Source organism: Collinsella sp. AM40-7AC (genome assembly GCF_003468125.1).
In the GTDB taxonomy this organism is placed as follows: domain Bacteria; phylum Actinomycetota; class Coriobacteriia; order Coriobacteriales; family Coriobacteriaceae; genus Collinsella; species Collinsella aerofaciens_O.
On record NZ_QSGK01000011.1, the window covers coordinates 1 to 57671 of the forward strand.

Annotated in this window: 54 protein-coding genes and 1 tRNA gene (1 of these 55 running past the window's edge); 12 read left to right on the top strand and 43 right to left on the bottom strand. The window is 59.2% G+C overall.

The window, feature by feature from the left end:
* Positions 1 to 225: 225 nt before the first annotated feature.
* The 3 genes from DW892_RS08755 to DW892_RS08765 all read right to left on the bottom strand — a co-directional run bounded on the left by DW892_RS08755 (position 226) and on the right by DW892_RS08765 (position 3072).
* Positions 226 to 1995 (bottom strand): AAA family ATPase, encoded by a 1770-nt coding sequence (locus DW892_RS08755; RefSeq protein ID WP_117766968.1) that lies wholly within the window; start codon positions 1993 to 1995, stop codon positions 226 to 228.
* A 61-nt stretch (positions 1996 to 2056) separates the two neighbouring features.
* Positions 2057 to 2263, bottom strand: a complete 207-nt coding sequence (locus tag DW892_RS08760; RefSeq protein ID WP_117766970.1) for a hypothetical protein — start codon at positions 2261 to 2263, stop codon at positions 2057 to 2059.
* Positions 2264 to 2307: 44 nt separating this feature from the next.
* Entirely contained in the window at positions 2308 to 3072 is a 765-nt protein-coding gene (locus tag DW892_RS08765; protein ID WP_147349864.1) for a hypothetical protein, read from the bottom strand.
* Between the two features lie 195 nt (positions 3073 to 3267).
* Here DW892_RS08765 and DW892_RS08770 point away from each other — a divergent pair, with 195 nt between their 5' ends.
* Positions 3268 to 4854, top strand: a complete 1587-nt coding sequence (locus DW892_RS08770; RefSeq protein ID WP_147349865.1) for a hypothetical protein — start codon at positions 3268 to 3270, stop codon at positions 4852 to 4854.
* A gap of 71 nt (positions 4855 to 4925) precedes the next feature.
* Here the strand turns inward: DW892_RS08770 and DW892_RS08775 are convergent, their stop codons facing one another.
* The 3 genes from DW892_RS08775 to DW892_RS08785 form a co-directional block, all read right to left on the bottom strand.
* Positions 4926 to 5543, bottom strand: a complete 618-nt coding sequence (locus DW892_RS08775; protein ID WP_147343546.1) for a hypothetical protein — start codon at positions 5541 to 5543, stop codon at positions 4926 to 4928.
* A 171-nt stretch (positions 5544 to 5714) separates the two neighbouring features.
* Positions 5715 to 6539: a hypothetical protein gene (locus DW892_RS08780; protein ID WP_117766978.1), complete on the bottom strand. Its 825-nt coding sequence runs from the start codon at positions 6537 to 6539 to the stop codon at positions 5715 to 5717.
* 127 nt (positions 6540 to 6666) lie between these two features.
* Complete coding sequence (locus DW892_RS08785; protein WP_117766980.1) at positions 6667 to 7008, bottom strand: hypothetical protein; 342 nt, start codon at positions 7006 to 7008, stop codon at positions 6667 to 6669.
* Positions 7009 to 7256: 248 nt separating this feature from the next.
* Between DW892_RS08785 and DW892_RS08790 the strand changes: the two genes are divergently transcribed.
* On the top strand, positions 7257 to 9182 hold the full coding sequence (locus DW892_RS08790; protein WP_117766982.1) for a hypothetical protein: 1926 nt from the start codon (positions 7257 to 7259) through the stop codon (positions 9180 to 9182).
* A gap of 35 nt (positions 9183 to 9217) precedes the next feature.
* Here DW892_RS08790 and DW892_RS10630 read toward each other — a convergent pair whose 3' ends face one another.
* The 9 genes from DW892_RS10630 to DW892_RS08840 all read right to left on the bottom strand — a co-directional run bounded on the left by DW892_RS10630 (position 9218) and on the right by DW892_RS08840 (position 19122).
* The gene (locus DW892_RS10630; RefSeq protein WP_117766984.1) at positions 9218 to 9412 is read right to left on the bottom strand and encodes a DUF4357 domain-containing protein; all 195 of its coding nucleotides are present in this window, start codon (positions 9410 to 9412) and stop codon (positions 9218 to 9220) included.
* A gap of 575 nt (positions 9413 to 9987) precedes the next feature.
* Positions 9988 to 11439 (bottom strand): LlaJI family restriction endonuclease, encoded by a 1452-nt coding sequence (locus DW892_RS08805; protein ID WP_117766988.1) that lies wholly within the window; start codon positions 11437 to 11439, stop codon positions 9988 to 9990.
* A gap of 3 nt (positions 11440 to 11442) precedes the next feature.
* Positions 11443 to 13170 carry an McrB family protein gene (locus DW892_RS08810; RefSeq protein WP_117766990.1) on the bottom strand — a complete coding sequence of 576 codons (1728 nt, stop codon included), beginning with the start codon at positions 13168 to 13170 and terminating at the stop codon, positions 11443 to 11445.
* Positions 13118 to 13963, bottom strand: coding sequence for a DNA cytosine methyltransferase (locus DW892_RS08815; RefSeq protein WP_117766992.1), 846 nt, complete (start codon positions 13961 to 13963; stop codon positions 13118 to 13120). The genes DW892_RS08810 and DW892_RS08815 overlap by 53 nt, the downstream gene beginning before the upstream one ends.
* Before the next feature lie 568 nt (positions 13964 to 14531).
* Positions 14532 to 14969, bottom strand: coding sequence for a hypothetical protein (locus DW892_RS08820; protein WP_117766994.1), 438 nt, complete (start codon positions 14967 to 14969; stop codon positions 14532 to 14534).
* An 87-nt stretch (positions 14970 to 15056) separates the two neighbouring features.
* Positions 15057 to 15890 (bottom strand): hypothetical protein, encoded by an 834-nt coding sequence (locus DW892_RS08825; RefSeq protein ID WP_117766996.1) that lies wholly within the window; start codon positions 15888 to 15890, stop codon positions 15057 to 15059.
* Positions 15891 to 15964: 74 nt separating this feature from the next.
* Positions 15965 to 16567: a ClpP family protease gene (locus tag DW892_RS08830; protein WP_117766998.1), complete on the bottom strand. Its 603-nt coding sequence runs from the start codon at positions 16565 to 16567 to the stop codon at positions 15965 to 15967.
* Between the two features lie 114 nt (positions 16568 to 16681).
* Positions 16682 to 18166, bottom strand: coding sequence for a VirD4-like conjugal transfer protein, CD1115 family (locus DW892_RS08835; RefSeq protein WP_158567051.1), 1485 nt, complete (start codon positions 18164 to 18166; stop codon positions 16682 to 16684).
* Between the two features lie 38 nt (positions 18167 to 18204).
* Positions 18205 to 19122, bottom strand: a complete 918-nt coding sequence (locus DW892_RS08840) for a hypothetical protein (RefSeq protein WP_117767002.1) — start codon at positions 19120 to 19122, stop codon at positions 18205 to 18207.
* 289 nt (positions 19123 to 19411) lie between these two features.
* On the opposite strand from DW892_RS08840, the gene DW892_RS08845 reads away from it, so the two are divergent.
* Positions 19412 to 20851: a hypothetical protein gene (locus tag DW892_RS08845; RefSeq protein WP_117767004.1), complete on the top strand. Its 1440-nt coding sequence runs from the start codon at positions 19412 to 19414 to the stop codon at positions 20849 to 20851.
* 69 nt (positions 20852 to 20920) lie between these two features.
* On the opposite strand, the gene DW892_RS08850 is transcribed toward DW892_RS08845, so the two are convergent.
* Both DW892_RS08850 and DW892_RS08855 read right to left on the bottom strand, forming a co-directional pair.
* A complete protein-coding gene (locus tag DW892_RS08850; protein WP_199570243.1) occupies positions 20921 to 21811 on the bottom strand; it encodes a nucleotidyl transferase AbiEii/AbiGii toxin family protein in 891 nt (296 codons plus the stop codon).
* 15 nt (positions 21812 to 21826) lie between these two features.
* On the bottom strand, positions 21827 to 22501 hold the full coding sequence (locus tag DW892_RS08855) for a type IV toxin-antitoxin system AbiEi family antitoxin domain-containing protein (RefSeq protein WP_199408775.1): 675 nt from the start codon (positions 22499 to 22501) through the stop codon (positions 21827 to 21829).
* Between the two features lie 504 nt (positions 22502 to 23005).
* Between DW892_RS08855 and DW892_RS08860 the strand changes: the two genes are divergently transcribed.
* From DW892_RS08860 to DW892_RS08870, 3 genes are read left to right on the top strand one after another with little or no spacing between them, the layout of a single operon-like run.
* Positions 23006 to 23548: a DUF4342 domain-containing protein gene (locus DW892_RS08860; protein ID WP_117767006.1), complete on the top strand. Its 543-nt coding sequence runs from the start codon at positions 23006 to 23008 to the stop codon at positions 23546 to 23548.
* A gap of 18 nt (positions 23549 to 23566) precedes the next feature.
* Entirely contained in the window at positions 23567 to 24337 is a 771-nt protein-coding gene (locus DW892_RS08865) for a response regulator transcription factor (RefSeq protein ID WP_117767008.1), read from the top strand.
* The gene (locus DW892_RS08870; protein ID WP_117767010.1) at positions 24321 to 25616 is read left to right on the top strand and encodes a cell wall metabolism sensor histidine kinase WalK; all 1296 of its coding nucleotides are present in this window, start codon (positions 24321 to 24323) and stop codon (positions 25614 to 25616) included. The genes DW892_RS08865 and DW892_RS08870 overlap by 17 nt, the downstream gene beginning before the upstream one ends.
* A gap of 295 nt (positions 25617 to 25911) precedes the next feature.
* Here the strand turns inward: DW892_RS08870 and DW892_RS08875 are convergent, their stop codons facing one another.
* On the bottom strand, positions 25912 to 26286 hold the full coding sequence (locus tag DW892_RS08875; RefSeq protein WP_089573578.1) for a VOC family protein: 375 nt from the start codon (positions 26284 to 26286) through the stop codon (positions 25912 to 25914).
* Positions 26287 to 26297: 11 nt separating this feature from the next.
* On the bottom strand, positions 26298 to 26585 hold the full coding sequence (locus DW892_RS08880) for a PTS sugar transporter subunit IIB (protein ID WP_055252380.1): 288 nt from the start codon (positions 26583 to 26585) through the stop codon (positions 26298 to 26300).
* Between the two features lie 163 nt (positions 26586 to 26748).
* Here DW892_RS08880 and DW892_RS08885 point away from each other — a divergent pair, with 163 nt between their 5' ends.
* A complete protein-coding gene (locus tag DW892_RS08885) occupies positions 26749 to 27372 on the top strand; it encodes a hypothetical protein (protein WP_089573579.1) in 624 nt (207 codons plus the stop codon).
* A 31-nt stretch (positions 27373 to 27403) separates the two neighbouring features.
* Positions 27404 to 27488: transfer RNA gene (locus DW892_RS08890), tRNA-Leu, on the top strand.
* A 299-nt stretch (positions 27489 to 27787) separates the two neighbouring features.
* Here DW892_RS08890 and DW892_RS08895 read toward each other — a convergent pair.
* From DW892_RS08895 to larC, 6 genes are all read right to left on the bottom strand, one after another.
* A complete protein-coding gene (locus DW892_RS08895; protein WP_117767012.1) occupies positions 27788 to 28789 on the bottom strand; it encodes a hypothetical protein in 1002 nt (333 codons plus the stop codon).
* Between the two features lie 20 nt (positions 28790 to 28809).
* Complete coding sequence (locus DW892_RS10595) at positions 28810 to 29571, bottom strand: septum formation initiator family protein (RefSeq protein WP_233539807.1); 762 nt, start codon at positions 29569 to 29571, stop codon at positions 28810 to 28812.
* Between the two features lie 195 nt (positions 29572 to 29766).
* Positions 29767 to 31056 carry a phosphopyruvate hydratase gene (gene eno, locus DW892_RS08905; RefSeq protein WP_117767014.1) on the bottom strand — a complete coding sequence of 430 codons (1290 nt, stop codon included), beginning with the start codon at positions 31054 to 31056 and terminating at the stop codon, positions 29767 to 29769.
* A 188-nt stretch (positions 31057 to 31244) separates the two neighbouring features.
* Complete coding sequence (mazG, locus tag DW892_RS08910) at positions 31245 to 32105, bottom strand: nucleoside triphosphate pyrophosphohydrolase (protein ID WP_117767016.1); 861 nt, start codon at positions 32103 to 32105, stop codon at positions 31245 to 31247.
* 2 nt (positions 32106 to 32107) lie between these two features.
* Complete coding sequence (yfcE, locus tag DW892_RS08915; RefSeq protein ID WP_117767018.1) at positions 32108 to 32656, bottom strand: phosphodiesterase; 549 nt, start codon at positions 32654 to 32656, stop codon at positions 32108 to 32110.
* A 57-nt stretch (positions 32657 to 32713) separates the two neighbouring features.
* Positions 32714 to 33199 (bottom strand): nickel insertion protein, encoded by a 486-nt coding sequence (gene larC / locus DW892_RS08920; protein WP_233546901.1) that lies wholly within the window; start codon positions 33197 to 33199, stop codon positions 32714 to 32716.
* A gap of 384 nt (positions 33200 to 33583) precedes the next feature.
* Between larC and DW892_RS08925 the strand changes: the two genes are divergently transcribed.
* From DW892_RS08925 to DW892_RS08935, 3 genes are all read left to right on the top strand, one after another.
* A complete protein-coding gene (locus tag DW892_RS08925) occupies positions 33584 to 37150 on the top strand; it encodes an ATP-binding cassette domain-containing protein (RefSeq protein WP_117767022.1) in 3567 nt (1188 codons plus the stop codon).
* On the top strand, positions 37150 to 37569 hold the full coding sequence (locus tag DW892_RS08930) for a nitrous oxide-stimulated promoter family protein (RefSeq protein WP_089573587.1): 420 nt from the start codon (positions 37150 to 37152) through the stop codon (positions 37567 to 37569). Before DW892_RS08925 ends, DW892_RS08930 begins: the two co-directional genes overlap by 1 nt.
* A 120-nt stretch (positions 37570 to 37689) precedes the next feature.
* On the top strand, positions 37690 to 38601 hold the full coding sequence (locus tag DW892_RS08935) for a PHP domain-containing protein (RefSeq protein WP_117767024.1): 912 nt from the start codon (positions 37690 to 37692) through the stop codon (positions 38599 to 38601).
* Positions 38602 to 38628: 27 nt separating this feature from the next.
* Here the strand turns inward: DW892_RS08935 and hisE are convergent, their stop codons facing one another.
* The 18 genes from hisE to DW892_RS09025 all read right to left on the bottom strand — a co-directional run bounded on the left by hisE (position 38629) and on the right by DW892_RS09025 (position 56987).
* The gene (hisE, locus tag DW892_RS08940; protein WP_117583614.1) at positions 38629 to 38946 is read right to left on the bottom strand and encodes a phosphoribosyl-ATP diphosphatase; all 318 of its coding nucleotides are present in this window, start codon (positions 38944 to 38946) and stop codon (positions 38629 to 38631) included.
* A gap of 15 nt (positions 38947 to 38961) precedes the next feature.
* Positions 38962 to 39192: a hypothetical protein gene (locus DW892_RS08945; protein WP_147349866.1), complete on the bottom strand. Its 231-nt coding sequence runs from the start codon at positions 39190 to 39192 to the stop codon at positions 38962 to 38964.
* Positions 39189 to 39527 (bottom strand): phosphoribosyl-AMP cyclohydrolase, encoded by a 339-nt coding sequence (hisI, locus tag DW892_RS08950; protein WP_117767028.1) that lies wholly within the window; start codon positions 39525 to 39527, stop codon positions 39189 to 39191. Before hisI ends, DW892_RS08945 begins: the two co-directional genes overlap by 4 nt.
* 147 nt (positions 39528 to 39674) lie before the next feature.
* The gene (hisF, locus tag DW892_RS08955) at positions 39675 to 40457 is read right to left on the bottom strand and encodes an imidazole glycerol phosphate synthase subunit HisF (protein WP_117767030.1); all 783 of its coding nucleotides are present in this window, start codon (positions 40455 to 40457) and stop codon (positions 39675 to 39677) included.
* A gap of 3 nt (positions 40458 to 40460) precedes the next feature.
* Positions 40461 to 41204, bottom strand: a complete 744-nt coding sequence (locus DW892_RS08960) for a HisA/HisF-related TIM barrel protein (protein ID WP_117767032.1) — start codon at positions 41202 to 41204, stop codon at positions 40461 to 40463.
* Entirely contained in the window at positions 41201 to 41902 is a 702-nt protein-coding gene (gene hisH / locus DW892_RS08965) for an imidazole glycerol phosphate synthase subunit HisH (protein ID WP_117767034.1), read from the bottom strand. The genes DW892_RS08960 and hisH overlap by 4 nt, the downstream gene beginning before the upstream one ends.
* Positions 41903 to 42038: 136 nt before the next feature.
* Positions 42039 to 42626 carry an imidazoleglycerol-phosphate dehydratase HisB gene (gene hisB, locus DW892_RS08970; RefSeq protein ID WP_117767036.1) on the bottom strand — a complete coding sequence of 196 codons (588 nt, stop codon included), beginning with the start codon at positions 42624 to 42626 and terminating at the stop codon, positions 42039 to 42041.
* Positions 42627 to 43742, bottom strand: a complete 1116-nt coding sequence (hisC, locus tag DW892_RS08975) for a histidinol-phosphate transaminase (protein ID WP_117767038.1) — start codon at positions 43740 to 43742, stop codon at positions 42627 to 42629.
* 1 nt (position 43743) lies between these two features.
* Complete coding sequence (gene hisD, locus DW892_RS08980; RefSeq protein WP_117767040.1) at positions 43744 to 45180, bottom strand: histidinol dehydrogenase; 1437 nt, start codon at positions 45178 to 45180, stop codon at positions 43744 to 43746.
* Positions 45181 to 45285: 105 nt separating this feature from the next.
* A complete protein-coding gene (hisG, locus tag DW892_RS08985) occupies positions 45286 to 47001 on the bottom strand; it encodes an ATP phosphoribosyltransferase (RefSeq protein ID WP_117767042.1) in 1716 nt (571 codons plus the stop codon).
* A 282-nt stretch (positions 47002 to 47283) separates the two neighbouring features.
* The gene (locus tag DW892_RS08990; protein WP_117767044.1) at positions 47284 to 48120 is read right to left on the bottom strand and encodes a sugar phosphate isomerase/epimerase; all 837 of its coding nucleotides are present in this window, start codon (positions 48118 to 48120) and stop codon (positions 47284 to 47286) included.
* 73 nt (positions 48121 to 48193) lie between these two features.
* Positions 48194 to 49255, bottom strand: coding sequence for an SIS domain-containing protein (locus DW892_RS08995; RefSeq protein WP_117767046.1), 1062 nt, complete (start codon positions 49253 to 49255; stop codon positions 48194 to 48196).
* A gap of 60 nt (positions 49256 to 49315) precedes the next feature.
* Positions 49316 to 50431, bottom strand: coding sequence for an SIS domain-containing protein (locus tag DW892_RS09000; protein WP_117767048.1), 1116 nt, complete (start codon positions 50429 to 50431; stop codon positions 49316 to 49318).
* A 194-nt stretch (positions 50432 to 50625) separates the two neighbouring features.
* Positions 50626 to 51339, bottom strand: a complete 714-nt coding sequence (locus tag DW892_RS09005; RefSeq protein ID WP_117767050.1) for a GntR family transcriptional regulator — start codon at positions 51337 to 51339, stop codon at positions 50626 to 50628.
* On the bottom strand, positions 51324 to 52091 hold the full coding sequence (locus DW892_RS09010) for a GntR family transcriptional regulator (protein WP_117638247.1): 768 nt from the start codon (positions 52089 to 52091) through the stop codon (positions 51324 to 51326). The genes DW892_RS09005 and DW892_RS09010 overlap by 16 nt, the downstream gene beginning before the upstream one ends.
* 38 nt (positions 52092 to 52129) lie before the next feature.
* Positions 52130 to 52618: a hypothetical protein gene (locus DW892_RS09015; RefSeq protein WP_117640898.1), complete on the bottom strand. Its 489-nt coding sequence runs from the start codon at positions 52616 to 52618 to the stop codon at positions 52130 to 52132.
* 607 nt (positions 52619 to 53225) lie between these two features.
* Positions 53226 to 55754 (bottom strand): phosphoketolase, encoded by a 2529-nt coding sequence (locus DW892_RS09020; protein WP_117767052.1) that lies wholly within the window; start codon positions 55752 to 55754, stop codon positions 53226 to 53228.
* A 204-nt stretch (positions 55755 to 55958) separates the two neighbouring features.
* Entirely contained in the window at positions 55959 to 56987 is a 1029-nt protein-coding gene (locus DW892_RS09025) for a LacI family DNA-binding transcriptional regulator (protein WP_117640829.1), read from the bottom strand.
* A gap of 240 nt (positions 56988 to 57227) precedes the next feature.
* Between DW892_RS09025 and murB the strand changes: the two genes are divergently transcribed.
* On the top strand, positions 57228 to 57671 hold the start of the coding sequence (gene murB, locus DW892_RS09030; RefSeq protein WP_117767054.1) for a UDP-N-acetylmuramate dehydrogenase. It continues 519 nt past the right edge of the window; the window shows 444 of its 963 coding nt (coding positions 1–444); its start codon is at positions 57228 to 57230; the stop codon falls past the right edge of the window.

Here is a 57671-nt window from a genome sequence, read left to right on the forward strand (position 1 = left end):
AAACGCGGGGCCCGTTCAGGCTGTTGCGTTGAGATTGAAAATCAACCCATATAACGGATGTTCATTTCTGTAAACCGCCTCGCTCTCCCCCGCCGCTCCCTCACTTGTTTTGTTACATGTGTTGAATACCATCCCGTACGGACAAAATCTCACGCAGGGCGGTTAAGACAGTGGCGTCCATGCCACCAGAGAAAATAGAAGAAAGGAAAGAGAAGCAGTCGGCGATTACTCGCACGAAGCGAGCAGCTTCTCAAGATCACACTCCAATGCCTCACGCTCCTCAACGTCCATCACTGCAAGGGCGACACGCATCAGGGACACCTCGGCGGCAAGCTCCTTAACCTGGTCGGGGCGTTTGCTAAAGTGGTCGTAAATCCGCAGGGCCTCCCCGGCCGCCAGGTACTGCCACTTTTCCAACGAAGGCTTTTCGGACCTGCTCATGGCATCGACCCACTCGCCAAGACCCTGAAAACCGTTGCCCGTAGTCGTGCCGTTCATAACCACATCGAGCGGGCTCAGCAAGCAATCGGGCGTTTTTTTGTACACCAATTTGGTGAGCGTAAGCACCTGGGCAAGGTTGCGATACTGTTCCTTGTCGGCATAGAGCACGTCGTTGTAGCAGGCGCAGGCCTTAAGCAGCTCGTGGGCGGCAATGCGCTCCGGCCCATCAAACGGAACGCCGCGCAACAACACCCCAGCAAGATCGAATGCCTTGCCGCCCTGCACGATCTTGTCGAGCGCCGAGCCGTCCACCAAATCCGCCAGCCAAGCAAACTCAGGCTGATACGGCTTATGCTCGTCCTCGTCCTCATGCTCCATCCAGTTGCTCACCAGCGCAAGGGCTTCAATCTCTCTCCCGTTCAGAAAGGGCGAATTCTTCCCCATCTCTTCCCGCAAAAATCCCCGCGGCTCATGAGAGTGCTCGTACGCAACCGCAAGCTCCCCGTCGCTCACGACCAAGGTCGCACGGGAAATATAGGTATCTTCCCGCATGTCCCTCCAAGCGTACATCATAAGGGGACGCAGCTGACGGAGCATGCCGCGCGCGCCGGCACCTTCCTTAACCGCGCGCTTCGCCGCAAGGCGAGCAGCATCTGCCGTCAGTTCCATCTTGGCGCCATTTCCCATCATGTTGTTGTACTTGGGCAGGTACTGCTCATACGCAATCTGGACCAGATCGTCCACGCTCAGGGCGTTAAAGTTAATCACCGAGCCAATGCGCCCGCACAGCTCGGACATAATACCCCAAGTCTCAACATCCTCGATGGTCGCACTGTCTCGCAGCTCGTTTGCCGATTTTGCGGCGGTGCGCACGGCGGCGTACGAGGATCCGAAGCCGACCGTGGTGCCAGACTTGTCACCCAGGCGCTTGCGCACCAGAGCGTCCAAGCCCATAAAGGCGCCGCCCAAAATGCAGACAACCTGATCGAGGTTGAGTGTCTTAATAGCCGCACTCTTGGAGGTATCACATTCGAACGGCATCTCCCCGCCTTCCAAAAGCTTAAGGAACGACTGCGATGGACTAAAACTCGATGCAACTTCTCCCCCATCGGGTTCGACACGAACCGCCTTGTCAAACTCGTCAAAGAGCACCAAACAAATTTCACCGGGATTCGCAGCCTGATAGTCCGCGACCTGCGATAGGCAGTTGATCATGCTGGCACCGCGCCAGCCCTCGCCCGTCATGGTGGAGACATCGAACACGAACAGCTTGAGCCCTGCGGCATCTGCCACGGCCTTGATGGTGTGGGTCTTTCCCGTACCAGTGGAACCCATCACCAAAATGGCGGCGGGCGAAAGAACGTCGCGCGGATCGGCGCCGCGTGCCAACATCACGCAGCGGTTGACCTCAAAGCTCAGCGCCGTCACAAAGGCCTCCAAGCTTCCTTCGTGGCCAATAACACTCTGACGCGTCTGCTCCACCAGACGCGAGGGCGCAATTCGAGTGAGCAGGTCCCGGTAGCGATCGATGTTTCGATACTGCTTCTGAGCCATGGGTGTTTTCCTTTCTATATTGGTTTTCTTACCTATGACGTGGCCCCGAGCCCATAAACTCCTACAGTGCCAGCGATGTCGCCGACTCCAGATAGATCACGTTGCCCGGCTGGGTAAAGACCGGAATGTGGTAGAGCAGCTGCAAAATGCCCTGCTTGAGCAGCGGAAACAGTGTGGGATGCAACACTTCGTACATCAGGGCACCAGCCATAAGAGCGGTAAGTACGGCAAGCAGCAAAAGCTTTTGAGCGTCAGAGAATACCGACATGGTCGTTCCTTTCTTTATGCGAGATATTTGGATTGCGTTGTGGGTTAGCGACTCATAGCGATGGCAATGCCAATAACCGCGATAACCACGGGGATCGCAAGCGATGCAAACAGAATCCCGGCAAAAAGGCCCACCACCAGCGCGCACACGATGATGGCCAGCGTGGTGGGTACAAGCGCAAGCAGAGGAGTAACCACGCAGACGGATGCAAAGCGAAGCCCGTGGAACAAGCACTCATGAGGGAATAAAGCCTTGAGGACCCCTTCGACAATTCGCCACTCGACAATCGTTCCGATGGTTAAGACAACAGCCCAAAGCAGGTAATCATTGGCGCGGGAATCCGAAGCCATCTTTCCGGTAACGCCGGCCCACCAATCAAATACGGCGGCATAGCCCAGCAAACAGACAATCGCACAGACGACGGATGCAAATGCGCCGGCACCCTCAATTACACCGAGCAGCTCGCACATGTCGGATTCGCGCCCTCCCGTTAACAACACGATCCATTTGTGGGCAAGCGCCGCAACAAACGCCGCGCCCAGCACAACCCAGTACACCCTAAACGCCACCAGGCGCCATGAATGGAGCGGGATCACCGTGTTGCTCTCGCTAATCTCGAACATAAACCCGCCGAGCCACGTCGTCAGCAAGCACATCATGTCGACGGCGACCACGTAGAGTACAACCGCAAAGACAGTTTGCAGAATCATGCCGAAAATATTCATCGCCGTTGGCTTCTTGGGGGCGTCCGGCTCGATTCTGTACATGTCGCATCCGTTCATTAGCTGTCCTTTCATTGCTGATGACATATTGGTCCGAAAGCCCGTTCATTTTTAGAATTTTTTTTCTAAAAGCTTAACGCAGTTGATACCCCCGTGGGTTAAGCTATAAACACTCAATTTCAAATTCATCGGAGTTGGGCTGATAATATGAATTGACCGCGTCGTGCCATTGCCAACAACGACGCACTCCATATCGCACAACGCATGTCCGAGGAGGCAATCGTGCTTCTGTCTCGCGCAGAACAAGCAAAGCTAGGCCTTTATCATGCCTACAATCAGGATCCAGAGCCTCATAGCAGCGCATTTCTTGCAAACCTGGTTTCCTTTATGGTCTCAAAACTCCAGCCAACGCTAAAAACTCATACGCTTATCGAGCTGTGCTGCCGAGATTTTGAGTTTGCCCAAGATTATGCAAATGGACCCGCATGGTCTATCTGGGGCATCGACCTTAAGGACCCCGAAAGCACCGACTTTAGAACTCGCGGCACATCCGCTGATCCGTCTTTTACATTTACCAAAGCCGATGTCTTTGCCTCAACGCCAGAATCGGGTGCCGTGCCCCGTACCGATGAGCCCACGCTCATCTACTGCAGACCCCCCGAGCAAATCCCCCTCACTCAATTTGAGCCCTCGCTCGAAATTGCAGATGAGCATGTTCGGGATTTCCTTACGTCGAGGGCCCGTCAACTGCAAACACTTGTCGATGTACCAAGCCCGCTTTCGGTCAGCGAATGGTATTACGTTTTTCTCGCTGCTTCCCTTGCGTGTGAACGCCCGGATTCCATTGCGGTCGTACAAGTCTCCAACCGATTGCTCAACCTGGCACGCGCCGCAGACGGGCGCCGCCTGCTCTGCCAGCTTGGACTATTGACAGCGATAGTGTTACTTCCCAATACGATCGCCGCCAATAGCGATGGCTACGCCTTACTATTTCTGAGCGACCGTAAACCCAACGAGCCATATTTCCTCTTTGATGGGCGGTCATTTGACAACAAGCCCATGACAAGCGAGCTCATGCATCAGATCCAAGACTCGATTAGTTATGCTTACGCCAAGACAACCGATGTGACGCATTGGCGTCTCGGCGATCGAGGTGCCGAAAAAATCTGGCCTTTACTTCCCAGTGCTAAAAGCACCTCTTTTGCAGAGGAGTCCTTCGTTCGCTTTGGCAGCGTAGCGGACATACGCCGCGGCATTCCCCGTAGCACTCTTTTAAAGATGCCACAGATGGGTCTTAGCAGAACGGACCGACGAATTGACTGCTACTACCTATCGCTTAAACACTTAGTCGATGGAACGGTTATCGGTTTCGAAGATCTACCCGAGCGCGTATTCGACACGGATATTTACGATATGGGCGATACGGATCCAGGTCTTTTCTATCGTCTCAAACCGCTGGGCGAGTATGAAACCTGCATACTGATCTCACGCTTCGGACCACCATTTAAGCTGACCCTCGTAGTGCCGGGAAGCATGAGGCGCGAGCCGGTGCCTCAGAAACCTCAGTTATGCCCTAAACTCATTGTCCCCTGCGATGTCGTCTTCTGCGCATCCTTTAAAGATGAACTACTAGCACGATTCTTCTTAGCCTACCTGTCATCCGATGAAGGACAGCAGAAACTCTTAGCCTCCTCACACGGAGACTCGCTTGCGCAGCTATCTCCTAAAGACCTGCGAAGCATGACCGTGCCTGTTCCCGGGCAAGCAGAACAGGAGCGCTGCGCGCAAGAGTACGAAGCAAAACAGCGCGCCTACGAGGATGCCCTTAAGCAGGCGGGACATTACGCCGCGAGTAAGGGGACGATGTAACGGCCGGGGTTGACAGGCTGTCCGGACTTTTCCGACAGCCTGTCAATCAGGCGCGCCGATCAGCGCGGCGGCTAAAGATTCTCATCGGACTTCGAGCTAGCTTTGACCGCCTCTTCACCCGCGATCAGGTCCCTAACCGTTATATGCGCACTGTACGTAGCATCCTCAATCTTTTCCATAACATCAGGGTCGCAAGTTCCCCAAATTTCTTTAAGGACTCGAGCCAATCCCCAAGCAGCGCTGAGCAGGACGTCAACATCCTTTAGATCTAAGTGGTTGATCGTAAAGGGACAGTACTCGCGCTCCAGCAGATAGGTGTCAACGGCGTCAATTGCCTCAGCCGCGTACCGCTCAAGATCGGGATGGGGATGGAAGGCGCACAGCGCCTTGTACGGATCGGTCGGCTCAATCCAATACAGCGTTGTCGCATCCTCGCATTTCTCGAGCGGATAACGCTCAACCGCCTTCTCCCAACTTTCATACCAGGGATCGGCATCGCCGTCCGTCATTGACTTGCAAAGATCGATCGCCGCAGAAACAGTCGCACACGAATATCTATAGCTGGCGTCTTTCTTAAACTCATCATTGAGCTCGACGTCGCCAGACAGCTCCGCCTCCATGATCAGGAACGGGCCGTCATCATCCGTAATGTTCATGGGATAGTTGTTGCACTCATAGTTCGGGTACATTTTGTCTCCAATCAACCGTTCGGACACATTAACAAGCAATATCAAAACCGCGCTCACGCGGAGGGCCGTCGTCCTCGCGCCAATCTGCAAGTTTTTCTCATCGCGTGAAAAGAACTTGCGATTTCTGCAAGTTTTTCTCACGCTACGATAAGAACTCGCATGATCGCCCCGCTACCTGCGCCACGAGGCAGCAAGGATAACGGGAATCCCGGCAAGGCACACCACCAGGGCCACGGCTGCGAACGCGAGCGCGATGGCCACGCTCACGACGACATAGGCCACGGCGATGAAGGCCAGCGCCAGCAGGCAGGCGAGCAGCTCGGCCACGTAGCACAGCACCAGGTTCGAGCTCGCGCGCTTCAGCAGGACGTCGGCGAGGCGGACAAGCTCGACGGCAAAGCCGCTGCCGAAATTGCGTCCGGGGCCCTTGGCGAGAAACCACTTGAACAGGCACATCAGGGCGCAGCCCAGCATGATCATGATGGAAACGGCCCATACATTGTGCCCCGACTCAACAAGGCCCTGGTCACCCATCGCACTGCCGTTGATGAGCCAACTCGTTCCATAGCCCATGAACAGCATCGCCAACAGCAAACAAGCGCTCACCGCGGCGAGAAGGCGCGACACGCGCCTGCTGAACACCGGGGCATCGCAGCTGAGCCCAAAACCCTCGCGGACGCGCCAAACGGCATGGTAGGCAGGGTACGCCGCAATGAGCACGGCCACGAGCAGCGACACCCAATCGGACCCGGGCGCCGCCGACGCATACTCCGCAATCGCAGGAACGGGATAGGCGGTGTGGAACGACTCATTCAGGAACAGCGTGACCTCGCCCTTCCAGACGCAATGCGGGGCGGCGACAGAGGCGATGCCGACAATGGCAATCGCGGCAACGGCAGCAAGCAGCGCGCCCTGCACGAGCTTGACGACCTCGCCTTTGGCGGTGCGGGGTGCAGCCTCAACGGCGCTGGACGAAATTAGGATAGAAGTGTTCATGATCTTCCTTTCAGAGAGGCCTGATTGGCTGGCGATTGGGTTTTGGGGTGATTGATGCAAATACAGGGGTTATCTAATTGCCCCAGCAAAACAGCAGGTCAATTTGACCGTTCGTGAAGAAATTGGGCTAGCAGGCGATATCAAGATCGTCGCGGCTCGAGAACTCGGCGCTAGCGACACCACGCGATGGGATGCACGTAAATTCAAACTGGTGAACCGGCGAGACTACCGGATAGTCCTCAGCACCCCACTCAAGCTCAAAGCCCAAGCGGGCAAGCTCCTCACGGCAGTTGTCGAGCATAAGCTCACAAGCGCTTTGACGAGCGCAGGCCTCAATATAGCCAAGCCCACGTGCATCGGAAAGGCAAGCCTTCAGCTCATCACAGATGGTCATAACTTCGCAAACGAGATCTTCGAGTTCATCGCGCCTGGCGGAATTCACCAGTTCAAACAGGGTATCGTCAAACATTTTCCGTCCTCCTTTGGACTTCTTTTTTGCTCGACACCTATTGAACACGACAAAGTGGCACAATAGCACAAGGTTTATTCGATTTTGAAAGTTGTGCAGGTTTAAAAAATATGCAGGGTGCCAATTTAATTACTCTGAACTGGCGCGTTAGAGCTAGCTTCATTCGATTCGGTAGAGACAGCTCTTTATATCTCCGTTGTAAACAACCATCACTTTTAAACCCCAATAAGGATCAAGAATTTGAAGAGGTGGAATTCGAGCAGCATTGGACAGTTAAAGAACTGTTAAACGCGTTGCTAAGAATTGATCTGGAAAAGTTCTATAACGAGCTGTCCTCTTGGTATACCGAGTATCGCGACACCCATGCAGTGCCTGTTCCACACCGTATCTTTTTATCGCTCCAGCGAAAAGCACACCTTCAAGAAGCTCAATACCTCAAAGCCTCAGACTCTAAAACAGCGGCCACGTGTTTTCCTCCGCTATGTTCGGGAATTATTGACGCAGGCGAAAACCTCGACAAATGGCATGCCGAAAAGGCAAATATAACCCGTGAGCTCGGAAAGGCAGTCAAACAATCGCTTGATTCCGCAACAAGCGGCGGTTACTCGGACAGTATCTACCGGCTCTTTTTTAACATTTGTTCCTTGTGCATCGATTCGGCTTATCTTGATGAAATACCCGATGCCTATTTGCCTTCAAGGGTTTTTTCTCTTTGGGCACTAGAGTGCGGGAACATCGCGAAAGTTACTATGCCGGCGCTTGAGCTGCTGAGCAGCTGTAGCACCACTGATTCCACTGCGTCAGACCTAGCCAATTACATTGAAATGGTCTTTGGCCTAAATAGTGGGCCTTTGCTCGCCCGCGGAAGTGAACACTCGATTGTCAATCACCCGATGGCGCTTAAGGCGCCACAAACAAAAAGGGAGTTTTATGAGGCGCACTTCCTCGGTCAATTAACTGAGCCTCAGCTAGCCATCGATATCCATGAGTTGGCAATAGCCGTACTCGGCAACATCATCATTGAGTGTCTTAGTTTATCCAAGAAGATCAACGAAGCCTCTTATCAGGATGACCTAAGCCGTCACGTCTCATTATTCGTGAAGCTGCTTTCCAGCGGGGAATCGATTCTGGATGGCGCAAACCAAATTCGCCGCTTTGGGGAGATAACGTCCTCAAAATGCACGAAACATGCAATCGCCGGCCCGATAGTCCAGAACCTCAAGAGCCTCAACGCTCTGGCGCTCAATCTAATAAATAGCGGGCTTTACAACAAGGTTGAGTTATCGAGGAACTCCGAAAGCACAGTCGGCCTTATGCGGTATATCGTAAATGACGGAAAAGACCTTGTTGTCGATATCAACGACAGCAGGGAGATGCAGAAAGCCCTCCATTTTCAGCATTTGATAGACCGCTCCCACTCATTGATTCATTCTTTTCTTCCAAAATCATTTCCTGCTTTCTATGCACAATTACTATGCGAAGCCCTCCGATCCGGGGCGCTTCCAGCAAAATGCAGCACATGCAACAAGCCTTTTTTTCCAACTGGCAACAATAGCAAGTATTGTTCTGGTTACGACAATGAAACGGGCCTATATTGCAATCCCGCGCGCAACACAAATAACAAGCTTGGTAAAAAACTGCCCCATGCAACTGCCGTTAATTTAAGACGCAAAGCAGATACCGCAAGCGGGAAAGACGGACATAACCCGATGGCCGCTAACAAAAAGCGACAGCTATATTTTCAAGAACTAGCCGATGCCGTTGACCACACCCTTGGACCTTATTATCAACGGTCCCCCCTTGTATCGAAAGCACTCTACGAAAAGTGGCTCAAAGCAATCAATCGGCCCAAGAACCAGCCTTGCACCCAAACGCCTGAAGCGTTCGGCTATCCTCATCCTGTGATTTGGAACGGTTCGCTGGCGGATGGCAATGAAGTCGTTGTTATTACGACTCAGTCAGCGCAATTAGGCACTCTTCCAGAGCTCTTGGACAAACTCGCTGGAAAGAACGCTAGCAGCTGCCGCAAATCGGATAACGGTTGGGCGCTTTCTAAGTTCGACCTGGTTGCCACGGTCATCTCATTAGAGCTGGAGGCTGACAAGACCAGAAAGAAGGGAATCGAGTCAATCAAGCACGTCCCCATTCCCGGCCTATCCAGCTACTGGGATTAACCTTTACTAAAGAGTCAGCAGACATCGAGGAGCGCCTATATCTTCCTGCGCTCGTCGAGTGTCTTGCCGCTCTCGTCCTTCCAGACATTCCAGCCGTTGTTCGAGCAGCCAAGCACAACCCAACCGGCAGTCGAGGGCGACTTCGTCACCACATCCGCTTGCAGCACGCCATCCACAATTGGTGCTGTGCGATGGGCCTCAGGAGTCCAGACCCCGTCGTTGACCGGCATTGCGCAGATAAATAGCGCCGATCAGATGGCTAAGCCCATTCCATTGCTTGGAATTGATGAGCCCGTGTGCGTCTCAACCGACCTGACCGTCCAGGACACATGGAACACGCCCGACGCATGTGTCTGCAGCACCGGCATGATCGATGACCTGGGCTTTACCGTGCATACAAAGGGTATGACCCGCAAAAGCAGAACTGGGCTTTATCCCGTGGCCTCCAGCAGAGCCGAAGGCCACGGAGTGGCATTGGACGCGGACGCCGCCCATCCCAATCTGCAAGTTTTTCTCGCGCGATGACAAGAGCTTGCATAGTTATTCTGAGGCCACCTACCGGCTGCCCCAGATGCAGCACCGACCGAGGCTTGACCGCCATTGAAAAGATTGGCATCGACAGCTCGGACGAAAGAGACCCGGATTCTTCACAAGACGGAAGAGGCGATTTATCGTAGTCTTTCCCCGCCCGATGCCAGCATATTTGGCAATCCGCGCATAATCAGCGCTCGTTGCCCAGTCTAGTTGAGTGTCGAAAGGATCACCCCCTAGCCTCAGTTGCCAGTTAACCGACTTGGCTTTCCCGCTAGCAAGCGCCATCAACCGCAAGTAGTCGGCAAGTATTCAATACCTCTCCGCGAAGATACGCCTCGAACACGACCCCCGCTGGCAGCATTAACATGTTAATGAAATTGTCGAGCGGCTTATCTTCCTCCGCAATCACGCCCGGAAACGACGCCCTCGCCATCAGCTCGGGCCTATCAACGGTCCCCGGCACTAGGAACGTGTTCACCACCCGATCGAACCCGCAAGCCTCGATAAACTCCCGGTATGCACTCTGGTACAGGAACTGCTTGGCCACTGACTCCAGCCCCGGCTGGTGCTCCATCTTGCCATTTGCACTCGGCACATAGTACTTCGCGTCACAGATGCAGAACAGCCGCTCGTCATCGGGTCCATTTGCAATGGCAATGGCGTCAGGGATGAGCGTATCGGTACCTTCGGGCTCAGCAAACCCATCGCCGCGCCAGCGCTCCCACAGGGGCCGTGGAATTATCTCGATCAACTTCTTCCGACTATCAGCCGCCCACTTACCCTCAAGCGTAAGTCCGAGCGCGCCCAGCCGCTTACCAAGCGCATCGCCGAGAGCCGTTTTGCAGGCCTCTTCCCACAGGTGGTAAAAGCTCGTTGTCCCCAGTGCCTGGACCTCATCACTGCGCACCTCGCTCTCACGCAGCAGCAGGTAGCGCTCAAGCAAATCGAGCGTTAAGAGCTTCCAGTCCAAGAACTGGGCCGCGCGCTCGCACTCCAGACGCCAACCTAGCATCTCAACATCGCCGAAAGCCTCGATATCCTCGTCCGAAAGACACACCTCATCGAGCGAAAGCAGTTTGTCGATACCCACTTCCCCGAACTTACGCGAGCACTCGGTCAGCACGGCGCGATGCAGCCGCGTGATAAAGTCAGAGTCATCGCGATACGTCTTGCGTGTCTCGTACACCATGTATATCGGTCGACCGTTCGAGAGAACGGGCAAGTGTCCGTCAATTGTACGGTTCCAGTCAATGTTTCCGTTACCGTTGAGTTCGCGATCTTCCACGTAGTTTGAGTACTCACCGTACTCGCCGTACAGCTCCAACAGCGCCAGCATTACGGACAACTTGTCGCTAGCGCCCTCATCGGCGTCTTCCAAACTCGTCAGCACCGCGATGCCCGCATCACGCTTGAGAACTCGCATTATCAACCTGAGCTCATCAATAACAGGTATCCGGTCGTGGAAGTACTTGGGATAGACAATAATCACCGCGCCCTCGGCCATCACCAGGCCCACGAAGCGAAACTGGTAGACTTCAGAGGGAGCGGCGTTCTCCACATCGGCTTCCTCGGGATCGGCTTTCTTTCCCGTCCGGTACCGCACAATACCGCGCGCCATCATGTCGCCAACGAGGGTCTTTGCCCTCGCAACCGTACATCCCAGCTCGTCAGCAAGCCAAGCAAGCGAAAAGGGCCTCAGCTCGCGGACCATCACCGGTTTCATTGCCTATTCCTCGGTCTCTTCTTCAGATTCGGCAGCAACGCCCTCCGATGGCTTGCCAGCGACAACATCAGCGAGCTCGATGCCCTTGAAAATGGCAACTCCATCGCGGTCGAACTGTTTACACAGCTCGAAATAGGTCGCCGTCTCATCGCGGAAAAGCCGTCCGCGCTTCAACTTCCCGACGTCCTCGCATAGATAGAGAAGAACCTTGTCCTTGAACACATCGCTGAATCGATCATTGAGGTCATTGGGCGAGATGAAGAAGGGGCCCAAGAACTTATCCTCATTGATCCTGAGGTCCTTCATCAGTCCGTTAATCTTGCGGCGCAGCTTATCCCAAACGATTTGAGAATCGGTGCCGTTTACCGTAATCGTCACCTCTATCTCGGATATCTTCTTCCCGTCTTCGAGAGGCTTGCCGGCCCCAGCATCGATGTCAATATACCTGAAGTTCCAACGCCGCTTAAATGCGGTGTCCATCGGAAACACCCCTTGGTCGGCGCTGTTCATGGTCGCCCAGATGTACATGTTGGGCGGTAGGGAGAGCTCCTCGCAGGCTATCTCCCTAAAGTCATCGAAGTCCATATCGGGGTCGTAATACCCCTCGATAGCGTCTCGAACATCGGCATCGTCTTTGAGCACATTGAGATAGCTGCCGATGCAGCCAGCCATCTCCTTCGGCGCTGCAACTGGGAAAACACTGTTCCCGCTCTTGTCGCGGTCAAGCAGCTGGAACACGTCACCGAAGACAGCGGCGGGGTTCGCGCGGTTGATTTCTTCAATTAGCAGGACGAAGTTGTCATAGGGGTGTGCTATTGCCTCGAGGTAAGTCTTCAGGAATGGACCCTCAACGAACTCGTAGGATATCTCCTTACTGCCAGGTTCACTATATGGTTTAAAACATCCCACGAACTGCGAGTACGTATAGTCCGGATAGAAGGTCACTCGCCGAATGTTTTTCTTGGCAAAGCCATCCCTGACAAGCTTATTCAGTTGATAGGACTTTCCTGTACCAGGAGCACCAAAGTAAATCAAATTGCGAGGCAAGCCCGCCACTTTTTCGAGAAGTTCAGAACTGTTTTTTACTAGATTCGCCCTGTCTGGTTCGGAATGAGCGCTGTTCGGTTCGCCCACCGGAAAGTACTCCCCAATCGTCGCCCAATCAATACGCGGCTTAACATTTGAAAAAACATCATCGCCAATGCCAATATCATCTGGGAACGGCGCACCCTCTTTCCAGAGAGCGTTTATCAAATTGCCAGTATAGCTTTGCCCAAGAGCGTCCTTAAGGGCCTCCGCAAAAGAAGAGTCATCTTTGAAGGCGGAGTTGCGTTCAACCCACACGGCAAACGCAGTTTTCATTTCCTTTGATGGAAGATAGGCGTCCAAATGCTCATAACAAATTGAATCAGCAAGAAGCACCTTCTTGGAGATAGCAAAAAGATAGCTTTTTGCCCCGCTGGGGTAAAGCTCGGGGTCTTCGCGGGTTGCGCGCTCGGAACGTTGAACAGCTCCTGCGCTAATGAAATTTGAATGGATTCGGGCAGAATCTTTGTCCTTTTTCGGCTTTTTGCCGGTAAAGCCATCAATGTGGTCAGGGACTTCCCCATCTTCAAGTCCGCCAACTTTATGGGCGAAAGAAACAAATGTGCCCTCATCGGAATCGGTATCGCAGTCTCTACCGAACTTGTGAGCATAGTTGTGTAAAATACTTAAAAGCCTTATCGCCATGAGCGCAGGGACCGATCTGCTCAATCATGGCCTGAGTGGCATCGGTATACGACCAGAAATCCCCATTTTCGTGTTCAACCGAGGGATTTTGAAGGATGGACCCCAGGAGCAACTTCTCAGGCCGCCCAGCAGAAACGGAAGGCAGCTGCTCCGAGTCGACAACGCGATCCATCTCATCGAAATCAAACGTTTTGTTCAGAGAACTATCTATGCCGATAATCAAGAGTCGGAACCTGTTCTGGGGCACACCATAGTTACTCGCCTTCACAAGCCGGTGACAGACGTTGTAGCCAAGTATCCTCATGCGGTTCTCAATCTCAGCAATGACGGGAGTTCCGTCATCCATCTTAGAAGACATGATTCCGCGCACGTTCTCAAAGACGAATGCCCTGGGCTTCTTGCCCGCATTAATTTTCCCCTTTAGGATGCGCTCACATTCCTCAAAAAGGGTTCCACGGTTGTATTTATCGTTTACGCCACCGCGAAGGCCGGCATTGGAAAAGGGCTGGCAAGGGAAGCCGGCAAGGAGAATATCGTAATCCGGTATCTCGTCAAGCTCAACTTGGCGAATATCCTTCTCGATGCAATTAGCGGCGGCATCGTAATTCGGGATGTTCTCATTGAAACAGGTCACGGCATCGCGATCGAAATCGTTGGCATAGACTACTTCAGTGGCCAAACGAGCAAAATGCTTGCCTTGGAAATCAAACCCCCCGGCGAAACCGAGGTCAAGACCACCGCATCCCGCAAAGAGAGAGGCGATGCGATAAGGCTTTGTCTGACGAGTCTCCACGATGTCTATCTCATTTCAATCAGTAATAGCAACATTCTACAAATACAAGACTTTACCATTCAAAAAAGCAGAGCTTTTTAATTCGCCTTATTTCTAGAAATCCACCTCTCGCCTCCGAATGGCAGTTACTACCGTTGTTACCAACCGTAGGCCGCACCACCCGCGCTCACGCCCCGCGCGCCTCAGTCAGAGTCGCTAGCCCCCAATCGCGCGTGCCTAAGCAGCGCGAAGCAGCAGACGGTCGCCTGCGTGCTTCAGCAACTGTTGATGCTCGCTTTGAAGTAGTCCGAAGAGCGCGGATCCGGCGGTGCGGTGTTGAGCTGCAGCCTCACCCTCACGCTCGTGACGGTGAGGCTCAAGTACAACGTGGATTGCGAGTGGGACAAGATGATGTATCTAGATATGTCTAAACTGGAGAGAGGAAGGACGAGCTAAAGGGAAAGACTTAGTTCTAAAAGAGGACGGGGCCGAGGCCGAATAAACCAATTTGCGAAAGAATACCAACGGTGTCCCCTATGCCTAAAGGCAGCGACACGCGTTTCTTACCTCTGTCTTTGATTTCATGCAACTATGGCTGAAGCGTCTTTATGTGCTCCAATGCACACAATAGCACGGTCCGATTTCGCTCAAAGCAAAACCGAAACCATGCATATATTCCCAAGACAATCAGGAATAGCGCCCCGAAAATTCCGGCAGAAAGTGGATTGCTGGCTATCAACGCAGACAAATATCCTCCGGCCATAAGAGAGACAATGATGCCGATCAGGCTAAGGACCCAGCTCGTATAATGCGTCTCAGCAACCGCCCGTTCGATTATTTTGCATTTCTTTTTCAGGCTGATGTCCTCGTCAGCTCCAGCGAGAGAGAAGTCCATTCCTGAAATTAAATCGAATAATTCAGCCTCGCTGTATCCGCTTTTCTTGAATCTTTTAATGAAGAAACCTCCTGGTCCAGGACCATAGATAGGACGGTTTACACGAAACAGTTCCTTATAGACGATTTCCATTGCCAACTCCTTAATGCACAGATTCCATTTGCGCTATCTTTCTACCATTCCGTCCGGACAGATTTTTGTCTGACCGCTAGCAACCATTCACAAGGACATCCCGTTCAGTAAATCCTCGTCAAATTGATCCTCGCGCTCCTCATACCCTCGCTCAAGTTTCTTCCCAAGCTCGGCAGCGCAGCGCTTCGTTTCCTTAGAAAACAGGTCATCGATAGCCCTGTCGATTCGCGTGCAAGTCTGCCGGTGCTCGTTCTTCCAGGGCAGGTTGAGTCCCAAACTCGCATCCCAATAGCCGCCGAGTTTGGCGTTGATCACTTCCTCGGGATACAGTACGTCGCGGCGAATCCCTTCGATCGCCTCGTCCTCGTCCATATCACAGGCTGTCTCGCCCTGCACGAGGCACTTGCGCAGCTCCTTTTGCGCCCGGATGCTGTTCAGTATGCGAACGCACACCACGGCCAAAAAGCGGTAGCGCTCGCACAGGTCCCACTCGCCGCCGAGCCATACGCGATAGCCCAGCATTTCGCTCGCGGACTCATCATCCATCAAGATCAATTCCCACGGACGTACTTTGGCAAGCACATCCTCACCTAGCATTTGAACGCCGCCGCGTGTAAAGATGCACGGCTCCACGTCGTAATAGCCAAAGCCGTGGCCTGCACCACGACGATTGATGACGTGCTTGGGCAGCAGGACGATATTGTCGCTGGGCTCGGGGTCAACCTTGCGCAGCTTTTTGACCTTGCGGCGGGCGCGCTTTAAGCTGCGCTCGTTATCGACACGGCCGCGGCCGTCCGGCTTGCCGCCGTATCGCAGGGCAACCTCGCGCGCCAGGATCTTTGTGTCCGCAGCGCACAGCAGGTCGCTCACGGTGGGCAGGTCTTCCCACTCAATGCCGTCGACATCCCAAATCCTGCTCATGTTCAACCTCTTTCTGGCCGTTAAACTACGCGATCGTTCGCCCCGCTCTATATGCCCACAAGACATGAGCCCCGCTAGAGCGCCTTCTTACTCGGAGCAATCACCTCGTCCACCAGACCCAACTCCAGAGCGCGCCTGGCGTTGCACCAGCAGTCGCGCTCGGTGAGCTCGTGGAACTCCTGGGCGCTCAGGTTGCCATGCTCGGCCAGCAGCTCGTCCAGCTCGGCGCGCATGGCCGCCGTGTGCTGGGCCACGATCTCGATATCGGTCTGCTGCGCCATGCCCGTGCCGCCCATCAACTGGTGGATGAGCACTTGCGTGTGGCGGTATACCTGGCGGTGGTCGCCGCAGGCCAAGATCACCGCGGCCATCGAGGCCACGACGCCCTCGCCCACCGTGATCACGGGGCAGTCGAGCGACTGCATGGTGTCGATGAGCGCCAGCCCCGCCGTAACGCTACCGCCCGGGCTGTTGATGATGAGGGTGATGGGCTCGGTGGCGCTCTGATGCTCCAACACCAGCATGGACTTAATAAGGTCATTGCAGGTCACATCGTTGACCTCGCCTTCCAGCAGCAGCACGCGGCTGTTAAGCAGCTCACTTGCCATATCGACGGCGGCAACGCGACCGTCCTTGGACTTCTTGATAATGCTAGGCTCACGATACATAACGGACATGGTAATTCCCTTCTAAACGGAATCGGTAAGGAAGTAAAACGAGGCAGCACGGCTAGCGGCCAATGGAAGCCGTGCGGTCAAATAGGCAAGATTGAACGCGCGAAGCTGCAAGGACTAATCCCTCAGCCACTTGGCCGCATTGGGATGGTCGCCGCAAAAATACTTCTTGGCACGGAAGGGGCGCATGCCGGTTACTTTGACCAGGCAGTCGGTACGCGGCATAAGCCCCACCTCGCCCGGGGTTATCACGCAACCGCGCACATCGACGGCAGTACGCTCGGCGCCCACGTAATTGGTGCCCAGAACCGACTCGCCGCACAGATTGCTTATGTACTCCTGTGTCGCGATGTTGCTGCCGCCGCCCATGTAGACCAAGCTGTCGCAGTTATCGAGGATGGTATGAGCTGTGGTTTCGCCATACACACCATCGAGCTGGCTCAACGACTGCGCGCACATCAAAAAGCTCATGCCACGGCTGCGCACGGTCGCAATACTCCGCTCAAAATCGGGGATGCGGCCCACGTTGGGAAACTCATCCAGAATAAACTGCACGCGGCGCTGCAAATGCCCACTAGGGCTGGCGTCGGCGCGGCGCTGGGCCAGGTTAAACAGCTGCTTAAGGGCAACGTTGGCAAGCCATGCATTGGTCGAGTCGTTGTCGCTCACCTTAAGATCGATTACGCGCTTGCCCTCGTCGATACGGTCAAGACGCATTTCATCTTTCTCATAGACGCGCATGAGCTGGGGAGTCTTAAGCCGCGAGATGGTCGCATTGAGTGTGATCAGAATACTCTTAAGCGTCCTATCGGCTGCTCCGCGAAAATCGCGGTACTGCTCAACGCCATACAGGTCCGCGTTCGCCGACTCATACCTGCCAAGAAATTCCTTGGACTCCACCTGCCCCACAAGGTAGTCCAACGGAAATCGGCCCTCGCCATCTCCCGTGACCTTGATGAGCGCGACCAGCTTAAAGACGTTGTTTATCTTAAGGTAGCGGCGCGGAGCCGTGGGATCCCCACCCGGCGCAAATGTGCCGGCAAGGCACTCCAAAAGGAACAGGATTCCAATAATCGCTCGGAGCAGCAGATCGCTCGCGTTGTCCCAAAACGGGTCGTTCCTAAAGCTGCGCCCATCAGGATCGACCCCCTCCATGATTGCCGCCACTGTGGTGGGGATATCCTCGACATCCATCACGTAACGCAGAGGGTCGTATCCGGCCGACCGCTCGGGATTAACAGTATCGAGAACCGTTACCTCGTAGCCGTCCTCTTCAAAGCCTTTCCCCGTACGGCGCAGCAGCTCACCCTTGGTGTCTGTGACCACATAACAGCATTCGTGGTGATTGAGCAGGTTGGGCAAAACGAAACTCGCCGTTTTGCCGCTGCCGGTTCCGCCAAAGACAAACACGTTGTTGGACACGCTCGTCTCCCAGTGCTTATCGCCCTCGTAAAAAGCAACCGTGGCACCGTGCGCCAAGATCACATCGCGCTGCTCATCGCCGGACGACAGCGCCTGCATTTCCTCCTTGGTCGCCCACTTCTTGGCTTGATACTCCGTTTGCTGTGCGGCCTCGTAGCCGTACATCTTAATGACCGACATGTCACGGCCCCTTTCTTGTCGATGGTTCTGCGTAGTTGCTAGGAAATACGGCCGATGCCTTCGCCCTCCTTGGGGCTTGTCGCGCATGGCAACTTGACCGCGCCGTCAATCAGTCGCTCGGCCTGCGCCACATAGCTCTCGCGCGCCACGGTTGAGACCGTCCCGTCGCGCAGATACGCAAGCAACGACTCGATCATCAGCTTGTCGAGCAGGTCGTATCCCTTGGCCTGAGCGTAGTTGAGGGTGTAGCGGTCCCGAAGCCTCTGTACCTTGGTTGCCAAATCGGTTTCCATCTTTTCCTCCCTGTAATAAAAGTTCTGCCGATTGTCCGAAAGCGCCTCAAACGGGCGTTTGACACATAGCTCGAAGTTGAAACGCGAACTCGCATCGAATACGCGTTGCTGAATCACGCGGTAACGTTCGAAAAACATGACGGCATCGTCTTCGTCCGCCGTAAATCCATGCGATCCATCGCGATGCACGTGGTCGCTGGGTCTTTTGTAGTCGATGCTTCGCACAAAGCGAGACGGAATGCGTCCCCCTTTTTCGGACGAGTACTTCATACCTGTCGAAACCTGCTCAAACATGAGCACGCCGCTCGATTTAAAGCGCGGATTGCTTCCGTGCCGAAACAGGCTAATTAAGATGGCCATGCAGCGCATACAGTTATCGCGCTGGGGAAAGTACAGCGACAGCAAAGCGAGCGCCGCCGCGGCCAAAAGCTCGCGAGCCTCGTGCACATCGTCTCGATACTGCTCGGGCACCAGCCCGGGAATATCGGGTGAATGCTTTTCCAGTACGCCAACAAGCGCCTTAGCGAGGCGTTCAACGTTCTCCTCACCGCAGTACGGATACGGAAACGGCTTCTCTGCCTTCACGTTCTTTTCGCACATGCCACGGAGGTCTTCGTCGAGCGTGTTGAGGAATACCTCATAAATGTTGTCTTCGTTCTTCATGGATGCTTCTTCCTGTCCGGTTGCAAATGTTTGTCGGTAAGTTTGTTCTAAGTTTTAGAATGTTCTGAGGCATAGGTAGTAGTTATTGACCTAACCTGCTGCTTCGTAAGTGAAATTGCCCTGCTCGATAGCGCAGTTTGCCTAAAGGCTGTATAGCGGTTGTATCAAGCAGTTAATATTGAGTTGGCTTTGGATTGCTTCGAGGATAGCACAGTGCACTGTTCTCGTCATTAGAAATTTTCATTTTTTTCTGCTAATATAAACCCACTGAGAAGAAAGGGCTCTATACATGCGTGAAACTACATCATCATTGCCACGCCTCACCGCCGCCGCCCTCTCGCGCGCGCTTAACCTGGAACAAGGCAGTCGCCTGCTCACTGTCCGTCTGCCTGGCGCTGTGGATGCCGAAGATCTCGCTAAGTGCTTTACCCTAAACGGTAACGGCGTGCCCGATATTAGTGAGCTTGAACCTGGAAAGCAGAATGCAAGCGATGATGATGCAGCGCCGGTGTTTGTCGATGCATCAAACTACTACCGCGCAAATAAGCACGATATCGAAAAAGACAGTGCCGCGCTCATCGATTATTTGGAGCCTGGCTACCTTGATTTTTGCGACTGGGGTCCTTTTATTTGGTGCCTGTATGCTCTCGCCCTTTCGGGCCGCACTCGAGCAGCCGTGGTACTTCCCGCCGATTTACTTGATAAAGCTGAACAAGCACGCACGATTTTGATACGCGAAGGGCTCATCGAGAGCGTCGTTTATTTGCCACTTTCCGAGCCCAGGCCCTACATGACAAGCGCGCTCCTCATACTGTCTTCAGGAAATCGCAGCGTTGCATTTCGCAGCGCAATTGAGCCCGGACCGCGTTTTCAATATGTGACTAAAACATCGTATTACTCTGATATCACCTTTTCTATCTCTCCTGACTGGGCCCGCATTGATACCAATACGCCAAGATCGACGCCAATCGAAACGTCCACTTTTGCCACGCGCGAGCTGCTCCAACACCACGCCGCTCTCTCAAAAGGCAAAATCAGCCTCATCGCCATCACCCGAAACTACAGCGCCACACTCGGTGACTCTTTTACGCGAGTCGCGCCATTCATGCCCCGCGAGAGCACGACATCGAACGACATTGACGCAGTCGAGGTGCGCCGAATCTCATCTCAAGATTTTCAGGACGGCAATCTTCTGCCCGTAGATGCTTCAGATAATCAAAATAGCTCGGATTCTAAATTCGTAAAGGTGGACCCCAGCGTTCTCGATCGTTATGAGCTCCGCGCTGGAGATATCGTCATGCCGCGCATGCTGGGTCGCTACGGCGCGTCCAACCTGCTCGTCGTCAGCTCCGATGACGCTAAGCAGCATCTGGTTGCTTCGCATAACACCACCGTCATTCGCCCGTCATTCCAAACGATGACCGAAGATGAGCGCGTAGTGTTTTCGGAGATAATTGTTGGATACCTTACCGAAGGCCACGGGGCGCAGCTGATTCAAGCATTAACTGAAGCAGCCAGCATCCGCGCCATCCGTCCTAGCGACCTGTTTGAGATCGAAGTCCCGCCGGCGCTCGACCCGCGCACACGCGAGTATAGCGAATCCATCAACCGCTTTGCCGAGGTCGTAAGGACAAAGAAACAAGCCGAGGCCACTGTCGCCCAAGCCCAGCGCGACCTCGAAGGCGCAAAAAAGGCCGTCACCCAGGTGGTCGACCAGACCTGCGAATAGCGCATAGGCAGTAGAAACGTCTTAAGCCGGCGACAGGAACTAATTCTGCCGCCGGCTTAACTATCTAGCCTATTCCCATCCCGTGGTCTGAGGATTCCATTTGCACACATTCGCCGAATGATTAAAGCACGGTGTATACAACCGATTGACGACCTCTTCTGCCCCAGCAATGTTCCCCGCGAGATCAAGTACCCCCGCCTGCCTCGCCATCTTTACGTACTGTGCAGAACCATTTTGTTTCCACCAGAGAGGCGCCACGAACTCTTCCGGCATTGCCACTTTGCGGGCAGACGCTTCTTTCTCGACCCTCTCGACAAGCGTAGCCCCATCGACGAAGCAAGTTTTCGCGTACACCAAGATGTCGACTATATCCTTGATTCGCGATGAAGCACGGCCCTCATGCATCTCTATCATTGCGAGCAATTTATCTGCAAGGGCACTCTCCACTCGGCATACTCGATAGTCGCAGACTGGGAGCCCCTCGATATTCAGACGATCGATCGGCGCAAGAACCTCAGGCTCAAGTCCCCGCACTTCATCAATTACCAAGTCAATTGAAATTGGCTGTAGCTTCTTGGTTCCCATAAAGGGGGTGAACCACACCTTCGCACCGCACCGATACTCATCTTCTTCTTTGATTTGCTCTGCACGATCAAAGACGAACGAAACGAAATCCTCCAGATCAATCGAAGCAGCCTGCACCAGATCGACAATAGCCTCTTCGAGACTCTCCTCTTGAGCAACCAAGTCAATATCTCTTGTGACACGTGCATCGAGTGTTCGCGCCAGGACGCTTTGACCGCCCTTGAGCACAAAGCTGCCGTCATCTTCTGAAAAAACGCGACATAGGAAGCGATGAAAGTAGAAACCGACGATTGCCCGATTAGTATCCATTGGTGATTCTCTTGCGGCATTCCTAACAGCCATCTCCAATGCGGCAGGCGTTTTGTACTTCACCATGTCCTCCGTTTCGCATTACCCGTTCAGTACCATCAGCAAAGGCGCCATCAGCTCGCGTCGTTTGGCGGTTTTAGAGTTCTCCTCTACAAGATCCTTCAGCCGTTGTATATCGAGTCCACGTCCAAGCGCGTCGTGATAGGCATCGATAATTAATGAGGGATCCTCGCAATCGAGGCAAAGATCGACAAGCGTGCGCTCGGGTTTAGTTACCGGCAGGCCGTCGAGCCAAACGATGTCCCGCTCAGCAATCTCGCGCTTTACAAAAGAAAGGGATTCGTTTCTTGTATTGATACGCATGGGCGCGGTCATCCTGTAGGGGGACAGATAGAAATCGCCCATTTGCTGTAGGTTCGCCGCTGTCGTACCGCTCACGGCGATGCCATCCCACTGACGTTTTCTCTCCCACGCGCAAAGGGAGGGATTGGTGAGCTTCCAAAAGGCGTTGAGTTCGTCGGTGTCTCGGCGCTGCGTTCCAGACATCCGGTAGGCGCCGTGGCATATCCGTTCAAGACGCCCTGCGCGGCATGAGTGCGCCAGCGCATCTCGAGAAATGTCCATGCGAGCCGCCTGGGCTGTGGTGAACACGCCCTCGCTCTCGGAAAGCTCGCTTATCGCCGCTATGTTGCTAAAGTACTTCATGCTGCAATTGTAGGATATTTTCATACTTTTGCAACGTGATTTTTGATCCATTAGATCCGTTTGCCTTGTTTACCCCATTTCTGACGCCGTTTTGCACCGGCACCCCATCCCCCGCTATTGAGGTCTAATACTTTTCCGCGAAGTGAACGGCTGTTTTTGGACCCCTGAAACATCCGCATTTTTCGGCGGCAAAATCGTGGGATTTCCGCATTGAAACCGCAGGAAGCGGCACCTCTAAAGTGTCGATGCTTCGGGGGTCCGTTTTCACTCATTCACTTCTCGGAAAAGTATTAGACCTCGCTATCAGCTATCCCAAAGATCAGACCGCCCCTCCTTCACGCCACGCAAAACCTGCCTTTTCTGCCCCTGCCCGCCTCCGCACCACCCAAAAACTCATCCAACATTAATCTTGGCTCAAGAATCGCTTAATCTATAACCTGCACTATAGAGTTCGACCAAGAGCGGGGCGGCGCCGCGCAACGCAGGCCGCCGAACGCAACGCTCGCGCCCGGGCAGATCGCCTGGCGTCGCGCCCATCGAACGAAAGGACAGGTCATGGACGACCTCGAAAAAGTTGAAACCATCCGCACCAAGTGCAACGTGAGCTACACCGATGCCAAGGCCGCGCTCGACGCCGCCGACGGCAACGTCCTGGACGCCATCATTTTGCTCGAGTCGCAGGGCAAGACGCAGACCACGTCGGCGCACGCCGCCACCGAGTCCGCGCCAGCCGACGAGCCCTCGGCTGAGATGGTCGCCGCGCAGGTCGCCTACGAAAAGTCGAGCGAAAAGACCGACTTCTCCAAGAAGATGGACAGCGTGTGGGAGTACCTCAAAAAGCTCTTCCGTCTGAGCCTGGACACCAAGTTTATCGCCACGCGCCGCGACGCGATCATCCTCAACATTCCCATCCTGATTCCCATCGTCGCCCTGTTTGCCTGGGGCGCCACGATATGGCTGATGCTGCTTGGCTTGTTCTTTGGCATGCGCTACCGCATCGATAGCGACGGCGACGTGCCCGGCAGCATCAACAACCTGATGGACAGCGCTGCCAATGCCGCGGACGACATCAAGCAAAATCTGAACGACGACAAGTAATCGCAGACGGGGGCACGTATGGCACGGATCCTGATTGTAGAGGACGAGGAGAAAATCGCCCGCTTTGTGACGCTCGAGCTGGAGCACGAGGGCTACCAGGTGGAGCACGCCGCCGATGGCCGCACCGCCGTTGACCTAGCGCTGGAGCGCGACTACGATCTGATTCTGCTCGATGTACTGCTGCCGCAGCTCAACGGCATGGAGGTGCTGCGGCGTGTCCGCAAGCACAAGGATGTGCCGGTGATCATGGTCACCGCGCGCGATGCCGTGATGGACAAGGTGGCCGGGCTCGACGCCGGTGCTGACGATTACCTGACCAAGCCGTTTGCCATTGAGGAGCTGTTCGCACGGATCCGCGTGGCGCTAAAGCGCTCGGAGGCTGTGCGGACGGCTTCGGGCGTTGGCGGCGTTGGGGCGGGCGGTGCGGGCGGGTGCGCCGTTGCGATACCCCCAGCTGGCGACTCGGCCAAGACCTCTGCCTCGCCCTCCCCCACCGCGCTCACCGTGGGCTCGGTTGCGCTCGATCCCGACCGCCGCGAAGTCACGGTCGGCGGCTCGCCCATCGTGCTGACCGCCCGCGAGTTCGATGTCCTCGCCCTGCTTATGACGCATGCCGGCACCGTGCTCACGCGCGAGCGCATTGCGCACGAGGCGCTAGGCTACGACTATGTGGGCGACACCAACAACGTCGACGTGCACATCGCGCACCTGCGTGCCAAGATCGAAGACGCCGGCGGTGCCCGCATCATCCAGACCGTGCGCGGGGTGGGCTATGTCTGCCGCGCGTAACGACGAGGCTAAGCGCGTCACCTCCATCGCCCGCGCCATCAACTGGAGCTATATGTGGCGCCGCTTGGTGAGCTACGTCTGGCTGGATCTGTTACTGCTGCTTGTTGCGGCGGCGATCCTCGTCTATGGCTACAACCAGACGCTGCCCGATGGCGCGTTTACCGCGGGATGGATCCCCAGCGCCAGCGTTCACGGCATGTCACTGACGCCCGCGCGCGGCTGGGACCTGACAACGCTCACCTATACCGTCGAGTTTGCGCGCACCACCAAGACCTTCCCCCTCGCGCAGGACCTCGTCGCGCTATGGCCTCTCTACCTTGTCGTTGTGGGTTGGCAGGTCATCAGCGTGCTCAACATGCTCGGCGGCGCCCGCCGCGTGCGCCGCACTATGGCGCCGCTCAACGACCTGGCCTTGCGTGTGGACGAGCTCGGCCGCATGCAGCTCGCCGGCGGCAAGATGGAAACGCTGGAGCAGGCCATCGAGCGCGCAAGCGTCGACTCGCCGAGCGTCACCACCGGCGACGCCGACCTGGCGAGCATCGAGGTCGCACTCAACCGCCTGCTGCGCCAGATGCAAGAGGCAAAGCTGCAGCAGATGCGCTTTGTCAACGATGCGAGTCACGAGCTGCGCACGCCCATCGCGGTGATTCAGGGTTACGTGAACATGCTCGACCGCTGGGGCAAAGACGACCCGGACGTGCTGGCAGAATCCATCACCTCGCTCAAAGCCGAAAGCGAGCATATGCAGGAGCTCGTGGAGCAGCTGCTGTTTTTGGCACGCGGCGATGCCGGGCGCACGGTCCTGCGGCGTGCGAATACCAACCTGGCCGCACTGGTCGGCGAGGTATGCGAGGAATCGCAGATGATCGATGCCGCGCACACATATCGACTGGCGTACGATGCCGCACTTACCAGCGACCCGCGCTGCGACGCGCCCGTTGACGTGGCGCTCGTGAAGCAGGCTCTGCGCGTGATCGTGCAGAACGCCGCCAAGTATTCGGACGCGGGCACATCCATCTCGTTTGGCGTGACGCCGGATGCGGGCGCGGGCACGATCGACATAAGTGTTGAGGACGAGGGTATCGGCATGAACCAGGAATCCGCAGCTCACGCGTTTGAACGGTTCTATCGCGCCGACAACGCACGCGATGCCGGCGCGCAGGGCTCGGGTCTGGGGCTCGCCATTGCCAAGTGGATCGTCGACAGCCATGGCGGTGTCATCGGCGTGACCTCAGTCGAGGGCGTCGGCAGCCGCTTTACGATTCGCCTGCCGCGGTAGGGGCGTCTCTCACGAATCGAAGGTGAATGCTTTTCCGCGAAGTGAACGACCTATTTTGGACCCCCGAAGCATCCACACTTTTTGACGCCAAAACCGCAGGAAAAACCTTACGAAACCGCAGGAAACGGTGCCTCCAAAGTGTCGATGCTCCAGGGGTCCGATTTCACTCGTTCACTTCGCGGAAAAGCATTCACCTTCGTTTTACGGCAGCCCGTCAGTCACCCTCTCGGCATTAAAAATGGGGTAAGGCCACGTGGCCTTACCCCATTTTTCGTTAGCTATAGCAGCCTGTGCGCTACTCGCGGCACAGGTGCACGGCGAAGCCGGCGAACTCGCGCTTAAAGTACACGAGCTTGGTGCCGCCGTCGGGCAGCAGCACGCGCGACTCCTCGTTGACCTCGAGCCCGCGCTCGGCAAACCACTTCTCGGCCGCATCGATGTCGTTGACGGCAAAGCCGATGTGGCCCTTGGTGCCACGACCGTTCTGCTTCATGACCTCGATCAGCGAATCGTTAAAGTACGAAACCGGGGTCTCGATAACGGGCAGGCCCATCATCGTCGAGAACAGCTCCGCGATCTCCAGGGCATCTGCCGGGTCGGTGGCGTTAATGCCCACATGGGCAACGCGCATGCCAAAGAGCTCGACCGGATTGGCGTTCTGCTCACTCATACAGTCAGCGCCTACTGAGCCATGACGTCGAGGACGGCCTTCTCGGCAGCGACGCGGTTCATGCCGGTCATGAAGGGCACGCCGCTCACGTACGGGCAGGTGAGGCCCTCGGGGGCAACGGTGGTGGCGATCAGCAGGTCGGCGCCCTCGTCGCAAGCGTCCTTGGCCTCAGAGATGGCGCACTGCACGATCTCATACTTGCCGGCATAACCGTTGGCGTCGAGCATGGTAGCGACCTTCTGGGCAACGAGCGTGGAAGTAGCAGCGCCAGCACCGCAAGCCAAAACGATCTTCTTCATAGGTAATGTCTCCCTTCATGGTTTACTTTAGGTAAGTGTACCGCAGCGAGCGATGGCACTCAGCCTCGATGAGCTTTTATGCCAGTTTGCTTGTGCGCTGCGTATAATACATCTAGTACGTGTTGTCATACCGCTCGCTTTATGAGCGACTAAGGATCCTAACATGCCCGATTCCCGCACACTCTGGACCGCCGTCGTTATCATCTGTATCGCCGTGTCGGTGTTCTTTAGCGTCAAAAAACGCACTACGTTTAAACGCCTGCAACAGTTGATGGCCGCCAAACAGTGGGCCGAGTTCGATCGTTTGCTCGACGGCAAACTCACCAGCATGCTGTACCCGCGCTACAACCGCGACTACCTGCGTCTGAACTCCTATCTGCTGCGCGAGGACCACGAGCGCGCCGGCGAGATGTTCGACCTGCTGCTGGGACTCAACCTGCCCAAGATGCAGCGCGTCGACCTGGTGATCAAGGCCTTTAACTACTACGTTGGCCAGGAGGACCGCAAAAAGTCCAAGGAGCTGCTGCACGAAATCAAGGGCTTTGAGGGCGGTCAGGCCGAGGCGGTCGCGCACGAGTGCCAGCTGATGTACGACACGATGATCCTCAAGCGTCACAACGACATTCCCGAGCTGGAGCGCATGCTCGAGGATGTCGGCGACGACCCGGTCAAGCGCTGCCGCTTGGAGTACCTGCTGGCCCTGCAGTACCAGAACAAGGGCGACGAAGCCAAGTTTGCCGAGTACTTGGAAAAGTCAGGCCAGCACTCGATGGCCGTCAACGCGTAACGGACGGCTTGTGCTAGACTTCTAGTCTCACGGGGGCGTGGCGGAATTGGCATACGCAGGAGACTTAAAATCTCTCGCCGCAAGGATTGTGGGTTCGAGTCCCACCGCCCCTACCATATGGCTTTTACGGGCCCGTGTCCCTTTGAGATGCGGGCTCGTTTCTTTTGGATGCCGGTGGGACTCGAACCCGCGAGGGGGCGAGCGTTAAGCGGACGCGCAGCGTCCGTAGTGAGCCGGCGAGGGCGCCGACAGGCGGCCGAAGCCGGTGCGTATTTGCGCAGCAAATGCGCGGACGTCCCACCGCCCCTACCACGTATTGTCTACGAGCCCGTGTCCCCAAGGGATGCGGGCTCGTTTCTTTTAGGTGCCGTCAACTGCAGAGCAGCTCATTTGGGACAGAGCTTTTTGACTACTTTTAAAGGGTGCTCAGGCTCGGGGTCCAGGCGATGGTGGGGGTCGCGCCGTCGAGAACCTCGTTGATGGTGGCGGCCATGCCGGCGAGGAGGCTGTTCTCGCTTACGGTGAGCATGTCGTAGCCGCCGGCTCGCATGAGCTCGCGAATTACCACGGCACCTGCCAAGATCACGCCTGCGCGCTTAGGTTGCACGCCCGGCAGAGCGGCAATGCCCGCAACATCCAGCGCGGACATGCGCTCGATAGCGGCCGAAACCTGCTCCATCGAAAGCTCGCGCAGGTGCACAAAGCTCGAATCATACGGCTCCAGCTCGTGAACGAGTGCCACGAGCGTGGTGACGGTGCCGCCCACCGCAACGAGGCGTTCGGCGCGCTCAAAGTCGACAGGCAGGCCCTCAAAATAGGCGGCAAACTGCTCGCCTGCCCACGCGGCAGCGGCAGCAAGCTCGCCATCCGCGGGCGGCAACGCGGAGAAAAAGCGCTCCGTCACGCGGCGACAACCGATGTCCAGCGAGCGCGTTCCCTCCAGCGCAAAGACCCCGCGCTCAGGCGCATAGACGCCCGTCGCGAGCTCCGTGGAGCCGCCGCCCGAATCGGCGACGATAATGCGTTCACCGGCAAAGTCGTGCGCCACGCCAAAAAACGTCAGGCGCGCCTCGACCTCGCCCGGAATCACCTGCGGCTCGAGCCCCAGCTCGCGCAGGCCGTCCAGCAGCAGCGCGGCATTGGACGCATCGCGCGCGGCGCTCGTGCACGTGGTGCAGACGCACGCGGCCCCAAAGGCACGGGCCTCATCCACAAACATGCGGCACGCAGCGAGCACGCGCTCAACGGCCGCCTCGCAAAAGCGGCCCGTCGCGTCCACGCCCTCGCCCAGGTCGGTAATCTCGGTATGCTTGGACGATTCCACAATCGCTCCGCCCTCGACCTGGGCCAACACCACTCGCGACGACACCGTTCCCAGGTCGATCGCGGCCACCTTATAGCGTTTGCAATTTGTCATTGCGGGCTCCCCTCCGGGCGCTATTTGCCGTTGGACACGACCGTCTGACCCTCGACGCCGTTAAACCCAAACAGCATGTCGAGCGCCTGGATGTACCACGGCGCGTCCTTGCCGACTTCTTCGATTTCCTTGGCCACTTCGCTGGCCTTCTTGGCGTTTGAGGACTTTTTGCTCGACGACGAGTCCGAATCGTCGTCCAAGCCTAGCACGTCAATCTTCTTCTCGCCGGGCATCACCAGGCCCAGGTCCTCGGACGCCGCGTCCTTGATACCCTCCTCCGAGAGCAGCTTGTCGACGCTTTTTTGCAGCTCATCATTGTATTGCTGGCGAATCTCGACCTGCTTGGCCAAGATATCGCTCGAACGCTTTGCCACGTACAGGTCGCGCACGGGGAAATACAGGCTCACGAGCGCCAGAGCCACCACGATACCGATAAACAGCGGACGCAGAGAGCCATGCGTAAAGTCATAGATTGCCTTGACCACCGCATTGTCGTTGGCGTAGCGCATAAAGTCCGAGCCCGAAAGACGGCTCGAAGGCCTGCTCGATTTGTCGTGTGCCTGAGTCGAGGGACGCGATGCATGCGACGAACGTGGCGGGCGCACCGGTCCATCTGCCAAGGTATTTGATTGAGCATTGGGGCGCGAGGTACTTGCCGGGCGCTGCGTGGAGCGGTCGGCGCCGGCATAAGCAGACCCACCGAGCTGCACCGTGCGCGCACGGCGAGGCGACGGCTCGCGCGAACCGGCGGAATAGTACCTGTTGTCGTAAATCTGATCCATGTGCGCCTTGTGCGGTTGAGGTTTGTTTGCGCTAAGTCCTTTAGTTATAGCACGAGCGCCTGCACCGCCTTCGCCAGCCTTTGCTCGACATAAAAAAGGCGCTGAGCCGTATGGCCCAGCGCCCATGGCGCTTTGCAGCATCCAGTCAAGGCGGGACGGAACCGAGTCAGCCTCCCCCTCGCCAAATTCGTCCGTTTAGCGAATGTTGTAGAACGCGGTCTTACCGGCGTAGCGCGCGCTGCCCTCGAGCTCGTCCTCGATGCGGATGAGCTGATTGTACTTGGCGATACGGTCGCTGCGGCACGGGGCGCCCGACTTGATCTGGCCGGCATTGACGCCCACGACCAGGTCGGCGATCGTGGAATCCTCGGTCTCGCCGGAGCGGTGACTCACGATGCAGGCGTAACCGGCCTCCTTGGCGGTCTCGATGGCCTCGAGCGACTCGGTGAGCGTGCCGATCTGATTGACCTTGACCAGGATCGCGTTGGCGGCACCCAGCTCGATGCCCTTCTTGAGGCGCTCGATGTTGGTGACGAACAGGTCGTCGCCCACCAGCTGCACCTTGTTGCCAATGCGGCGGGTAAGCTCAACCCAACCGTCCCAGTCCTCCTCGGCCATGCCGTCCTCGATGGAGATGATGGGATAGGTGTCGACGAGCTTCTCCCAGTAATCGACCATCTGGGCACTCGTGTACTCAACACCCTCGCCCTTGAGCTCGTACATGCCGGTCTCGGCGTTGTAAAACTCGGTCGAGGCCGGGTCCATGGCGTACATGAAGTCGACGCCGGGCTTAAAGCCAGCCTTCTCGACGGCCTTGGTAATGTACTCGAACGGCTCAGCATTGGTCTTGAGGTTGGGCGCAAAGCCGCCCTCGTCGCCCACGCCGCCGCCCAGGCCGGCCTCGTGCAGCACGCCCTTGAGGGTGTGGTATACCTCGGCGCACCAACGCAGGCCCTCGGTAAAGCTCGGGGCGCCCACCGGCATGATCATGAACTCCTGGAAGTCGACGTTGTTGTCGGCATGCACGCCGCCGTTGAGAATGTTCATCATGGGCGTGGGCAGCAGGTGGGCGTTGACGCCACCCAGGTACTGGTACAGCGAAAGACCCGCCGACTCGGCAGCGGCGCGGGCAACTGCCAGCGACACGCCCAGAATGGCGTTGGCGCCGAGATTGGTCTTGTTGGGGGTACCGTCCGCGGCAATCAGCGCGGCATCGACGGCGCGCTGGTCGAAGGCGTCGAGGCCCACGACGGCGTTAGCGCACTCGTTATTGACGTGCTCGACGGCCTGCGAGACGCCCTTGCCCAGGTAGCGACCCTTGTCGCCATCGCGCAGCTCGCAGGCCTCAAAGGCGCCGGTCGAAGCGCCCGAAGGCACCATCGCGCGGCCGAAGCTGCCGTCCTCGAGCACGACCTCGACCTCGACGGTGGGGTTGCCGCGGCTGTCGAGTACCTCGCGACCGTAGACATCCAAAATATCGCTCATGTTGTCTCCCTCTCACTTGGAAACGGGTTGAATGCTTGGCGACACGGCTTGCACGCTACAGTGGCGCGCAGGTTCATAAGTTAGCCTTATCGCACTTTTTGCATTATGCCCTAAGTTAGCCAAGGGATACAATCTTTTTGAAAAATAATGGGGGCGATGAGAAAGTCCGTCCCGTCGCCCCCGCAGTCTTACTCCTCTGCCTTTGCGGCATCCCAGAGGTCATTGAGGCCGTGGGTCGAAAGCTCGGCCAGATCCACGTGGGCGTCGGCCGCCATCTGCTCCATCGCGGCCCAGCGGCGGCGGAACTTTGCCGTGCTGGCACGCAGGGCGCTCTCGGCGCCGATTCCCTCCTTGCGCGCAACGTTGACCAGGGCAAAGAGCAGGTCGCCAAACTCCATCTCGCGCTCGGGCGAGCCGGGAGCCTCGGCCTCAAACTCGGCACGCTCCTCAGCGACCTCGTCCCACACGTCCTGGACCGTCTCCCACTCAAAGCCCACGGCAGCCGCCTTGCGCGACACCTTCTGAGCCTGCATCAGCGCCGGCAGGTGCGTGGGCACGCCGTCGAGCAGACCCTCGGGCGCAGCCTCGCCTGCCGCCACGGCCTGGTCTTTGGCGGCCTTCTCGGCAAGCTTGACCTCGTCCCAAATCTTGAGCACCTCGTCGGAGCTCTCGGCATCCGCATCGCCAAACACGTGCGGGTGACGACGGATGAGCTTGGCGTCGATATCGCGCGCCACATCGGCAAGCGTAAACTCACCGGCATCCGCCGCAATCTGCGCATGCAGCACCACCTGCATGAGCACATCGCCCAGCTCCTCGCGCAGATGCGCCACGTCGTCCGCCTCAATGCAATCGAGCGCCTCGTAGGCTTCCTCGATCATGTTCTTGCCAATGCTCTGATGCGTCTGCTCGCGGTCCCACGGGCAGCCATCGGGCTGACGCAGGCGCCAGATGGTCTGCACCAGACGCTGCAGCTCGGCCGACGCGTCGACCAGCGTGGACAGGTCGCGCGAACCCTCGGCATTTTGCTGAGCCATATGCTCGGCCATGGTTACTCCTCCTCCAGGATCACGTGACGGAACGCGCCGCCCTCGTAGATGCCGTAGCTGTGCGCACCGTCCTTGGGAATGCTCACGCTGCCGGGGTTGAAGAGCCACAGGCCCGGGTGCGCGGCGCTTGCCTCGTTAACCTTGATGTGCGTGTGGCCGTAGACGAGCGCGGAGCCCTCGGGCAGCGCGGGCGCGTGGTCGACGCTGTTGTGCATGCCGGCGCCAAAGACGTGGCCGTGCGTCAGGAACAGCTCGCGACCGGTCTCGTCGAACAGCGTGGCGTAGTCCGCCATGACGGGAAAGTCGAGGACCATCTGGTCGACCTCGGCGTCGCAGTTGCCGCGCACCGCGATGATGCGGTCGGCCAGGGCGTTGAGCAGCAGAATCACACGCTTGGGAGCGTAGTCGCGCGGCAGGTCGTTGCGCGGGCCGTGGTAGAGCAGGTCGCCCAGCAGCACGATGCGGTCGGGCTGCTCGGACTCGATGGCGGCGACCAGGCGCTCGGTCCAGTATGCCGAGCCGTGAATGTCGGAAGCGATGAGGTATTTCATGGGAGGGTCCTTTCGGATGGGGTTGATGTGGCCAGGCGCGAGATGTGGCCGGGCGCGCTATTCAAATCGCAGTGCCGAGGCTTGTGCCGCCTGCATCACGCGCTGGAGCGGCGCGTTGTGCTCGCGGGCAAGACGGGCACAATCCTCGTACTCGGGTGCCGCGCGCTCGCTGCCGTCGGGCAGGGTGGCTACTTTGACGGCCACCTCGCCCCAAGGCGTCGCTACCTGCTCAAAACGACGCGGCAGGCAGACGCGTTCCATCACCTGGCGACGAACGGCGTTGGTCGTGGTCTCCAAAAAGATAATCGTCTGTAGGCGCTCGATATCCTCGTGCGAGCAGATCACCTGCAGCTGCCAGCCGGGGCGACCTTTTTTGCAGTAGAGAGGCAGCCAGTGCACCTCGCGCGCACCTGCCTCGCGCAGGCGGTCGGCGGCATAGGCGAGTACCTCGGGCGATGCATCGTCGATGTCGCACTCCAGCTTGACGATGGTTTCGGGCGCATCGGTCTCGCGGGACAGCGGAGATGTACTTCCACGTTGCATACGGTCCGGATCCTTTCCGCACGGGCTCGTTTTGTTCACCCAAACGCTAGCACATCGGACGTGGCACAGGCGTGACTTTCGTCCGTCGCCGCCCTCGCCCCTATCCAAACATGTACGCCAGCCTCCAAACATGTCATTTTTTGCAGCTTTTGGAGGCTGATGTACATGTTTTGGAGCGGGGCCGCGCACGATCAGAATTGCGCTCGCACTCCGTCCACCACAAAGTTCACTACACTCAACAATTTTGAACTTTCTACGCAGTTCATCGGCCAAAAAATTACCCTCGGCATACTTACAGGCTGCACGATGCTACTCTAGTTGCATTTGGCTAACTAAGCGGCTGCCGAGGACCCCGACCGGCACCGTTACGGCATAGGAGGTTTCATGTTCGAGAAGCGGCTCTTCTCCCTGGTTCCGCAGGCAACGCCCTACATTATGGCAAGCGTCCTGTTTAAGTGGATCGCGCTCATGGCAAACATCACGGTGATGTGGGTGCTTGCGCGCATCTTGGGCGGCATCGTCACGGACGGCCTTTCCGCCGCGCTCGCCGTCGATGCCCTCGCACAGGCGGCCTCGCCGCTCGCCGCCGCCATCATCGCGCGCGCCGCCTCCATCTACCTGGCCCAACGCACCGGCGACAGGGCCGCGTTCGAGGCCGTCCGCCGCGTGCGCTCGCTCGTCTACGACAAGCTCACCGCACTCGGCCCCTCCTACACCGAGACCGTCCCCACCGCCGAGGCCGTCCAGACCAGCGTCGAGGGCGCCACGCAACTCCAGGTGTACTTTGGCGGCTACCTGCCGCAGCTCTTCTTTGCCGGCTTGGCACCCATCACGCTGTTTGTACTGCTCGTGGGCCAGGCGGGTCTTCCTGCCGCGCTGCTGCTCGCCTGCGTTCCGGTCATCCCCGTCTCCATCATGATGGTCATGCGCAACGCCAAAAAGATCGGTGCCGAGTACTGGGGCAGCTATGTCGATCTGGGCGGCATGTTCCTGGAGGCCGTGCAGGGTCTCACCACCCTTAAGGTCTACCAGGCCGATCGCAGCTGGCACGAGCGCATCAACGCCGAGTCCGAGCGTTTCCGCACAGCGACCATGCGCCTGCTGGTGATGCAGCTGCGCTCCATTTGCGTTATGGACCTGGTCGTCTATATGGGCGCCGCGCTCGGCATTATCGTAGCCGCGCTGCAGCTCGCCACGGGCAAGATTGGCTTTGAGGCGGCCTTCCTCATCGTCTTTCTGTCGCAGGAGTTCTTTTTGCCCATGCGCCGCCTGGGATCGCTGTTCCACACGGCCATGAACGGCATGGCCGCCTCGCGCCGCATGTTTGGCATTTTGGATACGCCCGAGCCCGAGCGCGGCGATGTTGAGCTTGACGGTCGCGGCGATATCGAGCTCGCGGGCGTGAGCTATGCATACGGCAACCGCACGGTGCTGGACAGCGCCAGCGCGACCATTGCGCACGGCTCGCTCGTGGCACTCGTGGGCGAAAGCGGCGGCGGCAAGTCCACGCTCGCGGGGATTATCGCGGGCCGCAAGGGTGCCTACCGTGGCAGCGTTCGCATTGGCGGCGTCGAGCTGCGCGATGCCACGGCCGCCTCACTCATGCGCGCCGTCACGCTGGTGCCCACCAACGGCTACCTGTTTGCCGGCACCCTGCGCGACAACCTGCTGCTCGCCCAGCCCAACGCCACCGACGCCGAGCTTTTGCGCGCGCTCGGCCGCACGCGCGTGGCGGCCTTTGTGCAGGCCAACGGCGGGCTCGACATGGTGATTAACGAGGGCGGCACCAACCTTTCGGGTGGCCAGCGCCAGCGCGTGTGCATGGCACGCGCCCTGCTGCACGACTCGCCGATCTATGTGTTTGACGAGGCGACGAGCAACGTCGATGCCACAAGCGAAGCCGCAATCGGCGAGGTCATTGCATCGCTCGCCGGCGAGCACACCGTAATCGTGGTGGCGCATCGCCTGTCGACAATCGTGGACGCCGATCAGATTCTGGTGCTGGAGCGCGGTCGCATTGCCGAGCGCGGGACTCACGGCGAGCTCTTGGCAACCGCGGGCGCCTATGCGCGCATGTGGAACAGCCAGGAGCAGCTCTCGGCATATGCGTATGCGGAGGGTGATGCCGAGGATGCCGGCGCGGTTGAGGCTGTTGACGGCAGCACCGCCCGTACCGATGGCCTCAACGGTGCCGGCTCGTCTTCCGCTGCCGCGGTGCCTGACTCCGGCCGCGCCCGTCGCTCGGCGCCGTCCATCATGTGGCGCATGATGGGGCTCGTCCGACCGCTTGCCGGCTGGCTTGTGCTAGCCGTCGCGCTGGGCAGCATTGGCATGCTCACCGCCGCGTTCGTGCCGGCCTTTGGCGCCCTTGGCCTTATGGCCGCGCTGGGCCGCAACGCCTTGGGGCTTGGTCTTATCGTCACATGCGCGGCCTGTGCCGCCTGCGGCATCGCGCGCGGGCCGCTCCACTACGGCGAGCAGCTCTGCAACCATTACATCGCATTCCGTCTGCTCGCACACATTCGCGACCTGGTGTTTGGCGCCCTGCGCCAGCTCGCCCCCGCCAAGCTCGAGGGCCGCGGCAAGGGCGAGCTCGTGAGCCTGGTCACCTCGGATATCGAGCTGCTCGAGGTCTTCTACGCGCACACCATCTCGCCCATTGCCATAGCTCTGGTCTGCACCGTTGTGTTTGAGGGCTTTTTGCTGGCTGTGAGCCCCGAGCTCGCGGGCATCGCGCTCGTGGCCTACGCGGTCCTGGGCGTGCTGCTGCCCCTGACCTCGGCCAAGGCATGCGGCACCACCGGCCGCCAGAGCCGCGAGGGCGCCGGTAAGCTGGGCGCCTTTGTACTCGACAGTCTGCGCGGCGCGGGCGAGACCATCCAGTTTGCCGGTGGCACCGATCGCAGCCGTGCCCTGGGCAAGCTGACCGAGCAAGTCGGCGCCGTGGACGCGCGCCTCAAGCGCCGCCAGGCGGTCAGCGAGGCCGTAGCCGATGCGCTTATTCTTGTGGCTAATCTGGTGATGCTCGGGCGTGCGCTGCAGCTGGTGGCTGCGGGAACGATTGACTTTGCCGCAGCGTTTGTCGCCGTCTTTACCTTTGTGTCGTCGTTTGGCTCGGTGATGGCCGTGAGCCGCCTGGGCGCCTCACTGCAGGAGACGCTCGCCTCGGGCGCACGCGTGCTCGATTTGCTCGACGAGCAGCCCCAGTGCGCCGAGGTCGCCGATGGACAGAACGTTGAGTTTGCCGGCGCCGCAGCCGAGCATGTGAGCTTTAGCTATGTGGGCGGCGTGGACGCGGGCGGTGCGGGCGCCACAGAGCAGGTCGCGAACGACACCGCTGCGAGTCTCATCCTCGACGACGTGACCTGCACCTTTGCGCCCGGTACCATGACCTGCATCATGGGGCGCTCGGGTTCGGGCAAGTCGACGCTGCTTAAGCTGCTCATGCGCTTTTGGGACCCCGCAGCCGGCACCATCACGGTGAGCGGCGTCGATGCCCGCCACATCAACACGGCGAGCCTGCGCAGCCACGAGGCCTATATGACCCAGGACACGCATCTGTTCTGCGGCACCGTACGCGAGAACCTGCTGGTCGCGCACGCCAACGCCACCGATGCCGAGCTGCTCGACGCTTGCCGCTCCGCCTCACTCACCACGCTCATCGACCGTCTGCCGCAGGGACTCGACACGCCCGTTGCCGAGCTGGGCGACTCGCTTTCGGGCGGCGAGCGCCAGCGCATCGGCCTTGCGCGCATCTTCCTCAACGACGCACCCTTCATCTTGCTCGACGAACCCACCAGCGCGCTCGATGCTCTCAACGAGGCGTCCGTGATGCAGGCAATCGACGAGCTCAAGCGCCGCGGCAAGACCATTGTGCTCGTGAGCCACCGTGCCAGCACCTGCGCGTTTGCCGATTTCTCGCTTTCGGTCGAGCACGGGAGGCTGAGCTAATGGCGCGCCCAGTCGACACACCGGAGCTAGCACGCAAACGTGAGCGTGAGGCCCAAATGGTGTCGCAGATGATTGCGCTGTGGTGTCGTGGGCATCATGGCGGCGGGCATGTGGTCGAACAGGCTGGCGGCGATGAGTCCGTGCGCGTGAAACTCGGCCTTCGAACCATTACGCTCTGCCCCGAATGCGCCGAGCTGCAGAAATACGCCATCGCGCGCATTGAGCACTGCCCGCACATGGGCACCAAGACATTTTGCTCGGCATGTCCTTCGCATTGTTACCGGCCTGCCATGCGCGAGAAGATCCGCGAGGTTATGCGTTGGTCGGGACCGCGTATGATCCGCTATCGCCCCATCACCGCCGTGAGACACGCGATGGTAACAGTGCAGGCCAAACGCGCGGCGGCACGAAGCAAGTAGTCGCCGGCGCCGGCACGCGCCGCCCCGCCTTTCCACTCGATTTCGGCACCCGGCGTGCGCGGCGTGTTGAGAGCTGCACCATTACAATGGAGCGGATTCACCAAATGCAAAGGAGTCGCCATGCCCGCCTGCCCGCTGGTCGATTGCCATACTCATACCTCGTTCTCGGACGGGCACGCCTCGTTCGAGGACAACGTCCGTGCCGCTGCTGCCGCCGGCTGCCGCGTCATGGTCTCGACCGACCACCTTACCCTGCCCGCCAGTATGGATGCTAACTGCGAGGTGCAGGTCGTCGAGGGCGACTTGCCGGCACATCGTTTGGCCTTTGAGGACGCCCGCAAACTCGCCGCGCAGATTGCGCCGGAGCTCACCTTTATCTACGGTTTTGAATGCGATTGGTACGAGGGCTGCGAGCCCTTGGTAGAGCACTGGTCCCAGGGCGCCGTCGTACGTCTGGGCAGCGTGCACTGGATTGGCAACCCGGGCGATATTGCGGCAGGCGCCGCGGGCACGGCAGGGACAGAGGACGTCGCGCGCCCCGATACACCCGATTCCCTTTGCGGTTGGATCGACGACGATACCAACTTGCATGTTTGGGAAAACTTAGGCGTGCGCGGCGTGTGGGAGTGCTACGTCGACGACTGGTGCCGTGCTTGCGAAAGCTCACTCAACTTTGACGCGATGGCCCATCCCGACCTGGTCATGCGCTTTTCGAAGGACGGCTTTGCACCCGACTTTGACCCCGCGCCGTTTTGGGAGCAGATGGCCGAATGCGCCCACGATACGGGTCGCCGCGTTGAGGTCTCGACCGCCGCACCGCGCAAGGGGCTCGACGATTACTACCCCGCGACCGGGCTGTTGCGCCGCTTCGCCCATGCCGAGGTGCCCATCACCTTTGGCTCGGACGCGCACCGCGCCTGCGACATCTGCTGGAACATCCGCGAGGCCCAGGCCCACGCCTACGACTGCGGCTACCGGGCCTTCGATATCCCCCACCCCACCGGCGAATGGGAATCCACGCCCCTCGCCTAACTAGTCGTTTAAGAACGTCCCCAATGACTAGTGGCGGCGGGCGTTGAGTTCGCCGGCCAGTTCGTCGAGGGTGATGCCGTAGCGCTCGAGCGTCACGAGCAGGTGGTAGATCAGGTCGCCGGCCTCGTAGCGGATGTGATCGTGGTCGTTATCCTTGCAGGCCATGATCACCTCGCTCGCCTCCTCGGCAAGCTTCTTGAGCAGCTCGTCCTCGACGTCGGTCAGCAGGCGGGCGGTGTAGCTCTCCTGTGGCGACGCATCGCGACGACCGTGAATCACCTCGGCCAGTCCCGTCAGCGTCTCGCCGATATTTCCCGGCTGCACGTTAGCTGTTCTGACTCCCATGGTTATTTCCTCTCGTTACTGCAGCGTAAAGTAGGTACCGGTCTCATCGAACCGAGGCATTGCGCCCTTTTTCTCAAAGAACTCGACGATGACGGCATGGGCCTCATCGAGCCTTTCCTTCTCGGCCTCGAGCCAAAGCGACTGCGCTCCGCAGGCATCAGTCAGGTGCACGCGGCATGGCACGCCCGCGCGGAGGAGCTCGGTGTTGCAGTCGGCGACCTCGAACGGCGTCACGACTTTCATCACACTCCCCCTTCCACGCGCTTAAAGAAGCAGGTACGGTTGCCGGTATGGCAGGCAGGACCCGGCGAGTCGACCTTGACCAGCAGCGTATCGCTATCGCAGTCGGTCCAGAGCTCCTTGACCTCCTGCATGTTGCCGCTCGTCGCGCCCTTGTTCCAGAGCTCCTGGCGGCTGCGGCTCCAAAACCACGTGGTGCCGGTCTTGAGCGTCAGTCCCACCGATTCCTCGTTCATCCAGGCAACCATAAGCACCTCACCGGTGTCATACTGCTGAACCACACAAGGAATCAGCCCACTGGCGTCGTATTTGAGCTCGGTAGCATTTATTACCTCAGTCATCATTTCTCCCAAGTAACAAACGAAATCCCACAGGTCGGCGAGGGTTGTCCAGGTGCCGCAGGTTGCCGTGAAAGAGGAGCGACGCGTACTTTGGTACGCGAGCGACGGTTTGAGCGGCAAGATGCGGTGCCTAGGCAAGCCGCAGCATTAGAAGTCCAACCTCACAGGAATCCCCTGGCTGGCCATATACTCCTTCACCTGGCGAATGCTGAAGGTTCCAAAGTGAAAGACGCTGGCCGCCAGCACGGCGTCGGCTTCGCCCTCGATCACGCCCTCGGCAAAATGCTCGAGCGTGCCCACGCCGCCGCTCGCGATGACGGGAATCGGCACCGCGCGCGCCACGGCACGGGTGAGTGCCAGGTCGAAGCCAGCCTTGGTGCCGTCGCGATCCATGCTGGTGAGCAAGATCTCACCGGCGCCGCGACGAGCCGCCTCCTCGGCCCACGCCACCGCGTCGATACCCGTGGCGTTGCGACCGCCCGCCGTGAAGACCTCCCACCTATCGGCACCCGACTCACCGGGCAGGCCGACGCGCTTGGCATCGATCGCCACGACCACGGCCTGGCTGCCAAACGCCGCGGCAGCCTGGCTAATCAGCGACGGGTCGCGCACGGCGGCAGAGTTGAGCGACACCTTGTCGGCACCGGCGGCAACCATGGTTCGCATGCCCGCCAAGTCGCGGAAACCGCCGCCCACGGTATAGGGAATGGCCAGTTCCTCGGCCGCATGCGCCGCCATCTCGATAGTCGTCGCACGGTTGTCGCTCGTGGCGGTAATGTCCAGGAAGACAACCTCGTCCGCACCCTCACGGTCGTAGGCGCGCGCGAGCTCCACCGGATCGCCCGCATCGCGCAAGCTCACAAAGTTGACGCCCTTGACCACACGGCCGTCCTTGACGTCCAGGCAGGGAATTACACGCTTGGTAAGCATGGTCTACTCCTCCCCTCGGGCGGCGGCCAGCGCCTGAACCAGCGTAAAGTTGCCTTCGTAGAGCGCGCGACCGGTAATGGCGCCTTCAATCGCACCCTCGCCCACCGCGGCCAGCGCGCGGATGTCGTCGAGCGTCGAGATGCCGCCCGAAGCCACGACGGGAAAACCCGCGACCTCGGCCACATGGCGATACGCCGCCACATCAATGCCCGTCTGCATGCCATCACACGCGATGTCGGTATACACCAGATGCTTAAAGCCCAGCTCGGAAAGCTGCGCCACGGCATCGTCGAGCGCCACGCCCGCGCCGTCGCGCCAGCCATTCACCTTGACCTGGCCGTCGCGCGCGGCAATATCTGCCACCAGCAGCTCGCCAAAGCCGTGCGCAGCCACCTCGGCAAAACCCGGCTCGGTCACCAGCACGGTGCCCAGCGCGATGCGGCGCGCTCCGTAGCCGGCCAGCTCGTCGATGCGCGCGAGCGAGCGAACGCCGCCGCCCACGTCCACGGACAGACCGTCGACGCTGCAGATGGCCTTGATCGCCGCCGAGTTGGCAGCGCACGTGTCCTCGTCCTCGCCAAAGGCAGCGGACAGGTCGACGACGTGCACCCAGCTTGTGCCCTGCTCGGCAAACGAGCGGGCGACGGCCACGGAGTCGTCGGAATATACCTTGCAGCGGCTGCGGTCGCCGCGCTCTAGGCGCACGACCTTGCCGCCGATCAGATCGATTGCGGGAAACAGGATCATCGGCCACCCTCCTCGGCGATGCTGACGAAGTTCTTAAGGATGCGCTGACCCAGCGCGGAGGATTTCTCGGGATGGAACTGGCAGCCCCACACGTTGCCATGGCGCACAATGCACGGAAAGCTCCGCGTATAGTGCGTGCGCGCCAGCACGTCGGCGGCATCGGCGTCGTCGGCCACCGCGTAGCTGTGGGTGAAGTACATGTTGGCACCCTCGGCAAAACCGGCAAGCATTGGATCGGCCGCGCCGGCAGGCGTCATGTGCACCTGGTCCCAGCCCACGTGCGGCACCTTCAGGCGGCTCGACTCCAGGCGCGTGCACGAACCGCGCATAATACCCAGGCCATCGACCCAGGGACCGTCAGCCTGCTCGGGAGTGTTGCCGTCGGCGACCATGCCCTCGTCCACAGGTACGCCCTCGTTGCCGCGCTCAAAAAACAGCTGGAGTCCCAGGCAGATGCCGAGCAGCGGAGTTCCGGCGGCAACGGCGTCGAGCACCGCGTCCGCCTCGCCGCTCTGGCGCATAAAGGCGATCGCGTCATAGAACGCGCCCACGCCCGGGATGACCAGGCCGTCGGCATTGCGGATCTGCTCCGGGTCGTCCGATGTACAGGCGGCGGCACCGGCGCGCGCAAGCCCGCGCACAACGCTCGACAAGTTGCCCTTGTGGTAGTCGACCACCACGATCTTCGGTTCGCCCACGCGACCTCCCTTTTCCCATTCAAAACCTGCCAAAAAGGGACAGGTTTATTTTGGTCGATTAAACGTTCACCCACCACATGAGACAGCATTCCCGCAGATAAAACCTGCCAAAATAAACCTGTCCCTTTTTGGCAGGTTACAGTGAACCCTTGGTGCTGGGAATGCCCTGCACGCGGGGATCGAGCTCGCAGGCGTGGCGCATCGTGCGGCCCACGGCCTTAAAGGCGGCCTCGATAATGTGATGCGAGTTACCACCCACCAGCTCGCGCACGTGCAGCGTGAGCTTGGCATCGCGCGCAAAGGCGTAGAAGAACTCGACGGCTAGCTCGGTATCGAAGCTGCCCACGCGCTCGGTCGGCACAGGCAGCTCGCAGTAGGCCTGCCCACGGCCCGAGATATCCACGGCGGCCATCACAAGCGTCTCGTCCATGGCGATCGCCGCGTCGGCAAAGCGCGTAATGCCCGCCTTGTCGCCCAGCGCCTGACAAAACGCCTCGCCCAGCACAATACCTGTGTCCTCGACGGTGTGGTGCGCATCGACCTCCACGTCGCCCACCGCGTGCACCGTCAAATCGAACAGGCCATGGCGACCAAAGGCGTTGAGCATGTGGTCGAAAAAAGGCACGCCGGTCGAGATATCGCACGCGCCGCTTCCGTCCAGGTCAAGCTTTATGACGATATCGGTCTCCCCCGTCTTGCGGGTCACCTCGGCATAACGGCCCATCTACATCTCCTCCTTTGCCAGCACGGCAAACGCAGCCAGCACCTCGTCGTTTTCCTGCGAAGTACCCACGGTAATGCGCAGACAGTCTGCGAGCCCCAGTGCGTAGCTAAAGTCGCGCACCAAAATCGAATACTCGTCGCGCAGACGCTCGCGCACGCGCGTGGCATGCGGCGTGCGCACGAGCACAAAGTTCGCCGCGCTCGGCCATGTCTCCACGGGCAAGCCCTCGGCAGCCATCGCGCGCAGAGCGGCCAGCTCGCTCTCGCGCTCGGATGCGACCTGCGCCACCACGGGCGCGTACGCATCGCGGGCACGCACGCAGGCAAGTGCCGCCGCCTGGCTCAGCACGTTGACCGAATAGATCTGGCGAATCGCTGCGAACACCTCGATAACCTCGGGCGCCGCGATCACATAGCCCAGACGCGTGCCGGCGGCGCCAAACGCCTTGGACAGCGTATGCAGAATCACCAGGTTGGGATGCTCGGCGATAAGCCCCTGCGCCGTGGTGGCCGCGCCAAACGAATCGTCGGCAAACTCAACGTAGGCCTCGTCGACCATGACCATGCCGGGACACGCATCGCACAGGTCCGCGACAAAGTCGAGCGGCGCCACGTCACCCGTGGGATTGTTGGGCGAGGTCACGATGGCGAGGTTGCACTCCGGCGCCGCCGCGAGCACAGCAGCTTGGTCGAGCCTAAAGGTCGCCGGGTCGCGCCACACGTCGCGCACCTCGGTCTGACAGAGCGACGCAAAGAACGCGTACTCGCTAAAGCACGGCGGGCAGTTGAGCAGGGTCCGACCCGCGCCGCCAAACGCCAGCAGGTAGTTATAGAGCAGCTCGTCGCCGCCGTTGCCCACGCAGATATTCTCGCGCGTCACGCCATGCCAGGCAGCAAGCTCGTCGCGCAGGTCGTTGGACATGGGGTCGGGGTAGCGGTTGAGCGGCGTGGCAGCCAGGGCCGCGTCGATCGCCTCGCGCACGCCGGCCGGCACGGGATAGGTGTTCTCGTTGGCCGAAAGGTTGATGCGCGTGGGCGTGAAGTTGGGATCGTAGGGCTCAATACCGGCCAAGTAGGGCTGGACGAGCTCCTTCATGCGGGGCGTGAGTTCGGCCATTTTAGGCCTCCTCGCCGGCCGCGCCAGCGGCACCGCCCGCAGCCGCCGCCAGGCCCACGCCCTCGGCGACCGTCGCTACGGCATCTCCCGGCCAGGCGACCTTGGTCAGGTCAGCCGCGGCCAGCGACTCGGCACTCACGGAATCCTCGCCCTGCTCCAGCACGCGACGACGCAGAGCGGCGGATAGCGCGTGTGCCCACAGACCCTCGGCCTCGGCTAGACGCTGCGTGGCGGGAGCATCGGAGAGCAGGCCCTCGGGTGTATAGCAAATGACACTCGAGCGCTTGACGAACTCTTCGACCGAAAGCGGGTTGGAGAACATGGCCGTGCCGCCGGTCGGCAGTGTGTGGTTGGGACCGGCGACATAATCGCCGAGCGGCTCGGAGCTCCAGGCACCCACAAAGATGGCGCCGCCGTTGCGAATGCCGCCGAGCAGGCCCATCGCATCCTTGCAGTGCAGCTCCAGGTGCTCAGGCGCCACGGTGTTCACGGCCTCGACGGCGGCAGCCATGTCGGCGGCGACCACGATGGTGCCCTCGTTGTCCAGCGAAGCACGGGTAATCTCGGCACGTGGCGACTGCGCCACCAGGATGTCGATGCCCGCCTCGACTTCGCGCGCAAACTGCTCGTCGCAAGTCACCAGGTAGCAGGCAGCCAGCGGATCGTGCTCGGCCTGGGCCATCAGGTCGGCCGCGACCACCATAGGCTTGGCCGTGGCGTCGGCAAGTACGCAGACCTCGGAGGGACCGGCGACCATGTCGATACCCACGTCACCCGACACAATCTGCTTGGCCGCGGCGACAAAGGCGTTGCCCGGGCCGGTGATCTTGTCGACGCGCGGAATGGTCTCGGTGCCGTACGCCAGCGCGGCCACGGCCTGGGCGCCGCCCACCATATAGATCTCGTCCACGCCGCCGAGCTTTGCCGCGGCAAGCGTATACGGGCTGATCAGGCCGTTCTTTTGCGGCGGCGTCACCATGACCACGCGTTTGACGCCGGCGACCTTGGCGGGAATGGCGTTCATGAGCACGGTAGAGGGATACTGCGCGCGGCCGCCCGGCACATAGATGCCGGCAGCGGCAAGCGGGGTCACCTTAACGCCGAGCATCGTGCCGTCCGCACGCGTGGTAAACCAGCTCTGCTCGACCTCGCGCTGGTGGAATTCGCGAATCTGACGAGCGGCCTTCTCGAGCGCGGCGACAAAAGCCGGGTCGAGGCCTTCGAGCGCGGCATCGATCTGCTCCTGCGGGAGACGGAAGCTCTGCAGCTCAACACCGTCAAAACGCTGACAGTAATCGCGCACCGCGGCATCGCCGCTGGCACGCACGTTAGCCACGATATCGCGGGCGGCGTCGACAATGTTTTGCGGCAGCACGCCCTTGCGGTTGAGCTGATTGGTGACGAGGCGCTCACCGGGAGCAAGCTTGATGGTCTTCATATCGGTATCCCCTATCGGTCGAGGTTGTGTTCGAAAAACGAGAGGCCGGGCCGCGGCGCCAATCGGCCCGCAGCCCGTACGTTGGGGCGCCCGTGTGCGCTCGCGCTATTGTGCCGAGCCCGCGACGGGCTCAAAATGCTTGTCCTTCACGGCAGCAGCCAGACGATCGGCCAAGTTGCGAACGCGCGGATCCAAGCGCGCGGCACCCGGGTTGACGAAGAAGCGAGCCGTGCAATCCATGATGCGGCCTGTGATGACCAGATCGTTGTCGCGCAGCGTGGCACCCGTGGCGGTAATGTCCACGATGCGGTCGGTCATGCCGACGATGGGCCCCAGCTCGATGTTACCGTGCAGCGAGACGATATCGGCATTCACACCGCGCTCGGCATACCAGGCGCTCGCGATGCGCGGATACTTGGTGGCCACGCGAAGCGAGCCGCGGCGGGCATAGTTGCACTCGGCCTGGCCAGCGCGCCACGCGGGCTCCGCCTCAATGAAAGTGCACAGGCCGTAGCCCAGATCGACCAGCTGCAGCAGGTTGAGGTCTGCCTCGATAAGCGAGTCCCACCCGCAGATGCCGCAATCGGCACCGCCGCAGCCCACAAAGGCGGGCGCATCGCTAGGGCGTACGATGACAAACTCGATATCGCCGACCGTGCCCTCGCCGGCACGCGTGTCGCGGCCGCGCACGATCAGGTGACGGCCGGGGTCGCGCAACTCAGAAACGTCTAAGCCCGCGGCTTCGAGCACGTCGAGCGTGTCGGCCTTAAGCGAGCCCTTGGGCACGGCGATGCGCAGCGGGCCTTCGGCTCCACGGCCCACGGCGTGATCGCCGTCGGAAGCGGCGTCCTCGGCCGAGGTGCGCGCTGCCTCCAGACGCTCGAGCGAAAAGGCGAAGCCCGCCGCCGGCACCTCGATGCCGTCGCCAAATGCGCCGGTAAAGATGGAGTCGTAGCGGCCGCCAGAACCGACCGGGTCAGGCAGACCGCCGGCATAGGCCTTAAAGACCAGGCCCGTGTAGTAATCGAAAGAGTTCATGATAGAGAAGTCGAACGACAGCACCTGGGCGTCCTCGGGTGCCAGGCCCTCGACCAGGGCACGCAGCTCGCGCGTCAGCGGCGCGACGATACCGGCGGCCTCCAGCAGCGCGTCCACGCGGTCGAGCACCTCGGCACCGCCGTGCAGACGCGGCAACTCGCTAATGGCGGCCTTGACGGCATCGGGCTCGGCGCTTGCCGCCACGCGGGCATCGAGGCCCACAAAGTCGTTGGCGTGCACGCAGCGCAGGGCTTCGGCGGCCAGCTCGCGATCCTCGCACGCCGCGAGCAGCTCCTTAAACGGACGCACGCTACCTGCGATAATGCGCGCATCGGGCAGCGCCAGCTTGCGCACGCCCTCGGCGACCAGCGAGACAATCTCGACATCGCCCGCGGTATCGCCCGCACCGATAAGCTCAAAGCCCAGCTGCGTAAACTGGCGTGAGCCACCGGCATTGCGCTGGCACTCGCGAACCACCGGCGCCTCGTAGCGCAGGCGCAAGGGCAGGTCGGCTGCGCGCATGCGGGTCGAAACCAGACGCACGATCGGCAGTGTGTTATCAGGACGAACCACCAGCAGGCGGCCGTCGTCATCAAAGAGCTTAAACGGCGTGTCCGCAATGCGGCCGCCTTCCTCGAGCGAACCCTTGTCCTCGAGCAGCGGCGTCTCGACCGGCAGGTAATGATGCTCCCTGAAGCAGCCCTTCACCGTCAGCGCAATCTCCTCGCGCGCCTGAGCCTCCTCGGGCAATATGTCCCGGAATCCCCACGGTGTGGCCGTCATCTGGTGAGCCTCCTCTTGCTGTGTTTCATATAGAGCAGAAGACCGGCATAGCTCCGCCGGTCTTCTGGGTACTTTAGCATACTAGAGTGTTTGCGGGGAGAATCGTCCTCCTCGGCTCATAGCGTATTCATTTGGAAACATAGGGGAAAGCGCGTCCCGCCCGCCAGCCAAAAACTGGGATGCGGTTTCCGGTTGAGGTCCTCAGCGGAAAGTGTGTCCCATTCTGAGCGCCTGTTCTGGGACGTGCTTTCCGTCAAACGCCAACTCGGCGCCCTGTCCCACTTAGGCGCCAATCGCGCGTCGATACTCCGCCATAACCTGAGCGTCGGCTGCCGCGGGGTCGGCAAAATAGCGCCAGTCATAGGTCTCGGCCGAAACAACTCCGCGATAGCCGCGTGCCACCAGCCTATCCAGGTCGGCGCGCATATCGCGGTCGCCGTCACCCCAGGCAAGATGCGTCGTGCCATCTGCCGCAACATCGACAAAATGCACGTGGGCGACATCATCGCCAAGCAGATCAAAATAATCGTCGATGGTATCCCCCGCCACCGCCATAGCGCCCAAATCCAGACACGCCTTAAGTGCTGGATGATCAACCGCCTCGATCATGCGCTTCGTATCGGCTGCCGAGTTCACGATCATCGACTCAACCGGCTGTAGGGCCTCGAGCACCAGTCGCACGCCGCGCTCTCCCGCATGCTCGGCAATCGCACGCAGCATCGAGGTGCTGCGGCCCCACGCGTCCTCGATTGGCTCGTTCAAAAATGCCCAGCCGCTCGAGACCATGACCTGCTCGGCTCCAAGTTCCGCCGCGATATCCACAACGTTCTTAAAGTACGCGAGCGTGCGGGCACGCGCCTCATTCCCGCGCGCCGCGATATTCCACGGCTTGGGGTTGTTCTGTTCGGGACAAAGACCCACAATCCGAACCCCATACCGCTGTGATAGCTCCCGCACCTGCTCGAGCGAATCGTATCCATGGCAATCGACATACAGATGCATCGCCCCGGTCCAAAGCTCGCAACACGTGTAGCCCGAAGCCGACGCCGAAGAAAAGAACTCCTCAAGGTCAAAATAACGATGGCTGATATTCATGACGGCAAGCTGGGGATAGCTCATAATTACTCTCCAACCCAAGCGAGGCCCCGTTCCATATAGGAGCGAGGCCCAATTACACAAACGTTATTTGCTCTTAGTAGTCGAACTGGTGATAGTAGCGACGGTAGTTGAGGTTGTGCTTGGTGACCGTCTCGTAGTAAGCGGCAAGGCGATCGGTGATCAGCGAGGAGAGGATCCACGGAGACACGATGACGCGGAACTCGTCGTCAAGGCCGGGGATCGCGAACTCGGCGGTGTCGATGACGTTGATGTCGGTGTCGCCGGTCACGCCGCGGGTCAGGAACGCGCGGACGCGCTCGTCGAGCTTGCGGTTCTCGTCCTCGCCCATGAACAGGAAGACCGGGACGCCGGGCTCCACGAGCTCGAGGGTGCCGTGGAAGAAGTCGGCCGAGGTGATGTAGCGGGTGCGCTTCCACTGCATCTCCTCGAGGATGCACATCGAGAAGAGGATGGTCTCGCCCCACAGGGCGCCGGAGCCGATGAACATGGTGTAGGGGGCCAGGGCGTACTTCTTGGCGAGCTCCTCGGCGCGCGGCTCGAAGCGCTTGCGGATATCGAGCATGTCCTTCCAGATGTCCTTGGTCTGCTCGATAAACAGGTCAAACTTGGGGAAGCAGCCGCGGCGGTTGAGCAGGCGCAGGCCGAAGCAGTCGGCGAGGTAGTAGCCCTTTTCACAGCCGCCCGAACCATGGTCAGAAGCCATGGCGACGCAGTTCTCGGCGCCGACAGCCTGGCCGATGGGGCCCTCGGGCTTGGTCATGGCGTAGACGCGAATGCCCTTTTCCTTCATCTTCTTGACGGCCTCGAGGACCTCGGGGGTGGTGCCGGACTCGGAGGCGGTGAGCACGACGGACTTCTCGGTCATGCGCTTGTGGCCCATGACGTTCCACTCGGCGGCGTGGATCAGGTAGACCTCGAGGTCGCGGTCGCCGAACTTGTTCATGAGGTACTCGAGCTGCATGAGCTCGTCCCAGGTGCCGCCGACGCCCATCAGGAACACGGCGTCGTAGCCCTCGTCGGCGACCTTGTCGGCGAGCGCGGTCATCTTCTTGCCGGTCTCGTAGAGCGCCTTGCCGTCCTCGAGATAGCCCTCCTGGTCGAAATGCATGATCTCGATCTTCTCGGTTTCCTTCATTTGTCTCTCCTTTCTGGGGTTGTTTCCACATCCCCCATGCCAACGGGCATCAAAACCCGCTTACATTCCGTAACACTCGGCCGCTTTGGCCTTAAGCGCATTGACTGACTCTTCGTAGCCCTCCGCCTTGACCTCCATTTGCTTGGAGACAGCATCGAGATACGGGTGAACGTCCCATGACTTCAGACGCTCGGCGATTATTGCCGCAATCGTCTGGAAGAACACGAGATTGGGAATTGCACTGAGCAGCGGAGCCACCTGAGGCACCACAACCTCGTGAGCCCTACCCTTGGGATGGGCCGTGAGCAGCACCGTTTTTGCCGTAACGTTCGATAGCGCATCGGCGATATTCGCAAGACGCTCCGACCCCTGCGGATCGTCGACAATAAACACCAGGTAGCCTGGGGTTATCTGCATCTCGGGACCGTGGACGAACTCCTCGCCTTCGTGATGCATGGCAGGAATCTTGATGGTCTCGCTCAGTTTGAGCGCCGCCTCCTCGGCAACACCGTAGTTGGGGCCGTTGCCGACGACCATAGCGGGCGTGTGCTCAGAAAGCTCGAGCATGTGGTCTTGGACATATGCCTCGGCGGTCTTGCACATCACGGCATTAGCCTGGATAGCCTCGCGCAGGCCATCAAGACGCTGAGCAACGCCCTTGGCGTCAATCGTTCCGCGCGCCTGACCGCCGTAAATACCAAAGAGCACCAGGTACTCAACGAGAACCTCGACGCCCAGAGTCACAAAGTCCACCGACTCGACACCCACACCGTAGTCAAGAACGATGTCGGCGTGTTCCTTGATGGGTGCCTCGACGTTTGCCGTGAGCGCAACTGCAGCCATATCGTGTGCGCGCATGTAATCAAGAGCCGCGATCGTATTGGTCGAATAGCCACTCTGCGAAACGGCAATGTTGAGCGCATGCTGTGGATAGGTGTGTTCAAAATCGACGAAGGCCTCGGGCGTCACAACGGACACCTGCATTTGCAGTGTATCTTGCAGGTAATCGCGGGCGCAATCGGCGGCATGGCGCGACGAACCCGAAGCAACGATGCGCAGCGCGTCAAAAGAACCGGACTGGAAAATATCAACGAGCTGCGCTACCAGCTCAGACGAACGCTCGAGGTTCTCTCCCATACGCACATGGGCAAGCTGAACGTAATCGAGCATCTTCATCGTCTCACCTCGTAACAAATCATTAGTATTTGATACCAATCACAGTTACAGGTTACGGCTTTTTGATACCTCTTTGTCGATTAATTTATCCCCATCGGCGAACGGTCGATTTTGAGCCATGTAAGGTTGTATATGCAGTCTGCTCAACGAATCATAATTCCGTCAGCTTTTCAGCCCGTTATGCAAAAAACCAGCTAGTACGTATAGGTATATCCACCCGCATCACCGCGGTTAAACGACTTGACGTACTCGATCGCCTGGCCGCTCGCATCGAAGCTCACGCACTCAAGCGTCAAGGCAAGATCGCCCTGCTCCAGTCCAAGCAGGCCGGCATCTCGCGCGCCCAGCGCTTCGATATCGAGCTTTTCCTGTGCCATGACCGGCTTTCGGCCCAACATCTCATAGGTCTCGTACAAACTGAAGACCGACACGTCAATATCTTCGATTGTGGGAAACAGCAGGCACGGGATGAACGCCATCTCAATCGATACGGGATCGCCGTTGACGCAGTTCAAACGCCGAATCGAATACAGTAAATCGTCCTCGGCAATGTCAAACAGGTTGGCATAGTATGGGCCCGCATAACGCTTGGAACGCGCGAGGATGCGGACGGACGGCTCGCCGCCCGAAGCGCGAACCGATTCGCGAAAGCCTCCCGTTCGCTCGTAGGCAACGGGCACTTTCTGTGCCACAAACGCGCCTTTTCCGCGGACGCGTCGAATCTGCCCACGCCGAACCAGCTCATCGACAGCGCTTCGGATGGTCAAGCGCGTCGTACCAAATTCCTCGGCGAGGTCTTTTTCGGACGGAATCATGGAACCCGTGGGATATATACCGCGCTCGATACGCTCCTCGATGCGGCGTCGAATGCGCATATAAACCGGGGTGGCATCTACTGTTTCAGCCATTGTTCACCTGCCACGCTCCTCATGCCGTTCTTTTCGCCGTTATCGGCAAAGCGGAACTTTGTGGGCAAAATCACCGATTTGCAATGCTCCACAAAACGCATGTCCTTATCAAATTCTATCGTGCTCTCATAGAACACCGGCGTTCCCTCTTCTTGCTGGAGCAACTCGGCCTCTTCGGCGTTCAAACGCGAGATGGAGATATGCTCACGTCCATGCTCAACGCGCACGCCACCTTCTTTGAGCAAGACATCGTAAAGGCTCTCACACTCAAAATCGTGATCGGGAAGCGAGGGGCACAGGGACAGGTTAACGTGAGCCGTCTCAATTGACGCCGGCTCGCCCTCAATAAGTCGAACACGCTGCATGCGGAGCAAAGGAGCGCCTACAGCAACCCCAAGCTTGTCGGCAAGCGCCTCATCCGCCTCGATGGCCCCGGTGGAAACCAGACGAGAAGAGGGGTGCAGGCCGGCAGTCCGCACAGCATCGGAGAAGTTATACGTTTCCTGAAAGATATTGAGCGGTTTGGGAGGACACACATACGTACCCGATCCGCGACGGCTCTCGAGCGTTCCACACGAGATGAGCCGCGTGATACCGGCGCGCAACGCCGTACGCGAAACGCCAATCTCTTCGCACAGCACGCGCTCGGCCGGCAGGCGATCGCCGCCGGCAAGCTGATGGTGCTGGATATACCAAAGAATCCCCTCAACAGCACGATCTTTGGGGGGAATTGCATAAGATTCGCCTGCCATTGCACAGACCCCTCGTTCAGAAACGTATGTCGCCAAAATTAGGCCAGACCACCCATGGCATCAAATTCGGCCTTGATCTTCTCGGCGACATTCCGATACGACTTATACAGGCTTGAATCGCGTTTGACTTCATCGGTCATAACGGGAATCTCTAGTTTGGAAACCTCGTCTTTTCCCGTCTGAACCGCCACAACAACGCCCATACCAAGACACATATTACGCTTGGCTGCGTTCATTTTTGCCGCCTTAGCGGGATTTGCTAGAATACGCTGGGCAAATTCCTGTTTAGAGACCGCTTCATCGGCCTCCGGATCGCCCGCCTCGGCCACTTCGCACTGCAACACGTCCGCATAGTCAAAAATCTTCGGCTCGCCGCCGCGCTGATGTACGGCCCACTTGCGACGCGTGGCATCCTGGTAGATAGCCGGCAAAAACGTAAACCGCGGCGGGTCCAAAATCGTATCCGTGATGGTAAACACATCGGGATCAAAGGCATCCTGCGGGTTTTTCTTCTTGAACAGCCCCATATCAGCCTCCCGTACTAGCATTAAACAACTTAAGCTGAATATAGCACCAATTTCAAGCCGCCACCTCACCCTATCGGTACGCGGCGCCTATGGCTCGCCCAGCGGAAGAGTTCACGGACGAGGGCCGGGGAGGCATACTTTGTTTTGAGAAGTGGGCTTCGCGAACTTCTCAAAACAAAGTATGCCTCCCCGGCCCGGCAATGTATCGCAGGTTGACCAAAGTAAGATATGCAGTTTCCAAGGCCGCAACAGCAACAGCCCCATCACATTAAAAAATATCAGCCCCCGCATATCGAAACGGTCGAGAGGGCCTTGCCCGGCGGGGTGGCCTTGCTCCGGGAAGTTCGCGAAGCCCACTTCCCGGAGCAAGGCAACCCGCCCGGAGCAGGCCCCAGCGCGAGACCATCCAGCAATGCGCTCCCCGAGCAATCGCTCACCGCTGGTTGCGCAAAAGTCAGCGAGCGAGTTCCAGGTGCCCCAGGTCGCCGCGAAAGAGGAGCGATGCGTACTTCTTGTACGCGAGCGACGGTTTGAACGGCGAGATGGGGTGCCTGGAATCCGCGCAGCGTCGAGCCATTACGCGGTTTGGTAAAACCGCGTAACTAAGTTACTCGTTGTCGCCTGCGGTCATTTGGGTTGCGGAGAGCGTGCCGTCGGCGGCAGTTGCAGCCGCAGCGTCGGGCCAGACCCAGTCAGTGAAGGCCGGGTGATCGAAGCCCTCGTCGCACGCGAACTCAAATGCCTCGGTGCGGAAAGCCTCCCACTCATCAATCTGCTCGGCAAACTTATCGGCGTCGACCATACGCAGCACGTCGGCGGCCAGGGCCCAGCGGTCCATGTTGTTCAGGCGCAGCATGTCGAACGGCGTGGTCGTGGAGCCCTTCTCCTCGTAGCCGTGGACGCGGAAGGCGTCGTGGCCGGGGCGGTTCCAGATCAGGCGGCGAATCGTGCCGGCATAGGCGTGGAATGCGAAGAGCACGGGCTTCTCACCGCAGCCGAACAGCTCAGCCCAGCGCTCATCGCTGATGGCCTGGTCGTTCTCGCAGGCGTTCTGGATCTTGAGCAGATCGACCACGTTAACGAACCACACCTTAATGCCTAGCTCGCGCAGCATGTCGGTTGCAGCCAGGGCCTCGAGCGTCGGCACGTCACCGCACGTGGCAACTACGACGTCAGCCTCGGCGAGCGAGTCGGCAGTCGATGCCCACTCCCAAGCCGCGACGCCCTCGGCGAGCTCGGCGCAGGCCTCGTCAACCGTCTGGAAGGTCGGGGCGGGCTGCTTGCCGCAGAAAATGGCGTTGACGCAGTCGGTGGACTGATAGACGCGCTCGGCCACAGCGAGGGCCATGTTGGCGTCGGCCGGATAGTAAGCATTCACGATATGCGTGTCGTTGGCCTTGTTGAGCAGCAGGTCGATAAAGCCGGGGTCCTGGTGCGAGAAGCCGTTGTGGTCCTGGCGCCAGACATGGCTCGACAGCAAAATGTTGAGTCCGCTGATGGGAGCACGCCACGGAATCTCGCGCTTGGTGGCCTCGAGCCACTTGCAGTGCTGGTTGACCATGGAATCGACCACGTGCACAAAGCTCTCGTAGGAGCTCCACACGCCGGAGCGTCCGGTGAGCACGTAGGCCTCGAGGAAGCCTTCGCACTGGTGCTCGGACAGCTGCTCGACGACCTTACCGGAGCCGGCCAGCAGCTCGTCGTTGGCCTCGTCCTCATAGAAGCCGGCGTCCCACTGCTTCTTGGTCACCTTGTAGGCAGCTTGCAGGCGGTTGGACGCGGTCTCGTCGGGGCCAAAGATGCGGAAATCGTCCATGTTCTTGGCCAGAACGTCGGCAGTGTACTCACCAAAGACGCGAGCGGCCTCGGTGGAGCCCCAGCCGTGACCCTTCTCGGCGACGGGGATCTCGTGGGCGTAAATATCGGGGAGCTCGAGCGCGCGGCGCACCTTGCCGCCGTTCGCGTTGGGGTTGGCGCCAATGCGCAGCTCGCCGGTTGGCATAAAGGCCGTCACCTCGGGGCGCACCTGGCCCTCGGGCGTAAAGAGCTCCTCGGGCTTGTAGGAGCGCAGCCACTCGCGCAGTACGCGGAAATGCTCGTGGGTGTCCTTGGCGCTCGCCAGCGGCACCTGATGGGCGCGCCAGGAGTCCTCGGTCTTCTTGCCGTCGATGTGCTTGGGGCAGGTCCAACCCTTGGGAGTACGGAACACAATCATGGGGTAGGCAGGGCGGGCCACGGTCTCGCCTGCGGCGGCCTGGGCCTGCGCGGTGGCCTTGATGTCGCAGATCTCGTCAAAGACCTGCTCAAACAGGGCAGCGAAGCGCGCATGGATGCTCGCGTGGCTCTCGTCGTCAAAGCCGGCGACAAAGAAGTGCGGCTTGTAGCCCATGCCCTCAAAGAACTTGGTGAGCTCCTCGTCGGACACGCGGGCGAGGATGGTGGGGTTGGCGATCTTGTAACCGTTGAGGTGTAGGATCGGCAGGACGATACCGTCGGTTGCCGGGTTCACGAGCTTGTTGGACTGCCAAGAGGTGGCAAGCGGACCGGTCTCGGACTCACCGTCGCCCACCACGGCCACGGCCAGCAGGCTCGGGTTGTCCATGACGGCGCCGTAGGCGTGGCTGAGCGTGTAGCCGAGCTCGCCGCCCTCGTGGATGGAACCGGGCGTCTCGGGCGCAAAGTGGCTCGGGATGCCGCCGGGATAGGAGAACTGGCGGAAGAACTTCTGCAGGCCGGCCTCGTCATTGGTGATGTCGGGGCGGATCTCACGGTAGGTGCCATCGAGCAGCGACTGGGCGGTGCCAGCAGGGCCACCGTGGCCCGGGCCCATCAAGAAAATGGCGTTCTGGTTGTGATCGGCGATGAGGCGGTTGACATGACCGAACAGGAAGTTGATACCGGGCGTGGTGCCCCAGTGACCGACCAGACGGTGCTTAACGTCCGGACGACCAAAATCGCGCGTCTCGCCGGTCTTCTCGTCGACAAAGTCGCTGCGCATCAGCGGGTTGGAGCGAAGGTAAATCTGGCCGACGGACAGGTAGTTCGAGGCGCGCCAATACAGGTCGACACCCTCGAGCTCGGAAGTGGGAACCTCATGTCCCAGTTTTTGCCACGGCGTTCCCAGTGTTTTAGCCATTGTTTATGTCCCTTCGCTGCGCGGTCGCCTTCCGATACGGCAACCTTTCGTTGGGACTAGTATATTTGCTAAAACGTTTTATCATGGTGAAAAAACGTTTTATCATCCTGATTTGCCATATGGACAGGCAAAAGCAGACATTCACCTGCGGCATTGTCTGTCACAGGTACTCCACATTCAATCTGCATGAATTGATAAACGTGTTTAGTTGTGTTTAGTAAGCTCGAGCACGCTGTCCTTAACGATAAGCGCCGGCTCCAGAACGACCTCTTCGGCACGCCTGCCGCCCCTACCGGCAAGACGCTTGGACATGCAGCCAAAAGCATGCTCGGCGAGCACGCCGGGGTCCTGCTCGATCGCGGTCAACGCCGGCTCAAAGAGAACGTCGGCCGCCGAGTTGTCATAGCTCACCACCGAGATATCGCCCGGAATGCTCTTCCCCATCTCATGCAGACGCTTGAGCAGACCCAGCGCAATGTTGTCCGAGCTTGCGAACACAGCAGTGGCGTCAGTTGCGAGCACCGCCTCCGAGGCCTCGTAGGCACTCGGAATGTAATACTCACTCTCGAACTCCAAGCGCGCATCGATGGGCAGCCCCACCTCGCGCAGCGCACGCTCGTAGCCGGCAAGACGCTTACGACCCGTATTGGAACGGCGCGCATTAACCAAGCAGGCAATACGACGGTGGCCCTGCTCGATTAGATAGCGGGTGGCCATATAGCCGCCCATCTCGTGGTCGAACATCACCTTGTCGCACTCGAGTCCCTCAATGGCACGGTCAACCATTACCGCCGGGATGGGCAGATGGCTGACTTCTTCGCGCAAAGCGCGGTCGTCCGAGAATTCGTCGCCCACGACCAAGAACACGCCATCGACGCCGCGCGTCACCAGCTGGCGCAGGAGCTCTAGATCGTCCTCGGCGCTTCCACCCGAGCTGGTAATAAAGAGCGCGTAGCCGTCCTCGCGGCAGCGCTTTTCCAGACTGCCAGCGAGCGAGGCAAAAAATCGGCTCTCGATGTTGGGAACGATAAGGCCCAGCGTGCGAGACTCGCGCATGACCAGGCTGCGCGCGATCTGGTTGGGAACATAGTGGTTGCGCGCCGCGACCTCTTTGATGCGCTTGCGGTTTTCTTCCGAGATGCGACAAGGCCGGTTGTTGAGAACAAGCGAGACCGACGAGGGGGAAAGCCCCACCTCCTGGGCAATCTGCTTGAGAGTAACTTTGTTGCCCATCTCGCTCCTTCCGAGTATTCGCGCAATCTCTTGAAAGTATAGCGACCGTCCCTCTACCTCGATGATAAACACTTTACCAATCCGGTAGACGGCTGTTTTATCGCCGCGATTGGTGCAAAGCAACCTGACCCCTTTGCACCATGTGATGCATTGGGGTCAGGTTACTTTGCACCAAATCCATCCGGGTGGGGTATATTGCATTCGATTGATGAAAACGACCACCATAAGGCGGATATACGTATGCACGAGAATGACTTTTTTAACGAGGACCTGCTCTGCGCGCTCGCTGGCGTTGCCGGCGAGGACAACGTGCTCATGAGCGAGCCCATGCGCGAGCACACCACGTTTAAGATCGGCGGCCCGGCCGACGTCTTTGTCACGCCCGACACCGAGCAGGGACTCATTGCCACGCTCGATACCTGCTACCGCTGCGATCTGCCACTCACCATCGTGGGCAACGGCTCCGACCTGCTCGTCGGCGACAAGGGCATCCGCGGCGTCGTCGTGGCGCTGGGCGAAGGCCTCTCTAACATCACCGTCGACGGCACGCATGTTACGGCAGCAGCCGGCGCGCTGCTCTCGGACGTAGCGGCCGCGGCAGCCGAGGCTGGTCTTACCGGCATGGAGCCCATCTCGGGCATCCCCGGCTCGGTCGGCGGTGCCTGCTACATGAACGCCGGTGCC

Coding starts and splice junctions, on each gene's coding strand:
- hisB (WP_117767036.1), bottom strand. CDS start 42,626: ATGGGCCGTTATGCCGAGGTGACCCGCAAGACGGGGGAGACCGATATC.
- DW892_RS08785 (WP_117766980.1), bottom strand. CDS start 7,008: ATGTTTGACGATACCCTGTTTGAACTGGTGAATTCCGCCAGGCGCGAT.
- DW892_RS08805 (WP_117766988.1), bottom strand. CDS start 11,439: ATGAAACCGGTGATGGTCCGCGAGCTGAGGCCCTTTTCGCTTGCTTGG.
- DW892_RS08895 (WP_117767012.1), bottom strand. CDS start 28,789: ATGACAAATTGCAAACGCTATAAGGTGGCCGCGATCGACCTGGGAACG.
- DW892_RS08760 (WP_117766970.1), bottom strand. CDS start 2,263: ATGTCGGTATTCTCTGACGCTCAAAAGCTTTTGCTGCTTGCCGTACTT.
- DW892_RS08855 (WP_199408775.1), bottom strand. CDS start 22,501: ATGGATCAAAAATCACGTTGCAAAAGTATGAAAATATCCTACAATTGC.
- DW892_RS08860 (WP_117767006.1), top strand. CDS start 23,006: ATGGACGACCTCGAAAAAGTTGAAACCATCCGCACCAAGTGCAACGTG.
- DW892_RS08865 (WP_117767008.1), top strand. CDS start 23,567: ATGGCACGGATCCTGATTGTAGAGGACGAGGAGAAAATCGCCCGCTTT.
- DW892_RS09000 (WP_117767048.1), bottom strand. CDS start 50,431: ATGAAGATGCTCGATTACGTTCAGCTTGCCCATGTGCGTATGGGAGAG.
- DW892_RS08820 (WP_117766994.1), bottom strand. CDS start 14,969: ATGGAAATCGTCTATAAGGAACTGTTTCGTGTAAACCGTCCTATCTAT.
- hisD (WP_117767040.1), bottom strand. CDS start 45,180: ATGAAGACCATCAAGCTTGCTCCCGGTGAGCGCCTCGTCACCAATCAG.
- DW892_RS08775 (WP_147343546.1), bottom strand. CDS start 5,543: ATGTACCCGAACTATGAGTGCAACAACTATCCCATGAACATTACGGAT.
- DW892_RS08810 (WP_117766990.1), bottom strand. CDS start 13,170: ATGGCGATAAGGCTTTTAAGTATTTTACACAACTATGCTCACAAGTTC.
- DW892_RS08960 (WP_117767032.1), bottom strand. CDS start 41,204: ATGATCCTGTTTCCCGCAATCGATCTGATCGGCGGCAAGGTCGTGCGC.
- yfcE (WP_117767018.1), bottom strand. CDS start 32,656: ATGAAATACCTCATCGCTTCCGACATTCACGGCTCGGCATACTGGACC.
- hisI (WP_117767028.1), bottom strand. CDS start 39,527: ATGACTGAGGTAATAAATGCTACCGAGCTCAAATACGACGCCAGTGGG.
- eno (WP_117767014.1), bottom strand. CDS start 31,056: ATGAGCGATATTTTGGATGTCTACGGTCGCGAGGTACTCGACAGCCGC.
- DW892_RS08875 (WP_089573578.1), bottom strand. CDS start 26,286: ATGAGTGAGCAGAACGCCAATCCGGTCGAGCTCTTTGGCATGCGCGTT.
- DW892_RS08990 (WP_117767044.1), bottom strand. CDS start 48,120: ATGAGCTATCCCCAGCTTGCCGTCATGAATATCAGCCATCGTTATTTT.
- DW892_RS09005 (WP_117767050.1), bottom strand. CDS start 51,339: ATGGCTGAAACAGTAGATGCCACCCCGGTTTATATGCGCATTCGACGC.
- DW892_RS08850 (WP_199570243.1), bottom strand. CDS start 21,811: ATGGTGAAGTACAAAACGCCTGCCGCATTGGAGATGGCTGTTAGGAAT.
- hisG (WP_117767042.1), bottom strand. CDS start 47,001: ATGACGGCCACACCGTGGGGATTCCGGGACATATTGCCCGAGGAGGCT.
- DW892_RS10595 (WP_233539807.1), bottom strand. CDS start 29,571: ATGGATCAGATTTACGACAACAGGTACTATTCCGCCGGTTCGCGCGAG.
- DW892_RS08870 (WP_117767010.1), top strand. CDS start 24,321: ATGTCTGCCGCGCGTAACGACGAGGCTAAGCGCGTCACCTCCATCGCC.
- hisF (WP_117767030.1), bottom strand. CDS start 40,457: ATGCTTACCAAGCGTGTAATTCCCTGCCTGGACGTCAAGGACGGCCGT.
- DW892_RS08765 (WP_147349864.1), bottom strand. CDS start 3,072: ATGTCATCAGCAATGAAAGGACAGCTAATGAACGGATGCGACATGTAC.
- DW892_RS08780 (WP_117766978.1), bottom strand. CDS start 6,539: ATGAACACTTCTATCCTAATTTCGTCCAGCGCCGTTGAGGCTGCACCC.
- DW892_RS10630 (WP_117766984.1), bottom strand. CDS start 9,412: ATGCCGGTCAACGACGGGGTCTGGACTCCTGAGGCCCATCGCACAGCA.
- mazG (WP_117767016.1), bottom strand. CDS start 32,105: ATGGCCGAGCATATGGCTCAGCAAAATGCCGAGGGTTCGCGCGACCTG.
- DW892_RS08755 (WP_117766968.1), bottom strand. CDS start 1,995: ATGGCTCAGAAGCAGTATCGAAACATCGATCGCTACCGGGACCTGCTC.
- DW892_RS08840 (WP_117767002.1), bottom strand. CDS start 19,122: ATGAAGAACGAAGACAACATTTATGAGGTATTCCTCAACACGCTCGAC.
- DW892_RS09020 (WP_117767052.1), bottom strand. CDS start 55,754: ATGGCTAAAACACTGGGAACGCCGTGGCAAAAACTGGGACATGAGGTT.
- DW892_RS08925 (WP_117767022.1), top strand. CDS start 33,584: ATGTTCGAGAAGCGGCTCTTCTCCCTGGTTCCGCAGGCAACGCCCTAC.
- DW892_RS08880 (WP_055252380.1), bottom strand. CDS start 26,585: ATGAAGAAGATCGTTTTGGCTTGCGGTGCTGGCGCTGCTACTTCCACG.
- DW892_RS09025 (WP_117640829.1), bottom strand. CDS start 56,987: ATGGGCAACAAAGTTACTCTCAAGCAGATTGCCCAGGAGGTGGGGCTT.
- DW892_RS09010 (WP_117638247.1), bottom strand. CDS start 52,091: ATGGCAGGCGAATCTTATGCAATTCCCCCCAAAGATCGTGCTGTTGAG.
- larC (WP_233546901.1), bottom strand. CDS start 33,199: ATGCAACGTGGAAGTACATCTCCGCTGTCCCGCGAGACCGATGCGCCC.
- hisE (WP_117583614.1), bottom strand. CDS start 38,946: ATGGGAGTCAGAACAGCTAACGTGCAGCCGGGAAATATCGGCGAGACG.
- DW892_RS08845 (WP_117767004.1), top strand. CDS start 19,412: ATGCGTGAAACTACATCATCATTGCCACGCCTCACCGCCGCCGCCCTC.
- DW892_RS08830 (WP_117766998.1), bottom strand. CDS start 16,567: ATGTCCGTTATGTATCGTGAGCCTAGCATTATCAAGAAGTCCAAGGAC.
- DW892_RS09015 (WP_117640898.1), bottom strand. CDS start 52,618: ATGGGGCTGTTCAAGAAGAAAAACCCGCAGGATGCCTTTGATCCCGAT.
- DW892_RS08885 (WP_089573579.1), top strand. CDS start 26,749: ATGCCCGATTCCCGCACACTCTGGACCGCCGTCGTTATCATCTGTATC.
- DW892_RS08835 (WP_158567051.1), bottom strand. CDS start 18,166: ATGTCGGTCATTAAGATGTACGGCTACGAGGCCGCACAGCAAACGGAG.
- DW892_RS08995 (WP_117767046.1), bottom strand. CDS start 49,255: ATGAAGGAAACCGAGAAGATCGAGATCATGCATTTCGACCAGGAGGGC.
- DW892_RS08935 (WP_117767024.1), top strand. CDS start 37,690: ATGCCCGCCTGCCCGCTGGTCGATTGCCATACTCATACCTCGTTCTCG.
- hisC (WP_117767038.1), bottom strand. CDS start 43,742: ATGGCCGAACTCACGCCCCGCATGAAGGAGCTCGTCCAGCCCTACTTG.
- DW892_RS08825 (WP_117766996.1), bottom strand. CDS start 15,890: ATGAGCAGGATTTGGGATGTCGACGGCATTGAGTGGGAAGACCTGCCC.
- DW892_RS08930 (WP_089573587.1), top strand. CDS start 37,150: ATGGCGCGCCCAGTCGACACACCGGAGCTAGCACGCAAACGTGAGCGT.